The following is a 57,671-nucleotide window of genomic DNA, read 5'->3' as shown; positions in this document are numbered from 1 at the left end:
GATATATGCCATGCTTACCGTGAATGTAAGGCTGGCTGTTCTTTCTGTATTACCCTTGCCTATACTGGCGGGTGTTATATATTATGTAAACAACGTGATCAATCAGCGCAGCGAACAGATCCAGGAGCGGCTGTCGGCCCTGTCGAGCTTTGTGCAGGAGAATTTTTCGGGTATCCGGGTTATCAAATCGTACGTACGGGAAGGCTTTGTACGCAAGAACTTTGCGGCAGAGAGCGAAAACTATAAAATACATTCCATGGACCTGGTCAAAGTACAGGCCATGTTTTACCCAACTATGCTATTGCTGGTGGGTTTAAGTACCGTAATCACCATTTATGTGGGTGGGGTTGAGGTGATGAAGGGTAATATCACATCGGGTAATATCGCGGAGTTTATTGTTTATCTGAACATGCTTTCTATGCCGGTGATATCATTGGGCTGGGTAACTTCACTGATCCAGCGGGCTGCGGCATCGCAAAAACGTATCAATGAGTTTTTGCATGAAAAACCGGAGATCATATCGTCCGATCTGCCGGTGCGTACGGTTGAAGGAGGCATCGCGTTTAGCAATGTATCATTTACCTATCCCGATACGGGCATCGAGGCTTTAAAAAATGTATCGTTCACGGTGGAGCCGGGGCAAATGGTGGCTATTATAGGTCGTACAGGGGCCGGGAAATCAACCATTGCCAATTTGGTGATGCGCATGTATGATACCACGGCCGGCGAGATAGCTATCGACGGTACTTCGGTAAAACAATTGAACCTGGAGGGCTATCGCTCGCAGGTGGGCTTTGTACCGCAGGAGGTTTTCCTGTTTTCTGATACTATTGCCAATAACATCGCCTTTAGCGTCGATGTGCTGAATATGCCTCTTGTAGAGCAGGCTGCGAAAGATGCCGCGGTATACAATAATATAGTAGAACTTGAGCAAGGTTTTGAAACCCTGATAGGAGAGCGCGGTGTTACTTTATCCGGCGGTCAAAAGCAGCGTGTATCTATAGCCCGGGCAATTTTTAAACACCCGCAAATACTGATCTTTGACGATTGCCTGTCGGCAGTTGATACCCGTACCGAAGAGGAGATCTTAAACAACCTGGGCCGGGTAATGCAAAACAAAACCAGTATCATTATAGCTCACCGCATATCAACCATAAAAAATGCCGACAAAATTTTGGTAATGGATAATGGTGAAATTATTGAACATGGCAATCACGATTACCTGATGCAACTCAAAGGAATCTACTTTGAGCTATACGAAAAACAATTGCTGGAAGAAGAGCAAGACGCCTGATTTTTTTGTGCAAACACAATAAAATGACGAAAATGTTTCAAAAAGTTCAATAAAATTGAATAAAATACTTGCACTTTCAAATTTTGATTTATATTTATGCCAACCAAAACTAATTACAGGTATATTCATTATGGGAGATTTTGACAATAGAGAGCGAGAAGAGGTTTTTTCAAAGAAGGTGAGAGCCGGGAAGAGGACTTATTTTTTTGATGTGAAAGCAACCCGTTCAAACGATTATTATGTTACAATAACTGAAAGCAAAAAACGTTTGGAGGACGGTGTTTTTATTAAACACAAAATATTTTTGTACAAAGAAGACTTCGAAAAATTTGCTGAAGGTTTAAAAGAAACCGTTGAGTATATCAAAGCAAACCAGGAAGTAGTTGAAAAACGCTACGAATACAGCGAAGGTACTGAAGTGGCTAAACCCGCCGGCGCCGACGATGATTTCTCATTCGAGATATAAAAGAGAACAAAACTAAACTAATACCATAAAGAAAAACCTGCTTTTACCACAAGCAGGTTTTCTTGTTTATGCCGTTTTCTATCGAAATCATTTTTAGCATAAATGCAAGGAGTGGGCATAAAAAAAGCGATGGGTAAAACCCATCGCTTTTTTATATTAAATACCAGCTTTAATTACAAAGCCAATACTTCTTTTACTCTTTCTGCAGCTTCTTTTAACAGGATAGCTGAGTATACTTTTAAGCCTGAATTATCGATCAGTGCTTTTGCCTCGGCAGCGTTGGTGCCTTGCAAGCGAACGATGATAGGTACAGGGATGTTACCAATTTCTTTATAAGCGTCAATAACACCTTGTGCCACGCGGTCGCAACGTACTATACCACCAAAAATATTGATCAGGATAGCTTTTACGTTCGGGTCGCTCAGGATGATGTTAAAACCGGCTTTAACCGTTTGCGCGTTAGCGGTACCGCCTACATCTAAAAAGTTAGCAGGTTCACCGCCGGCCAGTTTAATGATGTCCATAGTAGCCATGGCTAAACCTGCGCCGTTAACCATACAACCCACGTTACCGTCGAGCTTTACATAGTTAAGGTTTGATTTTCCGGCTTCTACTTCGGTTGGATCTTCCTCATCGGTATCGCGCATCGCAGCGTAATCCGGGTGACGGTATAAAGCGTTATCGTCCAAATTTACTTTAGCATCAACCGCTAAAATTTTATTGTCGGATGTTTTTAATACCGGGTTAATTTCAAATTGCGAAGAATCGGTAGCATCATAAGCTTTATATAAAGCAGTGATAAATTTTACCATATCCTTAAAAGCATCGCCGCTTACACCCAGGTTAAACGCTATTTTACGTGCCTGGAAAGGCTGCAGACCAACTTTAGGGTCAATTTCTTCTTTAAATATTAATTCGGGGGTTGAGTGAGCAACTTCCTCAATGTCCATACCGCCTTCGGTGCTGTACATGATGATGTTACGACCTTTGGCACGATCAAGCAGTACGCTCATGTAAAACTCTTTTGTTTCACTTTCGCCCGGGTAGTAAACATCCTGTGCTACTAAAACCTTTTTTACTTTTTTACCTTCTGGTCCGGTTTGCGGAGTAACCAGCTGCATACCTATAATGTTACCGGCAAGTTCTTTAACCTGATCATGATTTTTGGCCAGTTTTACGCCGCCACCTTTTCCACGGCCACCGGCATGTATTTGTGCTTTTATAACTACCCAATCAGACCCAAAGTCTTCTTTAATTTTTTGCGCAGCCGCAACAGCCTCTTCAGGATTGTCGGCAACAATGCCTTCCTGAACTCTAACGCCAAAGCTCTTTAATATAGCTTTACCCTGATATTCGTGAATATTCATGTTTTTTGAAGAATTTGCGGTAAATCTACAATTAAGAATTAAGAGTCAAGAGTCAAGAGTCAAGATTTTTCTCCTTTTAATATCATTAATATCAAGTTGTAAGTATCAACGTAGTTATTTGCAAGTGATGATGAAAAAATCTTAACTCTTGACTCTTGACTCTTGATTCTAATTTTAACTTTGTAAAATGCTTAAAGCTACATCTATCCATAAATCATACGGGCAGCTGCAAATATTAAAGGGTGTTGACCTCGATGTACAGCAGGGCGAAATTGTAACCATTGTTGGCGCATCCGGTGCGGGTAAAAGTTCACTGCTTAATATTTTAGGCACACTGGACAGGCCCGATTCTGGTCAGCTGTTTATTAATAATATCGAGCTGAGTAAATTGAGCAACCGGCAGCTGAGCGATTTTCGGAACCGCAAGATTGGCTTTATATTCCAGTTTCACCATTTACTGGCCGAGTTTACAGCTGTTGAAAATGTGTGTATCCCCGCGTTTATTGCTGGTACATCGCGTCCCGAGGCCGAAAAAAAAGCCACAGAGCTATTAGAACGCCTGGGTTTGGCTGATAGGGTGAACCATAAACCTAATGAACTATCGGGCGGCGAACAACAAAGGGTAGCCGTAGCACGTGCGCTGATTAATAACCCGGCCTTGATATTTGCCGATGAGCCCTCAGGTAACCTGGATTCGGTGAACGCGCTGGAACTGCATGAACTGTTCATCAAACTGCGGAAAGATTTTAATCAAACCTTTGTGATAGTTACCCATAATGAGGACCTGGCCAATTTGTCTGACCGTACAATTTTAATGAAAGATGGTTTAATTGCCGAACAACCCTTAGCCTAAACGTGAGTATATTAATAACCGCGGCCAATTCCGCACCTGCTTATAAATTAAAAAAACTGCTGAACAACGATAATGTGATCATGGGCGACCATATGGATCTGCCCGACTTTATGCTGAAACCGGGTAAGCTTATCCGTTTACCCGATCCAAAATCAACGAGTTATACGCATGAAATGCTTACCTTATGCCTGGATATGGGGGTCGAAACGGTTTACCTGTTTCGCCAGGCAGAGGTTGACTTGTTGCTGGAGTCCGAAACATTATTTAATGAGTACAATATAAAAATCCTGGTGGAGAAATAATGTGCGGATGTGCAGATATGCGGATGTGCAAATTATCCGCATCCTGACCAATGAACTAATGAACCAATGAACTATAGGGACATCGACGGGGGCAAAAGTGCTTTTATTTTTGAATTGGATAATGTACTTTATCCCGAAAAAGATTATTTATACCAGGTTTATTACCTGTTTGCCAATTTGCTGGAGTATACCGAATTAGTTGACGCAAAACAGACAACTGATATTATGGTTGATACGTATACATCCTTAGGTAAAGATGCTGTTTTTAAACAGGTGGCCGAAGCTTTCCCCATTGCTGAAAAGTACAGGGATAAATTTGAAAACCTGCTGATCACGGCCAAGCTGCCTTTAAAGTTGTTGTTGTATCAGAATATCCTGACGCTGATGCAGGAAATTGTTGTTGATCGTAAAAAATTGTTTATTGTAACCAACGGACACATTTCGCAGCAAGTAAATAAGATTAAACAAACAGAATGGCATGGTCTGGAAAAATACCTGGCCTGCTATTTTGCCGAAGAAACTGCCTTAAAACCCGAACCTGATGTTTTGCACCTGCTCATGCAAGACCATAATTTACAAAGAAGGGATATCATGATGATCGAAAACTCAGCAATTGACAGGCTGTGTGCCGAAGCTGTGGGGATAGATCATATCAACATTGACAATTTTTTATAACCGTACGTAACATAGTTGGTTATATGGCGTTTACAATTTATTAAACTGATCCTATATGAAAAGAGCTCTTTACTTAATATTTTTTTCTGCTGTGGTGGTTGTTTCGGCTTGTAAAAAAGACAATCCCAGTAATAATAAGCCTACCAATCCCAGTGATACCGCCTTAACAAAGTTGCAGCTTACCCAGGATTCAATTTATATGATAGCCCAGGAAGATTATTACTGGAATAGTTTTTTACCGGTGTATAGCATTTTTAATCCCAGGCAGTACACCAGTCAGAGTACAGATCTGCTCAACTTTAGCCAGGAAATTGATGCTTATACCCAGTTATCAAAAAATCCGGCAGATCATAACCTGCCTTATGAGTACGATCCTTTTAACCCGGGCAGCTCCAAGTATTCATTTATTGATGATGGTACCGTTAATGGCGAATTAAATGCCACCAAAGGCGATTTTGGGTTTAATTATTTTTATACCTACGCCAATGTGATCAGGGTAAGTTTGGTTTATCCGGGCTCGCCTGCAGCTGCGGCTGGCTTGCAACGAAGCGATCAGATTATTGGCATCAATGGGCAAACGGGTAACAGTATCTATATTACCAAACTTAATGACCCGGCTAATGATGCCGGCTATAAATTTACCAGTAACGCTATTAATAATGGCAGCACTATTACCCTACAGATCCGTAAGATTGATGGTACCGAGAAAACAGTTACCATGAACACCAAAAGTTATACAGTTAACCCGGTTGTTTATAGCAATACATATGCGCTTAAAGGCGGTAAAACTGCGGGATACATGGTGTTTAATAGTTTTATTGGCTTAAGCAACATACAGGCCCGTCTTGATTCCGTTTTTAGTGTTTTTGCCAGTAAAAATGTAACCGACCTGATCATCGACCTGCGTTATAACGGCGGCGGTGATGTAGAAACGAGTATTTACCTTACAAACCTTATTGCGCCGGGAAGCGTAACCGGGAGCGTGATGAACACTACCTATTGGACAGCCAATATGCAGAATGATAAATATCCTATTATACAAAAGAAACTGGGTCCGTTCCCTACAGGATATTTTAAGTCGACCAATGCCGCACAGATCGAAAAGTTTTCAAAAAAGGGGGCTGTTAACGTAAATCGCGTTTTCTTTTTGGTAACGGGTAATACGGCATCGGCCAGCGAGCTTACCATCAATAATGTGAAGCCCAAAATGGATGTTCGGTTAATAGGAGATACTACCTATGGCAAACCGGTAGGCTTCCTATCGAACCTTACGGTTAACGGGCATTATTTTTATACCCCGGAGTTCGAAACAAAAAACTCAAACGGTGAAGGTGGTTATTATATTGGCATGCCTCCTGTAGGTACTACTGCCACCGGTGGAGTATACCAGGGAAAACGGATACTGGAAAACATTCAGAATGATTTTGGCGATACCAATGAAACTTTGTTGGCCCAGGCCATAGGTTACATTGAAAACGGAGTGTACCCTACAAGTTCAACGCTAAAGATTCAAAGCTTATCTACCAATGCCATAACGATGAGCGATTACCAGCGAAGAGTACTTTCGGTGAACACACAATCGTCCCGTAAAAACTCTATGTTTCTGACGTTAAAAGGAAAGAAATAAGCACTGGAAATTAACTGCGCTGTCCGAAGTCAGAGACTTCGAACAGCGCAATATTGATTCGGGAAAGAAATAATTAATCAGCCAGTTCCCGGAGATCAACGGGAACCACGCGCGAGATACCTTGTTCAACCATAGTCACTCCGTAAATTACATCGGTGCTGGCTATGGTTCTTTTATTATGGGATACAATGATGAACTGCGAATCCTTGGAGAAGGTGCGGATAATGTTATTGAACTTATCAATATTGGTATCATCCAGCGGCGCGTCAACCTCATCAAAAATACAGAAAGGGGCGGGCTTCAACAGGTAAAGTGAAAATAGGATAGCCGTTGCAGTCAGTGTTTTTTCGCCACCCGATAACTGGTTAATAGATAGCGGGCGTTTACCTTTTGGCTTGGCAATAATGTCGATATCAGATTCCAGCGGATGGTTAGGATCTGTGAGTACCAAATCGCAGGAATCTTCCTCATTAAACAGCGAGCGGAATACTTTGATGAAATTTTCGCGCACCATGATAAAGGCCGTCATGAATTTCTCTTTGGCGGTATCATCAATCTCCTGTATGGTGGCCAGTAAGGAGGCCTTAGCTTCGCTCAGATCCTTCTTTTGTGCCTGGATAAAAGTATAACGTTCATTCATCTCGTTATAGGCCTCTACTGCCATTGGGTTAATGGCGCCAAAATCATCCAGCTGGCGTTTCAGTTTTTCGGCCCTTTCGCGCAGGTCATGTTCGTTTTCGTCTACAGGGGTTTCGGTTTCCGGCAGTTCCTCAATGTCTATATTGAACTCTACCGAAAGGCGCTCTTTCAGGGCGTTCAGTTCCAGTTTAAGGTTATTGCGTTCTTCACGCAGCTCGTTCTCAATAACCTCGCTGTTGTCTTTTTTACGGCGCAAGGCGGTTATTTCGTTCTCGTTTTCGGTGATTACACCGCGCCATTGGTAATATTCCTGTTCGGCCTGTTGAGTGGCTTTTTCCAGGTTTTCTTTTTGCTCATACATTTCCAGCAGACCCTCGTCGGAGTTGTCGGCCTGTTTCAGGTTTTCCTGTATGGCTATTTTTACATTTTCAAATTCGGCGCTGTTTTGCTTAATACGGCTTTCGAGGCTTTCCTGCTGGGTATCGCGGTAATCCAGATCTTTTACCAGGCCCGATACTTTATTTTGCTGCTGATGGAAACGGATATTCTCCTGGTTGTAAGCATTTGATTGTACCGATACATACTCGTTCAGCTCATTAAAGGCGGCCTGTTTTTCAACTAACAGATCGTTTTGGATCTGTTTTTGGGTTTTTAGCTCAGCCAGCAGGGGGTGCAGGTTTTGCATCTCCTCGGTAATGGTAGCTATTTTGCGGGCGATATCCTCCTTGCGGTTCAGGCTGTTCTCAATAAAGGTCTGGTATTGTTCCTGCCGGGTTTTAACCGTAATAAGCTCCGTATTTAAACGGTTGATGATCATTTGCTGTTCATTCAGCTCCGCGGTTTTGGTGGATGCCTTGAGGGCGGCCAGCTTGCTTTGCAGATCATCAACGCGGGTTTTTAAACCGTTCACCTGGTTCTCGATCCCTTTGATCTCTTTGGCCAGGTTCTCGAGGTTTTTGGCCCTGCCTATCCTTTTACCTTCAAACAAACCTACCGAACCACCGGCCATGGTATGTTTTGATTTATTGAACTTACCGCTTTTGCCAATCAACACTACGCCATCGGGCAGTTGGGCGTTATTGATCTGCTGGTCTTTATCGTCATCAACCAGGTATACATTTTTAAGCAGGTGGTTACACAGGTTGGTATAGCGTTTATCTACCTCAATCACTTTGAGCGCCGATACCGCGCCGGCGTTTTCAAACGCTGCTTCAGTTGGCGTTATTTCACCGTAGTTTTCCAGGATGAAGAAATGTGCCCTTCCTCTTGATGCGGTGCTGAGCAAATTGATGGCCTTTATAGCCTCATCATAGCTTTCAACCACATAATGATTCATCAAGGGTTCCAGATAGTTTTCAATGGCTACACGGAACTCCTCGCGGCAAAACAGCACATCGCTGAATAGCGGCGCGTTTTTGGCCCAGTCGGTATTTTTTTTCAAAAAGCGGATCGACTCCGGGAAACCTTCCAGGTTGTCGACCATACTTTTGGTGAGGTTGTATTCGTTTTGCTTGGCGTCCAGCTTGCGGCTTTCCTTAATAATGGTATCCTTTATCTCGGTAAGCTCCGTATCGGTTGTCGAGATCTGTTCTTTGAGCTTGTTTTCTGCCTCTAACGAAGCCTGGTATTCATCATCAAGCGTTTCCTTGCGGGTTTGCAGCTCGGCAACCACTTGGTTAAAGTGCGAAAGTTCCACCTCTTTGTTGGTGGTATCTTCCATATTGCGCTGGCTTTCCTGTTCCAGGGCCTGTTGCTGGATCTGTAAAATGTCAATATCCTTTTCGGCCTTATAAGCCTGGTTTTGCAACCGGGTATTGATATTGGTAAGCTCATTGAGCTCGTTACGCGCTTCGGTTTGTTGCTGCCGCAGCTCATCAACCGCTTCTTTCAAATCAGTTACCTTGCTTTGTATAGCCTGCAGGTTCTCGTCCTCCATAGCTTTTTCTTCGCTAAGGCGTTTGATGTTGTATAGTACGTGGTTCAGCTGGTTTTTATCTCGTTCGAGCTCCTCACTTAAGCGGGACTCTTTATCCTGCTGAAACTTAAGTTGTTCGTTCTTGATCTTCTTTTCGCTTTCGTAAGCGCGGATCTTGGATACAAACTCATTGGTGGTTTTTTGCTGAACCGACAGGTTTTTTTCTTTGGTAATGCTATCCAGCTTTTGTTGTTGCAGGGCAGCCTCCAAAGTATCTATCTGGGCAACAATACCGCCTTTTTCGGCTTTTTGCTGTTGCTCCTGGTCTTCAATTTTCTTTAACGATTCGCTGAACGATACAATGCGGAACGAAGCCAGCATAATGCTGAGCGTTTTATACTGCTCCTTAATGCGGTAGTAACGCTCGGTTTTTTTAGCCTGGTTCTCCAGCGATTTCAGGTTCTTTTCGATCTCAAACAACAGGTCCTCCACGCGCTCCAAATCTGCTTCAGTATCTTTAAGCTTACTAAAAGTTTGTTTTTTGCGGAGTTTGTATTTGGATATGCCCGATGCTTCTTCGAACAGGTTACGGCGCGAGCCCTCCTTGTTGGTAATGATCTCGTCGATCATCCGCAGCTCGATGATAGAGTAGGAGTCGGAGCCAATACCGGTATCCAGGAAAAGATCGGTAATATCTTTCAGGCGGCATTGCACATCATTCAGACGGTATTCGCTTTCGCCGGTACGGTAAAGTTTGCGGGTTAGCGTAACCTGCGAATAGTCGGTGGGTAGTACGTTTTTGGTATTATCAAAAGTGAGGGAAACCTCGGCTAAATTGGCCGCCTTACGGCTTTTGGTCCCGTTAAAAATAACGTTGTCCATCTTTTCTGAGCGGAGCATCCGGGTGCTTTGTTCGCCCAAAACCCAACGTATCGAGTCGACTACATTGGATTTTCCGCAGCCATTTGGCCCCACAATAGCAGTTACACCCTCATTAAAATTAATGGTGATCTTATCTCCAAAACTTTTAAAGCCCTTGATTTCTAAGCGGGTAAGCTGCATTTATATTATTGTGTCCGTATAAAAGATCGAACCTTCAAAGTAATCATAAAAAAATGATTTTATTAAACTTTTTTTGTGGTAGATAAAGATAACAGATCAGGAAGAGAAGTATCCTTTTCACCAGGTAGTGTAACCTGTATGCGGGATTAAATATTAAATTTGATGGCGATACCTATTCACTATGAAAAGATATTTTTATTCGTTGATAACTGTTATGCTGATGGCTTCCTGCAAATCCAATAAGGCAGGTAAAATTGCTAAAGCAGATACGGATTCGGTTAAAGCACAACAAACTGTTATGGTAGTCCAGCAACCGGAAACAGATCCGGCGCAGGATCTGCATGGTTCGTTGGCCAAAAAAATGTTAGGTTCGTGGGCCATAGATACTACCGACGGTGTTACGCTTATTATCGACAAGAAAAAATTCACCTACCCTGATAATGACACCTCTTATTCTTATAAATTCATCGGTGATTCTGTAAATATTAATTATGGCGATTTCAGGGAGTCTTTTAAAATGGAACTTAAAGGTAATGATTCTTTGTTGATGGGAAATATTACTAATGGGACGAGTGTGTTTGTTAGGGTTAAATAGGGAAGGGTTTTAACCTTTTTAATTTCACACGTCATTGCGAGGTACGAAGCAATCTCTATGCTATACAGAGCGGTTTTGAATATCGTAGAGCGCTCAATTGCCGCTAAGGCTGTTACTTTGTCTTGTTAGGAGACTATATGCCTGTTGGACCATGAGGGAAATTAAGACTTTCTTTTTGGGACTGCTTCCCAAATCCAATATAAATCATGTTGATGCAAAATCGGCGAAAAGCGGTTACAAATCTCAATTGAGTAATATACTGCAGCCAGAAGTGTGCCAAAAGCGATTAAAACTGTTAGCCAAGTCGTCAAAGTTTGATTCGCCCTTTGCGAGTTTTCGAGTGTTTCCAAGCGAGTATTTTCGGAAATACGACTAAGTATTTGCTGTTCGTACCCATCAAATAGCAAACCTTTTATTTTAATGATATAGATACGGGTGCCTGCATCATCGGCCGTCAGCATAATATAACCATCGTCAATTAATTGATCTAAGTATCTCTCTATCTCCACATTGGAAACCTCAAAGCCCTTTCCAAGCATCATCTCCTTGATGAAATGCTTGGCGATACCAACTTGTTCCTCTCTAAATAAGAAAAATAATGCGTCAAGTTTCTTTATTTGTAATTCTTCATCCATAATAGGGCCTATTGGTTCGTCTGTTCAAGTTATAAAAAAACCTTTACATCTATATCCAACACGTCTGCAATATTTTTTAGGTTAATCCGCCTATCCAGGCGTCCACGCCTAGATATAGTTTAGCGTAAGCGTGGACGCTTACGCCCATATGGGTTCAAGTGAGGACACTTGAACCGGCGGGGACAAAAATTCTATAAAGTCGGTTAACATAAATTTGACATAAAATTCCATAATTTATTGATTTTCAATTATATAAATCAATGTTAACCATGAAAAGTGTAAACCATGTAAACCCACTTTAGGCTTTACAAGTTACCCTAATGAACTAATGAACTAATGAACTAATGAACTAATGAGCAATGCTGATCTCACCCTTTAAATAGGTTACTGCTTTGCCGCTCATTTGTACGCGGTCGCCTTTGAGTTCGCACCAGAGTTCGCCGCGGCGGGCCGAGATCTGGTAGGCGTGCAGGCTGTTTTTACCCAGTACTTTTGCCCAGTAGGGTATCAGGTTGCAATGTGCTGATCCGGTAACGGGATCTTCGGGTATGCCTGCGCCGGGTGCAAAAAAGCGCGATACAAAATCGGCATTGTCGCCACGGGCGGTTACAATTACTCCAACGGTATCCATTTTTGATAGTGCGAAAAAATCTGGACTGATATCTTGAATATCCTGTTCACTTTCATAAACCAGGAAATAATCCCTCGACCGTAAAAAGGCCAGAGGTTGCTTATCGCCAAGGGCTTCGGCCAGTCCCATGGGTTGTTCAATAGGAATGGGTGGCCTCGACGGGAAATCCATGGTATATTTATCACCGTCTTTTTTTACAGTCAGTGTGCCCGCTTTTACGGTTTCAAAATGTAGGGTATCACCTTCAAAACCCAGTTCGGTAAATAATATATGTGCCGATGCCAAGGTGGCATGGCCGCAAAGATCAATTTCATATTCGGGGGTAAACCAGCGTAATTTGTAGCCGACACCTGTTTTTACGAAAAAGGCGGTTTCGGCCAGGTTGTTTTCGATGGCTATTTTTTGCATCACAGCATCGGGCAGCCACTCCGTAAGCGGACAAATAGCCGCGGGATTGCCGCCAAATAATTTATCGGTAAACGCGTCGGCCTGGTATATGGGGATGGTCATAATTGATATTCTGATGAAGCTAAATTACTTTTTTATTATGTGAATATTAAATCACACCAACATAACGGAATATCGGTAATTATATTCGATTAAAGGAATAAAATTATCGGAAGAAATCTAATCAAACAGATTAATCCGTCGACTATTGTTGTCGCCATCGTCAATCCGTATTTTATTAACATTTAAAGAAGACTGGTCATACTTGATCTCTCCTCTCAGGATTCCGACTGCCATTTTCAATTGAATTTTTTAACCTGCTCATTAATTATGGCTGGCGTTAATGAGTGAAAATAAGAAATAAGCTGTGGCAGATAGCTTTCAAAAGTGGGGTAATGTTTCCGGTTAAGTTCATAATCCCTGATCTTGGTTTCAAGTAATGGAATTAGAACGCATTTTTCGCCGTAAATGTGCAGTTTGCGTAAACGTTCAGCTTCCTTCAAATCTTTCATGGATACTGCCGTGCGGATTTCGCCTAACCGTACCAGGTGTTCTATCACGCATACATACCAGTTATTAATATAATGAGGGGCGAGTATTTGTTTAAGCGCAGGGGTAAATAATGCAGAGTCTTTTTGAAGTTGAGCTGCATATTTTTCAATAACAGGATTTACAAAAGAGTGGCCAATTTCATGTTTGGTTAAAAAATGAGTAACCGCGGGGTTGTCAAAGCCGAAATGTTTATAAGATGATAAGCCGGGTTCTGGTGGCAACATTTGGTCTGAGCTCATGATCATGGCGGGAATAGTACCATCAGGAGATATAATGTTAGGGCCAAATCCCCGGTAATTGTCTTCACCTTTGGTAATTGGCATTGCAGGTGCTAAATAGATGCGATATTGTGAGAATCTTTTACCGTACCATCTTTCCAACGCGGGAAAAGAGGGGACATCGATATCTTTCTCTACTTCTTTTAATGCACCTTGATAAAATGGAGCGTTGTCTTTAATAAATTCGCCTACTTTGGCTAAATGATAAAAACTATTTAAGCTGTCGGTAAGTTCAGCAAATAAACCCGCTGTTTCAGGATGGGCAGAATCATTTGGGAGGCCTTTAAACAAATGCCCCCTGGATGGGAATTCTTTTTCATTTAACAAATAATTCATAATAGGGCCATTATCATGATAAGTGTTCTTTATTTGTTTAAGCAGTTCTGCGATTCTTAATATGGCCGGAGTATTTACATAGCGATTAAAATGCAGAAAGCCATAATGAACAATGGGTTGGTGTGTATAGTCTCCTCCTTTTTGATCAAACACATAATCGTTGATATGCTCAACAGCAAGTTTTTCGGCAAAAAAATAGGTTTCGAGATTGGTACTGACTATAACAGAAACTTTTGGTGATAACTGGTCTTTATATTGAGCAAAGGAACATGGCGCGTAAAAAAAGAAGATAAGGAAAAGGACGTTTTTCGTGCCACGTATTTTGTTTAATGAAGCCATAAGGATCCTGTTTAAGATAAGTGAGTTTGAGTATTATCCATGACGCAATTAAACCTACAATGGTTGCACCGATTATATTATATATGAAAACAAAAAAAGCCACCAGGATTACCGGTGGCTTTTAAATATGGTTGTGGGTTTATAGATTAACCCAGGTATGATTTCAATATTTTGCTTCTGGAGGTGTGGCGTAAACGTTGTAGTGCCTTGTCCTTAATTTGGCGTACACGCTCACGGGTGAGATTAAATTTCTCACCAATCTCCTCTAATGAAAGCGGATGATTGGTTCCTAAACCAAAGAACAATACGATAATCTCACGTTCACGCTCTGTTAAGGTTGAAAGCGACCGTTTGATCTCTTCAGATAACGATTCATTGATCAGGATGGAGTCGGTATTGGGCTCTTGATTTTCCAGTACGTCAAGCAGTGTGTTTTCTTCGCCTTGTACAAATGGCGCATCCATAGATACATGACGACCGGAGTTGCTCAGCGTGTCAGAGATCTTGTCGACAGTAGTTTCCAGGATATCGGCCAACTCTTCTGGTGAAGGTTCACGCTCATATTCCTGCTCCAGTTTGGAGAACGCTTTACTGATCTTGCTTAATGAGCCAACCTGGTTCAATGGTAAACGCACAATACGTGATTGCTCGGCAATAGCCTGCAAAATCGACTGACGGATCCACCATACCGCGTAGGAGATGAACTTAAAGCCTTTGGTCTCGTCAAAACGTTTGGCAGCCTTAATTAAACCCAGGTTACCCTCGTTAATCAAATCGCCCAGCGTTAAACCCTGATTTTGATATTGTTTAGCAACAGACACCACAAAGCGTAAATTGGTTTTGGTTAACCGTTCCAAAGCCGCCTGGTCGCCCTCGCGTATTTTTTGAGCTAATATTACTTCTTCTTCGGCAGTTATCAGATCAACTTTACCAATCTCGTGAAGATATTTGTCTAGCGATTGTGACTCGCGATTGGTAATGGATTGCGTTATTTTGAGTTGTCTCATTTATTTAATAAACCTTCGGTACTTTCTATTTAGTACAGAACGTGCAAAGTTATAAAATTGTTCTAAAAAAATATAATTGCAAGTTGTATTTTGAAAAAAAACGCACTACAAATTGCTTTTATAAATGATTGATTATGAGTGTTTAACTATTGCAATGTTAACAAATTGTTCGTTTTTGCATTATTAATTGTTTAAACCGGCAAGCGGTATGGTTTTTGTGGTATTCTTGAAACACTTATTAAATTTCATCCAATTTAAAGGCTTCTTTCAGCCTCGGGCCTCTCTCTGTTTGTTGTAGTGTACAACATTCATTAACAGGATCGTGTTCAAAATACAAAATATAATCCTGTTCTACGGCTTCGTTTAAAAATAGTTTCTTTTCGCCCAGGGTTTTAAGCGGAAACATGTCATAAGCCATCACATAGGGGAGTGGCAGGTGCCCCACAGATGGCAGAAGATCTGCCATATAAAGTATCTTTTTGTCTTTATAACTAATTAATGGCAGCATCATGGCGTCGGTATGGCCGTAAACAAAGCGTAAGTGAAAATTTTCTGTGAATTTTACTCCATCCGTACTGTCAATAAATTTTAACTGTCCGCTTTGTTGTATAGGTAGTATGTTCTCTTTAAGGAACGATGCTTTTTCGCGTTCGTTGGGGTTTACGGCCCAATCCCAGTGTTGCGGGTTGCTCCAGTAAATGGCGTTTTTAAAAGCGGAGAGCAGATTTTCGCCATCGCGTATAACCGCGCCACCAACGTGGTCAAAATGCAGATGTGTTAAAAATACATCGGTAATATCGTCCCGGTGAAAACCAAGGGCTGCCAGCGAACTGTCAAGTGTAGCATTACCATGAAGGTAATAATGGCTAAAGAATTTTTCGTCCTGTTTATTGCCGATGCCCGTATCGATCAGGATCAGTCGTTTACCATCCTCTACCAGCAGGCAGCGCATAGCCCAGGTACAAAGATTGTTATCATCTGCAGGATTGGTCTTGTTCCAGATGGTTTTGGGCACCACGCCAAACATAGCGCCGCCATCTAATTTAAAAAAACCGGTATCTATTGTGTGGAGTTTCATGTTTTAGTTCATGGTTGATGGTTCATAGATCATGGTAGTCGGTAGGGGAGCCATATATCATCAAAAGCTAAAATAACACAATCTTTTTAAGTTGGTGGGTGATAGATCATGTTTTGTGAGCAGATAAAAAGAAAATCGCCACAAATTAAATGCTATACATTCATTTTGTGGCGATTAAGAATATAACAGATCAGGTTTTAGCTATGAACCATTAACCATGATCTATGAACTAAAATTACAAGTGTATACATTCACCGTAAGCTTCGGCAGCGGCCTCCATCACGGCTTCGCTCATGGTTGGGTGCGGGTGTACCGATTTGATGATCTCATGACCGGTAGCTTCCAGTTTGCGGGCGGTAACTACTTCGGCAATCATTTCGGTAACGTTATAGCCCAGCATGTGCGCGCCCAGGAACTCGCCGTATTTGGCATCGAATATCAGTTTTACAAAACCATCTTTAGCTCCGGCAGCGCTGGCTTTGCCCGATGCCGAGAACGGGAATTTACCAACTTTAATTTCATATCCGGCTTCTTTAGCTGCTTTTTCGGTGTAACCAACAGAGGCTATTTCCGGTGAGCAATAAGTACAGCCCGGGATGTTGTTATAATTTAAAGGCTCTGGGTTATGACCTGCTATTTTCTCAACGCAGATGATGCCCTCGGCAGAAGCAACGTGTGCCAGTGCCTGACCTTTAACGATATCGCCAATAGCAAACACGCCTTCAACATTGGTACGGTAAAAATCATCAACTAATACCTTGCCTTTATCGGTTTTTACACCGGTTTCTTCCAAACCTATGCCTTCAATGTTGGTAGAGATACCTACAGCTGATAATACAACCTCGGCTTCCAGTACTTCAACACCGGCAGCAGTTTTTACATTTACTTTGCAAAGCTCGCCGCTGCTGTCAACAGACTCCACATTGGCGCTGGTCATAATGGTGATACCTTGTTTTTTCAAGATGCGGTTCAGGCCTTTTGAAACTTCTTCGTCTTCTAAAGGAACGATGTTATCTAAGTACTCCACCACAGTAACTTTAGTACCGATAGAGTTATAGAAATAAGCAAACTCGATACCGATAGCGCCAGAACCTACAACCACAATTGATTTTGGTTGTTTGGGTAATGACATGGCCTCGCGGTAACCAATTACTTTTTTGCCATCCTGTTTCAGGTTAGGCAATTCGCGTGAACGGCCGCCTGTGGCTAATATGATATTTTTAGCGGTGATCTGTTTGGTTGAGCCATCAGTGGCTTTTACTTCAACAACACCTTTTGATTTTAACTTTCCAAAACCAAGCACTACGTCAATCTTGTTTTTCTTCATTAAAAACTGAACGCCTTTGCTCATGCCGTCGGCTACCCCGCGGCTGCGTTTAATAACCGATTCAAAATTAACCTCACCGTTACCGTTTACGTTGATACCATAATCGGCAGCATGGTTGATGTATTCAAACACCTGGGCACTTTTTAATAGGGCTTTAGTAGGGATACAACCCCAGTTAAGACATATGCCGCCTAATGATTCTTTTTCAATGATGGCAGTTTTTAAACCGAGTTGGGAAGCGCGGATTGCTGCTACATAACCACCCGGGCCTGATCCTATAACAATTAAATCGTAGTCCATATTTTTAATGATGATATAATTTAAATTTTCGCTTTGTACGGATTAAAGCTAAACCGTGTTGTACACACAGGCGTTAATTTTAATGGCCCAAAGCTAAGTAAAAGGGCTGAAAAGCAAAAATGGAATAAGGCCCCTCGCTGGCATGGCGTTATTATTTACAATCAAATGCCATTTATGAGGTTAAGTGCAAGGATTATTATAAATATTATATAATATCTATCAATTTACTTGTAATTAGTGTTATGTATGAATAAAAATGTTGAAAAATATATAATAATTGTTAACATAAAATTAACATTGACAATCAGGCTATTACTTATCTTTGCGGCTAATCAACTTAAAAGTATAATTAAAAAAGCAATTTATGAGGAAGCCTTTACTTCTTTTATTATTATTGGCCGGTTTTATGTTCCTTAACAGGAACGCCTTTGCACAGGGTGTTACAACAGCCAGTGTAAACGGTATCATTACCGATGCTAAGGGTGCAATTCCGGGTGCCACTGTAACCATCACCCACGTGCCAACCGGTACTGTATATGCTACAGTAAGCCGCGCGGATGGCCGTTACAACATTCCAAACTTAAGGGTAGGTGGTCCGTACACCTTTAAAGTAAGTTTTGTTGGATACAAAAATTTTGTTCAGGACGGTATCACCCTTTCTATTGGTCAGGATCAAAAGATCAATACCAAACTGGAAGATAATTTAACTGCTTTAAGTGAAGTAGTGATTACCGGTTCACAAGGTAAAGTGATCAATTCATCACGTACTGGTGCCCGCGAAACTATCAGTCGCCAGCAAATTGAAAACTTGCCTACTATTTCCCGTTCACTACAGGATTTTACCAAATTAACTCCATCAGCAAACGGTTTAGCCTTTGGTGGTCGTAGCAGTAACTTTAATAACATTACTGTTGACGGTGCTTTGTTCAATAACTCTTTTGGTTTATCAGGTACTTTGGGTGGCCAGGCCAGCTCACAGCCTATCTCATTAGATGCGATCGATCAGATCCAGGTTGATATTGCCCCTTATGACGTACGTCAGGGTAACTTTACCGGCGCCGGCGTTAACACGGTAGTAAAATCAGGTACCAACCAGGTAAAAGGTACAGCTTACTATTATGGCCGTGGTGTAAGATTAACTGGCTACCATGCAGGTACAACTAATCTTCCTATCACCCCATTTAATTACCATACTGATGGTGTTGCTGTTGGTGGCCCGATCATCAAAAATAAATTATTCTTATTCGTATCAGGCGAGCAGGAAAGAGTTAGCCAGCCACCAGCAACCGCTTATGTTGCAGGTCGTCCGGGTTCAAGCGGTGCAAACGTTTCAAACGTACAGGCCAGTACTTTAGATGCTCTTAAAACTAAGTTGGCAAGCTATGGTTATGATCCCGGAGCTTATGAAAATTATGTTTACAGAACTTCAAGCAACAAGTTAACTGCTAAATTAGACTGGAACATTGACAAGAATAATACCTTAAGCGCTAAGTATTTTTACTTAAAATCATTTAAAGATCAACCGGCCAGTAACTCAGGTATCGGTAATGGTTCATTCCTTGATCCAACAGATCCGACAGGGAAAAAATCCATCCCGGTAGGTTATGGCACAACCCGTACGCCAGGAACTAACACGTTACCTTTCTATGGCTCAGGTTATACCATCAATAACAATTTTAACATTGGTATTGTGGAGTTAAATAGCCGCATCAGCAATTCCATGTCAAACAAACTGACTGTTGGATATTCAGCATTAAGGGATTTTCGTAATTTCTTAGGTAACAGTTCATTGCCAATGGTTGATATCGGTAACGGTACATCAGATGATCAGGGCAATATTACCTCTCCGGCCTCTGCAACTATGACCAGTTTCGGTTCCGAGCTTTATACTGCCGGCAACTTATTAAGTACCAACATCTGGCAGTTTGCTGATGACTTTACCATCTACTCTGGTAAACATGAGTTCACTTTAGGTACCAGCAACCAGATCCAAAGCTATACCAATGGTTTTGCTCCTGATTACAACGGTTTATATACCTATAACTCAGCTTCTGACTTTTTGAATGACAGGCCAGCTAATGGTTATACCTTACGCTATTCAGCCGTAGGCAGCGGGTTCCCGTATGCTAAGATCAAGGCATCTATTTATAGCGTATATGTACAGGATAAATATCATGTTACTGATAACTTTAGGTTAACCTATGGTTTACGTGCTGATTATAATGTATTCCCAACTTCATTAGCTCCTAATGCTAATGCTGCAGCCCTTACCTTCCAGGGTGGTACACATGTTGACGTTTCTAAATTACCAAAAAACAGGGTACAACTTTCACCTCGTGTAGGTTTTAACTGGGATGTAAATGGCGACGGCTCTACCCAGGTGCGTGGTGGTTCGGGTTTATTTACCGGCCCGGTACCATTTGTGTGGATATCTAACCAGGCTTCAAACAACGGTTTATTATTCGGAGCTTATACCATCAACTCCGATCCTAAAAAAGCAGCGGCAGATCAGGATCCTCGTTTGAAATTCAATCCAAACCCAAATGCTAACCGTCCGGCTGCTGGAGCGGCCAGTACAGCTTATGAGTTAGATGTTGCTGATCCAAACCTGAAATATCCAAAGATCTGGAGAACAAACTTAGCCGTTGACCAGAAATTACCTGGCGGTATTATCGGTACTATCGAAGGTGCTTACACCAAAGATATCCGTGCTATCTATCACCAAAATTTAGTATTGTCTGATGGTTTTTCTACGCTTCCAGGTGTTGAAGGTCAAATTCAATATGATTCTAAAAATACTACACCATCAGCTGCTAATGCAACCGCTACAAATCCATCAATCAGTGGTTTATATTATATGAAAAACACCAATAAAGGTTTTTCATACTTTGTTACCGGTCAGTTACAGAAAAGCTTTACCAACGGTTTTGCTGCCAGTGTAGCTTATACTTACACCAAATCAAAAGATGTTAATGATGGCGGTTCAACAGCGGCTACCATCTGGAGCACCCGTTACGTTGCCGGTAATCCAAATGCAGATAACCTGTCAAACAGTTCATATGTACAGCCAAACCGTATCATAGCGACCGTATCATACCGTAAAGAGTATGCTAAAAACTTCGCTACTACAGTAGGTTTAGTATTCGAAGCATCAAACAACGGCGCTCAATCATACATTACTGCCAATGACCCTAACGGCGATGGTGCCACCAACGATTTGATGTACATTCCTAAAAATCAAAGCGATCTTATCCTGGTTGCAGCCCCTAAGGCAGCAAACGGAACTGTAGATACACGTACACCTGCCCAGATCTGGACTCAGTTAAACAACTTTATTAACCAGGATTCATATTTGAGCCAGCACAGAGGTCAGTTTGCTCAAAGAAACGGTGCTATATTGCCTACTTATAAAAGACTTGACTTACACTTTGCACAAGACTTTTTTGTAAAAGCAGGTAAAACCAAAAACACCATTGAAGTTACTTTTGATGTAATTAACTTCACTAACCTGTTAAACCGTAACTGGGGTAATTACCAGGTATCTGCAATAAGTAGCAATAACTTTGGAGCAGCAACTGTGTTAAGGTATATGGGTAAAGATGCTACTACAGGTAAAGCAACTTATTCATTCCCTTATCTTGATGCTAATAATCAGATACCAGTTACTAACTCATACAAAACAGATATCAGCCAGTTCTCACGTTTCCAGGCTCAGATCGGTGTTAGATATATATTTAACTAATCCGTTTCTTTCCTAAACAGAGACAATAAAAAGAAAAGCCCGGCCAATTTGGCCGGGCTTTTCTTTTTATAAGAATATTGTCTTTTCCAGTTGGAGGAGTTTCTTTACTGAAACGGATAAAAATGGAGTAATATTGAAAATGATTGAGATTGTTGTTCCACTGGTATTTGCTCCTTTTTTGTTTAAGAGTCAATAGCTATTAAATTCTTTGATTTCACTGCTTAACTCTTATGTATTTGTATTAAGAAAAGCTTAAGCCTAGTTGGTAGGATAGGAAAGTAATCTGTAAGGGGGGGGATTTTGGAATATTGATAGATATCACTATATACATTGGTTCTTATAGGTAGGTGATTTTTGGCATGTAGGAGTAGTCTTAGTTGTGGCTAAACATCTATAGGCTTACCCGGTTCAAGGACATTTGCTATAAAGAATAGCTTCTGAATATTGATGCTTAAAGGTTTCTGAGGATATTAGTTTTCTAAACCAACAATTATTTGAGCACTAGTAGTCGAAAATTTAGAGGTGTCAGAAAGAAAAATAAGATGGTATGCATAGTTTTAGATATACATGAAATGTAATTAAAAAAACAAACGAGACTGTAGCGTTACAGTCTCGTTTGTTTTTTTTAATCGCGCTGTTTTTTATTGCGGTAATTGTTCAGAAGGCCAAAAGGTTTTAACCAGTGTAGCTTTTGGCCCACCATTGTTCGGAACTACATCAAAAGATACCCTTACAGCAAGAGGTGGTGTGTATGGATAGCCACCTTCATTTGAATCTAATTGGGTGTAGTATCCAAAAAATGCAGGTCTGCTGGCGGTAGGATTATGGAAAATCGCGTAATTAAGGTTACCAGCACTTTCTCCTCCTGTTTGATTGGAGTTAATAAGCCCGGGGGCGGTTCCTGCGCCGGTCGCCGGCCCGATAGCAATAAGATCGGTATTTATATTTTGAATAGTAGCGCCTGTTGGTGAGTTGTTTATTATTGCCGGATTCCAAACAAATTTTACGCTGTTCGCGTCAAAAAAGCAAGTTACATTATACCCGGCATCGGTTTGACGTGAGCCATCGCGAGGGTCCTCAACGTCATAAGAGAAATAATTTGCGCTTGTTTGAATTATCGGTTTACTGGTTAGGTTAAATACACCTAATATTGCATCATATTTTGGAGTATTGCCATTTGCTGTTTGGCTATTTGATTGTCCTGGCAAAATAAGTTTAAGATCTTCTATAGCTCCATTATTTACGAAGCTCCCGGTTAGTTTGATACTTGTATTAATGGTTAGGTTTAATGGTTGAGTTGCACTGCCACCACCTAAAATGCCACTTAGGAATCCTTTAACAATACCTCCAAGGCCGCTATTAACAGCGTCGTCATATGTATGAACGTCTTTCCTTGGATTAATGAGATTGGCATATTTTATACTCCCAAAAAATGTAGTTACACCCCCGGCTAAAAGTGATCCAAAATTGATGCCCCCACCTGATGATGTACCGGGCGTTGATTGGATAGTACCACTTTGATTGCCATTTATAGTTACATCGGTAATGTTTGTCCATTTTGAACTAAGCTCTAACCCTAAAGTGGGGAATGCATTTTCAGGTTTTCCTACATTGGGATCATATGCCATTTCATATTGAAAGGCTAACCAGGTGCCACCTGCCGAAGCAACCTGTTGATTTAATATTTGTTGAAACTTGGGTAAATTTGTGGTTGGATCGATTATTTCCTGTGTATTAAAATTTAACATAGACGACGTTGCGCCACTGCCATAGATGTTAAGCCCATGAGTGATATTTGTAGTTGCAATGGAACTTGCAGGTTGCCAAACATAAAATCTTAATACGCCCCTGTAAATATTATATAGCGAAAAAAAATAGGTATAATTAGGGTCGTTTAAAACTATATCCGGCGAAAATGTATTATGTACCAACACCCATCCATCAGATTTTTTGTAATCACTTACAATTCCCGGATCTATGGCTGTACTCCCGGAATTCCATGGTAATTGTAACGGGTTTGTATTGGCTGATGGTTTATAAGGTAAGTAAGTAGCTGTTTCCCAGTTGAAATCATAAGGGGGAATAGCAGCGTGTGTAATTTGCTTGTTCGTTGGGGAGCTAAGGTTGTTTGTTTTAACGAGGTCCTTTTTGCAACTAACAGCTAGTGTTACAAAAAAGAGGAAAAATAATTTTAATAAAGGTTTAAGTGTTTTCATATGATTTTTTCTTTTTAATAAAGAAAATAATAAATTACATGAAATACAATAACTGGATATTAATAAATTATTAAATATATGTATGGCAATTTATTAATATTTACTTTTTCGAATACCTGCCTATGTATTATAAGTATTCAAACACCCCAAACTCCGATGTTACGGTTACTTTTTTGGCATCAGCTTTTTCAACGCGACCGATGATCTGGGCATCGACGCCAAAGCTTTTCGCAACTTTTTTCTAAAAACCCGCTCTTAACATCGATCAGAAACGACATATCTATATAAGAGGGATTAGTTTCCTAATAATCCATTGCAAAATATCTATAATAAAAAACCGCCTCATATGTACTTATGAGACGGCCTCTTTTGTTTTTATCCTTTATCCTTGTTCCCAAAATCTTCTCATCCTTTATACGTACCAAAAATCTTATCCCAGATATTGGTATAAAAACCAAAGTTGTGATTGATATTTAAATGGTGCTGATGATGAAAAGATGATGTGCCTAAATATTTAAAGGGTACTATTCTGCGGATGCCTGTTGGGATAGGTTCTATGCCCAAGTGCCCCATGATGCCAAAAAATACATTAACCACCAGGTAAATAAAAACAGCGTAAATGTTAAAGCTGAATAATAAGATCATCATGAGCCATAATGAACCAAAGCCTATTGTTTCGAGCGGATGTAATACAAACAGATCAATAGGGATAGGATCGGCATAGTGATGATGGAACTGGTGGATAGCTTTATACAGCACAGAACGGTGTATGGCGTAATGAAACAGGAACATGGCCAGGTCCATCAGCATAAAAAGCGCTACAAAATCAAAAACGATGCGCCAGGATGGGTTATAACTGAACAAGATATAGCCATGTTGCCAAAGCCAGAAACCGGCAAACGTTATAGCAGTATTAATGAAATTGGTTAAAATGCAAATGAATATCTCGTTGCGTGATGCGGCTTTGATAGGCTTGTGATTTAATTTAAGCACAAGCCAGCCAAATAATAAGGCCAGTATGGTAACCAGCAGATTCTCGGCCAAAAATATCATCCAAAGGTTAAAGGTTGATTGTGCCGATAGGAACCTGAGCATAGGCGGGGGGATATGTATGTGGTATAGGAGTCAAGAACCAAGAGTCAAGATACGAGAAAAAGCAACAATAACCGGTTTCTTTAAAACGCAACTATTGAAACATGGTTTTTATATGCGACTAATTTTTCTGTCTTGATTCTTGAATCTAACCTCTTGATTCTTATTAGTACTCAAATACCCCGAATTCTGATGTTACGGTTACTTTTTTGGTATCAGCTTTTTCAACGCGACCGATGATCTGGGCATCGACGCCAAAACTTTGCGATATGCTGATCAGTTCGGCGGCTATCTCCTGGGGTACATAAAGCTCCATACGGTGACCCATATTGAAAACCTTATACATTTCCTGCCAGCTGGTTTTTGATTCTTCCTGGATGAGCTTAAACAGCGGAGGAACCGGGAAAAGGTTATCCTTAATGATATGCAGGTTATCAATAAAATGCAGCACTTTGGTTTGCGCGCCGCCGCTGCAATGTACCATCCCGTGTACTTGGCCACGGTAAGCATCCAGTATTTTTTTGATGATAGGGGCGTAGGTACGGGTAGCGCTAAGCACCAGTTTGCCTGCAGTTACTGATTGATTGTTGCCTATATCAATTTTATCAGTCAGGTTTTTACTGCCACTGAAAATCAGCTCATAAGGAATGGCCGCGTCATAGCTTTCGGGATATTTATCGGCTATGGTTTTATTAAATACATCATGACGGGCAGAGGTTAGTCCGTTGGAGCCCATGCCACCGTTATATTCTTTTTCGTAATTGGCCTGACCGTAGCTGGCTAAGCCTACGATAACATCGCCCGGCTGGATGCGATGATTGGATATCACATCCTCTCGTTTCATGCGACAGGTAACGGTAGAGTCGACAATGATGGTGCGTACCAAATCGCCTACGTCGGCAGTTTCACCACCAGTGGAGTAAATGCCGATGCCGGCATCACGCAGCTCACTTAATATTTCTTCGGTGCCGTTAATAATGGCGGCGATCACTTCGCCCGGTATCAGGTTTTTGTTACGACCAATGGTTGACGAAAGCAGGATATTATCTGTAGCGCCTACGCACAGCAGGTCGTCCAGGTTCATGATAATGGCATCTTGTGCAATGCCGCGCCATACAGATATGTCGCCGGTTTCTTTCCAGTAAGTATAGGCTAGGGATGATTTGGTACCTGCACCATCGGCATGCATAATATTGCAGTACGCGTCGTCGCCGGTTAATATATCAGGTACAATTTTACAGAAGGCTTGTGGGAAAATACCTTTATCGATATTTTTTATTGCATTGTGTACATCATCCTTGGAGGCAGATACGCCACGTTGATCATAACGTTGAGAAGAAACCATGGCGCAAAACTAATGAATTTGACACTAATTGTCACGAATTTGTGCGAATTACACGAATTTAAAGAGGTACTAATTGGTACGAGTTAGTGAGCTTGAATCCTATTATTACAAGAGCGTCATTGCGAGGAGGAACGACGCGGCAATCCCCGATAGGCACGGCGTCTCTGTAAGTAGGGGATTATTAATGTTGTTAATTGTCTTTCAAAGGTATTAATGAGCTCCCTTTGGTCGGTTGTCCACGCTTCGCAATGACGCGTGGAAAAGGATCTTAAAAAGAAAGGAATAGGCCATGGCCTATTCCTTCAAAAAATTAGTGTAATCCGTACTTACTTAATAAATAACAGTTCCCTGAATTTTGGCAGTGGCCACAGAGTGTCGTCAACCAGTTGCTCCAGTTTATCTACATGGTAGCGTATCGGCTGGAAGAATGTTTTTACCTTTTCGTCGTAATCAATGGCACGTTGGCGTAGGTCTTCAATTACGTTGGCTTTTTTGCGCTCGTTAACCATTTGTTCTACGTTGGTTTTAATAAAGTTTACGTGCTCGGATATTTTGTTGATAATATCCAGTTGTGCAGCGTAAGTGGTATCGGCCAAACCAAGATCTTTAAGGCCTTTTACGTTTTCGATGAGTTTTGATTGATAGGCAATAGCCGCCGGGATGATCACATTTAGTACCAGTTCGCCAATAACGCGTGCCTCGATCTGCAGTTTCTTATAAAAGGCGTCCAGCAAAATTTCATGACGGGCATGCGCTTCCCTTGGGGTGAATATGCCGGTTTCTGCAAAAAGGATATCCGTTTTTTCAGACAGCATGGCATCCAGCGCTTTCGGCGTGGTTTTGATGTTGGCCAGACCTCTTTCTTCGGCTTCTTTTTCCCAGGCTTCACTATAGCCATTGCCTTCAAAGCGAATGTTCTTTGATTCCTTAATGTATTTTTTGATCACCATTAATAAGGCCAGGTCTTTTTTCTCGCCTTTTTTAATCAGTTTATCTACATCGTATTTGAACTTTTTAAGCTGATCAGCAACAATCAGGTTCAAAACGGTCATCGGACTGGCTGAGTTGGCTGACGAACCCACGGCGCGCAGCTCGAATTTGTTACCGGTAAAGGCAAAAGGCGAGGTGCGGTTACGGTCGGTATTATCTGGCAATATCTGTGGTATTTTAGGGATGCCCTGCCATAACAGGTTATCTTCTTTGATTTTTTTACTGATCCTCGAGGTCTCTATCTCGTCCAGTACATCATTCAACTGGCTGCCCAGGAAAATAGAGATAATGGCAGGAGGGGCCTCGTTAGCGCCCAGGCGGTGGTCATTATTCACCGAAGCTATTGATGCTCTTAACAAGTCTGCATGTTCATAAACCGCTTTGATAGTATTCACAAAGAAGGTCAGGAACATGAGGTTGTTCTTAGGCGTTTTACCTGGCGACAACAGGTTTTTGCCCGTGTTGGTTATTAACGACCAGTTATTGTGTTTTCCCGAACCATTGATGCCGGCATAAGGTTTCTCATGCAGTAATACTTTAAAGTTATGGCGGCGGGCAACCCTATCCATCAGATCCATTAATAATTGATTATGGTCGATGGCCAGGTTTATTTCTTCATAAATAGGGGCACACTCAAATTGCGAAGGTGCAACCTCATTATGACGTGTTTTTAAAGGTATACCTAATAATAGGGCCTCGGCTTCCATATCCTGCATGTAGGCATACACACGCTCCGGTATCGAGCCAAAATAATGATCTTCCAATTGTTGGTTTTTGGCCGATATGTGACCAAACAAAGTACGACCGGTTAAATACAGATCGGGACGGGCATTAAATAAAGCGATATCAACCAGGAAATACTCCTGTTCGATACCTAATGAAGCGTTTACTTTTTCAATGCCTTTATCAAAATAATGGCAAACGTCTACAGCTGCTTTATCTAAAACACTCAACGCTTTTAATAAAGGTACTTTATAATCCAGTGCCTCGCCGGTATAGGATACAAATACGGTTGGTATACATAAGGTGCGGGCCATTAAAAATGCCGGTGACGATGGGTCCCAGGCAGTATAACCGCGGGCCTCAAAAGTATTGCGGATGCCTCCACTCGGAAAGCTCGAAGCATCAGGCTCTTGTTGTGCCAGTGCATCGCCCGAAAAACGCTCGATAGCGCCACCATCGGCAGTAGGTTCAAAAAAAGCGTCATGTTTTTCGGCAGTGGTACCGGTAAGCGGCTGAAACCAGTGCGTATAATGTGTTGCTCCTTTACCCAATGCCCATGATTTCATGGCGGCGGCAATTTGCTCAGCCAGATCGCGTGGAATTGGTTCACCTTTTTCAATAGAATTAATGATCCCCTGGTACGCCTCTGTAGAAAGATATTCCTTCATTTTCTTTTTATCGAAAACATTGGCGCCAAAGTAATCTGAGATTTTTGAAGAAGGTGGTTTCACTTCTGGGATGGTTCTGCTCAGAACGTCCTGTAGTGCTTTAAATCGGATGTTAGACATAAGATATGCGGTTTAAATAAAGGTCAACTTTCAAAAATAGAACTATCATTTAAAATATACACAAAAATTAAAGGAAATATGATATAAGTAAGCAATGAAGCAGGGAAATCGCTTTTTTTTCATGGAAAAACACGTCATGCCGAATTTATTTCGGCATCTCACAGGATATTCAGGCCTGTAAGGTCTGCAATTTGCTCGTTCCGGACGTATCTGCAAGTGAGATGCCGAAATAAATTCGGCATGACCTCCGCTTTTTAGTTTTGCCCCTCTTCAGACCAACAAAAGCACGATAAATGTTAAAAGCTATTACCCTGGTCAATAAAACCTTTAGTTTCTGAATATTCAAAAAAATGCCGTTTTTATGCCTTTAGCTTGGCCAAAATTGAATTTTTATAGGTTTTTTAGCTTGTTTTTGCTCTTAATTTTTAAAAAATTGACTTTTTTTATGAAAAATGCTTTGATTTTTTCTGTTAAGAGAATTTATTTCGATTTGTAAATGATTTGAATTTCAAAATCATTAAAATTTGGTACAATTTTTAGTTTTGATTTACAATTTTCGTAAATATTGCATTTTTTAACGTTATTTTTTTGTTAAAAATTTGTTATTGTTAAAATAACTACATAATTTCAGAAAATAATTTACAGAAACATCATAATTATTGTATTTTTTATAAAATTGTCAATAATTAAAAGGTGAAAAGACGGGATTTGTGGGTAGATGTGGTGATTTTGTTAAATTTTAAACCTGCAATCAAGCTTAATTAAATAAACAATCAAACTAAATTAAACTTTTAAAAACAATCAAACTAAATTAAAGACAAATGAAAGTAAGTTCAACAAAACACAACCTCCTGAGTGCAGTCCGACAACTGTCACGTGAAAAATGGGCGCTGGGAGCCACCATTTTAACAGGAAAGATGATTGGTTTAGGGCTGGTATTGGTGGCCATGATCAGTTTGCCTGGTTTACTGGGTTCATCTGCTCACGCTGCCGACACTTACACCGCTCATGAAACAGCACTGATCAATACCGTTAATACGGTATGGACCCTGGTTGCTGCCTTTTTGGTTTTCGGTATGCAGGCAGGTTTTGTTATGCTTGAGGCTGGCTTTGCCCGTAAAAGAGAAACGGTTAACGTTTTAATGGAGTGTATTTTTGATACATGCCTTTGCGGGTTATTGTTTTATGCAATAGGTTATGCCTTTATGTTTGGTAACGGTAATGGCTTTATTGGCTGGGGCGGCTTAGGTGCCGATGGCAAAACCATTACTAACTGGTTCTTTTTACAAAATACTCCGGCTACTTATGGTGCAACCGGTATCCCGCTTTTAGCTCACTGGATATTCCAGTATGCTTTTGCTGATACTTGCTCAACTATTGTATCTGGTGCAATGATCGGTCGTACAAGCTTCCGTGGCGATATTTTATACAGTATAGGTATTACAGGCTTTATTTATCCAATAATTGGTCACTGGGCCTGGGGTCCGGACGGCTTCCTGGCTACAATGGGATCTACAGGTGGTTTCTTAGCATCATTAGGTCAGCCTTTCCGTGATTTTGCAGGTTCAACCGTAGTGCATACTATTGGAGGTGTGGCTTCACTGGCTGGCGCTATGGTATTAGGCCCACGCTTGGGCAGGATATTTGCCCGAGACGATAAAGAAAAAGGCGGATTACCCGCTGGTCATAACTTATTAGTAGCTGCCGTAGGTGGTTTTATATTATGGTTTGGCTGGTACGGTTTTAACCCGGGATCAACTTTATCAGCAATGGATATGCAAGGTATTGGCCGTGTTGCTGCTAATACCACGCTTGCTGCCTGTGCCGGTGGTTTTGCCGCTATGCTTGCTGCACTTTGGTGGGGCCCAACAAAAGGTAAGTTTGACCTGGCCTTTACTATCAATGGATTTTTAGGTGGTTTGGTTGCTATTACTTGTCCTTGTTACTGGGTAAGTCCGCTTGGCGCTATTTTACTAGGTGGCGTTGCCGGCTTTGTGATATTTGCAGGTGTTTATATTATTGAGTGGTTCCGTATCGACGATCCGGTTGGTGCAGTTTCTGTTCACGGCCTTTGCGGTATCTGGGGTACTTTATCATTAGGTTTATTTGCATCTGGCCAGTTTGGTGCTACAGGTCCAACAGGCGCGGATAATTCAGCCCCGGTTACCGGTTTATTTTACGGCGGTGGTTTTGGCGTATTAAAGGCTCAGGCTATAGGTAGCTTTACCATTACGGCGGCGGTGTTTATTGTAACCTTTGGTATGATGTACATCCTGAATAAATTACCAAATCCATGGAGACTGCGTGTTGAAGAACATGGCGAGGCTGGTTTAGGTGGTCTTGACGTGTTTGATCACGGTATTGAGGTTTATCCAGCCCAGGAAGAAGAGATCAGCTTAAGTGGTCTGTTTGATAAAGGGGTTAAATCAACTTCTGAAGTTTAAGAATGAATAAATAACAATACAGATCCCTGATCGGGGATCTGTAATACCTTGTGTGGTTGGTGTGTGGCTTTAATGCAATGGCATCGCCAACTGCACAGGGATTTTTTATGCCGACAATAAAAGATCCCAAACTGTATTAATCTTTTGTATATCAGTACTTTAAATCAAAAACAATTAACAAACCCAATTTTATTAACAATTAAATCGTTATCATGAAAAAAACAGCTTTACTATTATGTTTGTTTTCTATCGCGGCTTTTACAGTGAAAGCACAGGACACCACAAAAACTGCAGCGCCAGATCCGCCCTTGACTATTACCGGATCAGTTGATGCTTACTATAAGTATGATTTTTCTAAACATGCTAATATACCAACCAGCTTTGCATCAGATCAAAACTCGGTTTCGATAGGTATGATCGATCTGGGCCTGAAGAAAAAAGTAGGCAAAGCTTCGTTTGTGGGCGAATTGTCTTTTGGTCCGCGAAATGATCAGTCAATCCCGAATCCGAATTACCATATCCAAAACTTGTACGTATCTTATGATGTTACCAGTCAGTTTAATTTAACAGCTGGTTATATGGCTACATTTGTGGGTTATGAGGTGATAGCGCCAACAGGCAACTATAACTATTCAACTTCTTATTTATTTACCAATGGTCCGTTCCAGAACGCGGGTTTAAAAGCTACTTACGCTTTTTCTGATAAAGTAAGCTTAATGGCCGGTGTTTTTAATAACTACTGGAATACTTATAGTTCATACAGACCGGCGGGTGAAATCACAACCTCTGGTGATGTATCAACCTTTGGCGCTCAATTGATGATTGCCCCGGTAAAAGGCTGGACCGCTTATCTGAACGTGTTAACCGGTTCTTACTCCGGAACAGAGTTTGATTTAACAACTGCTTATCAAATAACTGATGCTTTTAAATTAGGCTTAAACGGCGCTACTTTCTCTGCTCCGCATGATGGCGGCGGCTTTGAAGGCGTAGCGCTTTATCCGCAGTTAGCTGTATCAAAAGCAGTTAGCTTTGGTTTAAGAGGTGAGTATTTTAAAGTAAAGAAAGATGGCGGCGATGTAAAAGCGATCACCGTAACTTCAAATATCAAGGCTGGCCCGCTAACGCTGATCCCAGAGCTTAGATTTGATAACAAGAGCGATAAATTCTACGCGCCTTTTGTTAACAGCAATGGCATATCAACTAATAAAGCTTCACAATTTGTGTTAGCTGCGGTTTACGCCTTCTAAAAAATAAATTTCAATTCTTTTTGTAAAAGCCGTTCCAATTACCCGGAACGGCTTTTATCTTTGTTTTTTGATGAGCAAAGATTAGGGGAGCAAGGAATAAGGATTTTTGGAGTAAGGATTGGGGGAAACAAGAAACGAGGATTAATAATATCCATCAATTTTGCAGCATCTGTCATTGTTCTTTTCTCCTAAAGTCCATGTTCTAAAAGTCCTTGTTCCTTGTTCCAAAAAATCCTTACTCTAATTAAAGAATTTAATAATAATGAAAAATATATTGACGGTGCTTGTTTGTGTGTTGTTGGTGAAAAGTGCTTCGGCGCAAAAGGATTCGCTGGCTTTTGATGAAAATGATAAGTATATCTACTACCAAACGGTTGCCCAGGAGGGCCTGACTGCCGATACTTTGTATAGCCGGGGGCTTTACTTTTTTAAGTCGGCCTATCCTAAAAATAAGTTAAAGCTATCAACTGCCGATAAGACTCAGGGAGTGTTGGTAGGCAGCAGCGGTTTCCTGGTATCAAAAAAATCATTTGTGACTACTCACGAAGATGGCGAGATAACCTATACCCTGCGGGTTGAGGTGAAGGATGGTAAATATCGTTACTGGTTCACCGATTTTGTATATGTGCCTTATCAGCGTAATCGCTATAATGTATATGAGGCTGTGCCGGGTGTAACTATTCCTATGGAGAAAGCCAAAGACAAACTGGATAAACGGGATGTTGCCGAGTTTTTGAACCGCATGTTACTAAACAGCCGTAAAGTAGAAGCTGTGCTGAAATCATACATGCTTAAAATATCAGCTTTACCCAAAGAGCAGAAAAAGATCAATAAGATATCGACTAAGGAGTGGTAGACCTCTCCTAAATCCTCTCCAAAGGAGAGGACTTTTGATTTGCATATTTTAATTAATGTTGTCATCCTGAGCGATAGCGAAGGATCTTCTTCGCAATGCCTCTCGTAGAATAGATACTTCAATCGTTCAGTATGACAAACTATAATCAGGCAATCCCTTAATCCTGCAAATCAAGGTTCAGAAGAGAAATCACTAAATCAATAATTCAATAATTAAAAAAGCTGCATCTTTAAAAATGCAGCTTTAGTTTTTTCTTGTTGTTTGGTTTGATTATATCATGCTGTGTAGCTTAAAGTTCTTCGTCGTGCTGGCTTACGTCGAGACCGGCCAATTCTTGTTCGGGAGTTACACGTAAGGTGCTGATCATATCTGTGATCTTCAATAATAATAAAGAGCCAAAAAATGCGAAGGCAGAAACACCTACCAATGTGATGAGGTGAATAAAGAATAAATGAGTTTCGCCATAGTATAAACCGTTGCCGGTAGTATTGCCCGCGTTTACATTTTGATGCGCGAATACGCCGGTTAACAACATGCCCACCATACCGCCTACGCCATGGCAAGGGAATACATCAAGGGTGTCATCAATACTGGTTGATGTTCTCCAGATCACTACCAGGTTACTCACTACAGCGGCAACAATACCAATGATTAAAGAGTGGGGGATGGTTACAAAGCCCGCAGCCGGTGTAATAGCCACCAAGCCTACAACCGCGCCTATACAAGCACCCATAACGCCTGGTTTTTTACCGCGCAGGATATCAAAAAACATCCAGGCCATAGCTGCAGCAGCCGATGCGGTAGTGGTGGTAGCCAAAGCAGTGGCGGCTAATGTGCCTGAGCCTAAAGCTGAACCCGCGTTAAAGCCAAACCAGCCGAACCATAATAAACCAGTACCTAATAATACATAGCTAATACGTGCAGGCGCATGTGCTTTATCGTTACGTTGTTTTAAATATAATGCCGAAGCTAATGCTGCCCAACCTGCCGACATGTGTACTACCGTACCTCCCGCGAAATCCAATACGCCTTTACCAAACAGGAAACCATCCGGGTGCCAGGTAGAGTGAGCCAGTGGAGCGTAGATGCATATCATGAACAGGCAAAGGAAAATTACATAAGAGTTAAAACGGATCCGCTCGGCAAAAGCGCCAGTGATGAGGGCTGGGGTAATTACCGCAAATTTTAACTGGAACATAGCAAATAATACCAATGGTATGGTAGGGGCCAGTTTCCAGGTGGCATTGCCCAGTGTGCCCTTCATCATAAAAAAGGTACGTGGATCGCCGATAAAGCCGCCAATGGAATCGCCGAAGGCCAGGCTAAAGCCGAAGATAACCCATATAACGGTTATCACGCCCATACAAACAAAGCTTTGCAGCATGGTTGATAGTACATTTTTCTTGCTCACCATACCACCGTAGAAAAAGGCCAGTCCTGGCGTCATGATGAGTACAAGCGCGGTACTTACTAATAGCCAGGCGGTATCGCCACTATCAATTTTGCTGTCTTTTACAGTGGTTAAGGTAACCGAGGGATAAATAAGGGCAAGTACAATTACAATTATAAGTACGCCAAAGGGTATGAATTTTTTCATGTTTCGGGTTTTAGGGAGTTTTAATAAAGTTTATCAATACTGCCTGGTACCCAATCAAAATACCAGGCAGTATTAGGAATCAAGATATTAGAATCAAGAAATTAAGAAAAGCAACAATAGGTTTGATGTAGTCCTTGATCTGAATAATGAATATTCAAACGAAGGAGTTTGATGATCAACTGTTTTGCTCTTGTCTTGATTCCTGATTCTTAGCTCTTGATTCTTGGTTTGCATAACCTCGCGGCACCCAATCAAAGTGCCGGGAGGTATTAAACTAAATTTTTAAAAACAATAAGATCCCGGATGCTTAATCAGAGCAGCGGGATAGCATTGTTTTTGCTGCTACCAAAAAGCGTGAAACGGAAAAAGGATGAGTTTACGGAAGCGTGACAGCTGACTTGTGCCTCGACCGCAAGAGAATGTGACGTATTTTATCCATATCGAGAAAAAATTAGGGCTGTGATAAAAACCTTGTAACGAATGCGCCCCGCGGTGTTGCTGAACATTAATGACCGGTAAGGGTACATTGTTAAGGCTGTACTCGTAATTAAAAGGATGATGATTTGGGCTTGCGGTTCTTAAAGAAGCTTTTTTTTCTTCTTTGTGGTTGATATGGTACAATCCTCCCCGACCGGATGCTGAAAATCCGGAAAAAAGGAAAAAAAATAAGGCGGTAAATTGATAAAGCCTGTTAACCATGTCTAAAAGTAGTAAAAAAATAAAATAAATGCCATTTTTTTATAAATATTTTAACTTTTTGTTTGTTTATGTGATAAATATATAGATAAACTGCATTTTGAATTATGGTTTTAATTAAAAATGTAAAAAACTACCGCTCTTATTGGTATTTGTGCAGGCAGTTTGTTCATTATTTCGAAAAATTTAATAATTCCTCGCTGCTGTTAGCGCAAAATTCAAAGGGTTTCTTCCTGTTTCTCGTCGAAATGACATTCTTTTTTGATTAAACAATAATGTTTTCAATTGCTAAATACATTCAGCAAAAAGACTTTTTGTTGGAAAATTAAAAATTTACCGGGTTTGGTACAGTGTAATGCAAACAAAAATTATTTTAAAATAATTTTTGTTTTATAAAATATTATATATGTATATTCGTTTTATAAGAAATTTAATTCTGAAAATTATGAGTATTGCCAAATTTGATTTGTACAACGCCGAGTGGCTCGACCTTGTATTTGACCATCGTAACAAAGAATACGGTGCTTATGATCTGAGAAAGAATTATGGCCAAACGATGGCAAGGGCCATGGGACTAGCCCTTGCCGGCGTTGCCATTTTAGTTGCGGCAAGTATAGTATTCAAACACAAAATAGAGCCTGTTCCCAAAGTAAATATGACGCCGGTGGATTTGAAAGATATTACAATACAGCCTCCTGTAGAACCTAAACTAAAAAAACAAGATCCACCCAAATCTGTTGATCCTCCTGCACCTGCCGTTCCAATAAAACAGACCGCCATACCTACCCATGTGGCGACTGAAAATGAACGTACTGTAGATCCGGTGGATATCAGCAAAATAGAAGGTGCCATTGGTCCGGTTACTGTTGATGGACCTGCAAAAGGACCTGAAAATGTACTCAATACAAATACAACTCCAGGCGGTAACGGTCCTGGTACAGCGCCTGCAAATAATAATGTAGTTGAGGTTGGTACACTCGAAGTAATGCCCGAACCAGTTGGTGGTGCCGCGGCCTGGGGGAAATTTTTGCAGAAAAACCTTCGTTTTCCAGCGGTTGCGCAGGAGCAGGGGGTATCCGGAAGGGTGATTATGAGTTTTATTATTGAGAAAGACGGCTCTTTGTCCAATATCAAAGTGGAGCGTGGCGCAGGCTACGGGTTTGATGAAGAGGCCCTGCGTGTGCTCAAACTGGCCAAAGCCTGGAAACCAGGTATTCAGAACGGCCAGCCGGTGCGGGTACGATATAATATCCCTATTAATTTTCAGCTAAGTGAGCAATAAGGCATTAAAGATAAAGTGGTTGTATAGCGTCTCCGGGGGGACAGAAATCGTTAAATGACCACCGTGGGCAAGCGAATATTTTTCGTTTGCCCTTTTTTGTTTATATACTAAAATTCATCAACAGGTCAATTACCCGGGGCATCTCTGTTTCCAGTTCGGCATGCCAGAGCATGGTGAGTTCGGCTTTTTGGGGTACATCTTTTAACTCGATATATTTGATAATACCCGGATAGTTGCGCAAGCTCGACATAGGCTCAACGGTAATGCCCAGCCCAGCCTCAACCAGGCGGATGCCGGTACTGGCAAAAGGCGTTTTGTGAACGATGTTGGGCAAAAATCCCGCTTCAATAAAAATGGATTCCACCGTACCTACATACAATGACCCTTCTGAGCGTGGCGGCAAAATAAACCGGTCGTTGGCAAATACGCTCAGGTCGCTGAAACTTTCCGGACCTACCGGGTGATCGAGCGGCAGCACAATAGCAAAATTATCGCGTAGCAATACCTTACTTTTTAAATCATCATTAATAACCGGGTTGGTAGAAAATCCGATATCGATCTCTTTATTCTTCAGATCGATGGCCTGCTGCTTATTGTTTATCTCCAGCAATACCGTATGAATATCGGGCAAAATTTCATTGATATGCCTGATCATGCCCGGCAAAAAACTTTGCATAACAGAATAAGTATAGCCTATCCTGATCTCGCCAGCTTCGCCTTTGTGCAGTTGGGCGGTGCGCTTAGCCGCATGATCAAACTGATTTACCAAGCGCTCCATTTCGACTTTAAAATATTTGCCCGCCGGAGTAAGCTCCACATTGCGCTTGTTACGCTTAAATAATTGGGCGTTTAATGATTCCTCCATTTGTTTGATCTGCCGGCTCAGCGCGGGTTGTGCGATAAAAGACTTGTCAGACGATTTGGTGAAATGCAATGTTTCGGCTAATACCAGGAAATTCTTGAGCACATTAATATCCATACTTATGCAAATTTATTATAAGTTGATGAAATATAAGTATTTTTTATTATTAATGGCAAACGCTTCCTTTGTTTAAGAACATAACCACCACCACCATGGAAGATCTGATCACCAAAGCGTATCGACCCGAAACTTTCCGGGCCGAGGCTCACCAATTAGTTGAACTGCTGGCCACCGAACTTGAAAAAGCGCACACCGCCCCTCAAAAAAAAGACACGATAAACTGGGAAAGTCCGGCGGAGCAGCTGGCTTACTGGCAAAATGATTTTAATTCACCTTTGATTGATAGCCCCCTGGGGCTTTTCCGTTCGGTGATGTCCAGATCGGTTAATTTGCATAGCCGGGGTTATATTGGGCACCAAACCTCAACAACCTTGCCGGTAACCGCCTTAACATCAGCCCTGATCTCCTTTTTAAATAATGGTATGGCCGTTTATGAAATGGGGATGGCCGGCAATGCCATGGAGAAAGTAGTAACCGCCTACATGGCCGCTAAATTTGGTTTTGACGAGGACGCATCAGGCATCGTTACCTCGGGCGGCACGCTTGGTAACCTCACCGCTTTGTTGGCTGCCCGCGCTGCTATGCCCAATGTATTAGGCAAACCAGAGTACGGGCAACTGGCTATCATGGTATCCGAAGAAGCGCATTACAGTATTGAACGCGCTGTACGGATCATGGGTTTACCTCCCGAAAATATTATCAAAATATCGGTTAATGATCGTTTCCAGATGCGTACCGAATTGCTTGAAGATCAGTATCGGGATGCCACAGCAAAAGGCAAAAAGGTGTTCTGTATTGTTGGCTGTGCCTGTTCTACCTCTATTGGTGCCTATGACGATCTGGATGCGATTGGTCAGTTTGCCCAAAAACAGGGTATCTGGTTTCATGTGGATGGCGCGCATGGTGCCCCCGTTATATTTTCGCCGGTGTATAAGCACCTGCTCCGGGGAATCGAAAAGGCAGATTCGGTGATGGTTGATTTCCATAAAATGATGATGGCGCCCTCCTTATCAACGGCTATACTATTTAAATCGGCCAGGCAGGCTGGTAAAACCTTCCTGCAAAAGGCCGAGTACCTGTGGCAGGATCAGCAAGCCGATGAATGGTATAACTCGGGCAAGCAAACCTTTGAATGCACCAAATCCATGACCATTTTGCATACCTATACTATTATGCGGCTTTATGGCGATAGCTTGTACCGGCAGCACATTGATAAATTATACGGCATGGCCCAGGAGTTTGCGCGCATGGTACATCAGCACGAAAACTTTGAACTGGCCTGCGAACCACAGAGCAATATTGTTTGTTTCCGCCTGAAAGCCGGTGCTGAATCCAACGACTTAAACCGCGATGTGTTGCAGCGTTTGATAGAAGATGGCAGGTTTTATATTGTAGGTACAACTATTAAAAAGGATTTTTATCTGCGGATAACCCTCATGAATCCGCTAACTCAAAAAGATGACCTGGAACAGTTACTCCAAGTAATTGAGGACCTGGCGATGAGTAACGCGGTGATAGGGTAAATTTTAGAATCAAGATATAAGAGTCAGGAATCAAGAGATAGGAAATAAGAATCACCATGCAGTCGCTCGGCTTCAGCCGAGTGACAACTATTACCCGGCCTCCAGCCGCAGTAAAATAACACCGTATTTAATTCGCAGGCCAGAGGCCTGCGGATAATCGTCACTCGGCAGGAGCCGAGCGACTGCGGTGTCTCTTTTATCATCGTTTTGTTACAATTAAGCCCAAAATAAAAAATATAGCAGTACAACCCGTAGCTTAGTGTAATAATCTTTAAAAATGATACAAATCCCAAAAGATCTGCTTGAGCATCATGTACATATGAGGATGCGGTTTTGCGATATGTACGGTATTGTTATTGACAAAAAGCGCCCTTTCAGCTGTGATGATACCCTGCAAACTATGCATTGCCTGGAGGTGGTTTTAACCGGATCCATTGATGTTTGGTATGGCGGCCATGTACAACATCTTGCTGCGGGCGATATCCAGTTCAGGAGGCGGGGTAATTACCAGATATTTCCGTCGGACGATTATACCAGCATGCTCATTTTTATGGAAAATGAGTTTGTTGATTATTTTTTGGACAGCCACGTACCGGAGTTTAGACAGGAAAAACTGACCGACGATCTGCCGCCCTTTATCTTTAAAACATCCGAATTCATAAACGCCAACATAGCGCAGGCCATTCAGCATATTGCACATCCGCAGGACTACTCCCGCTGCATTGTGAAATTTGTTACGCACCAGGTATTGCTTCAGATTTTATCGAGCGATAGCTCCAAAACCTTTGTTTCGTTTTTAAAACACCTGGTTAGCGAACAGAAGATAGACCTGGCCTATTTTATGGAGCAAAACTTTAACCGGCAGCTTTCCCTGCAGGATATGGCTAAATTGACCGGACGAAGCGTAAGTGCCTTTAAAAAAGAATTTACCGAGCGCTTTAATACTACGCCCGTAAAGTGGCAGATCAACCGCAGGCTGGAGTATGCCGCTTACCAGCTCAAAAACTCCAACGATCCGATATCGCGGATAGCTTACAGCAGCGGGTTCGAGAATATCTCGCATTTTTCAAAGGTGTACAAACAAAAGTTTGGTGCTTCACCCAGCAGCGCGCGTAACGAGCCGGTGTTATCATAACAAACAAATAAAGCCTCACAGCAAAATCCGGGTGCCGGTAAAGCTGCAATTTTGAGGTATGAAAACATTAACAAATACCAACCCGGCGCTGATACTGATTGATATACAGCAGGGTTTTGACAATATCCCGTACTGGGGCGGCGAACGCAACAATCCAAACGCCGAAGCAAATGCCCGTAAACTGCTTGATTACTGGCGTGCAAATAATCTGCCGCTTTTTCACATTCAGCATTGCTCCACCAACCCCAACTCCATGCTGGCCGAAGGTAATCCCGGCAACGCGCACAAAGAAATTGTAAAACCGTTGCCCGGCGAGCAGGTGATCAAAAAATCGGTGAACAGTTCGTTCATCGGTACCGATCTGCAACAACGATTGGATACTGTCGGCATTGATACCGTGGTTATAGTAGGCCTCACCACCGAACATTGCGTATCAACCACCGCAAGGATGGCCGGTAACCTGGGTTACAACACTTTTGTAGTAGCCGATGCCACAGCTGCTTTCGCCAAAACAGGCATCAAGGGCGAACATTACGATGCAGAAACCATCCATTTAACCGCCCTGGCGCAGCTAAACGAGGAATTTGCCACCGTATTAAATACCGATGAGGTGATTGACGCTTTAAAAAAAAACGATGATTTTCTTTAGCAAGCTGATGAGGAAACTTTTAGCACCCTATCTGCCCGTTTCGCAGGTGCTTTCGGTAATGAAGTAAGGGGGAGAGAATCAAGATATAAGAATCAGGAATCAGGAATCAGGAATAAAAATATGTCATTGCGAACGGAGTGAAGCAATCTCCTCGCGTTTATGATATACGAGGAGATTGCTTCGTCGTTCCTCCTCGCAATGACATGATGTATAAGTGGTATGTAGAAAATATATCCTTAGCCTTACTTGGAATTCACCAACGGCATCACTTTTTTACCGATCAGTTCAATAGAACTCATTAATTGGGCATGGGTTAAGCCTGCGTTGTCCATTTGAAAAGTGAAACGATCCACGCCGCCCAGGGCTTCGCTATGGCGCAATAGCTTTTCGGCAACCTGTTCTGGTCCGCCTACTACCAATACACCTTTTGGGGCCACCAATTGGTCAAACTGGGGTCTGGTTACCGGCGGCCAGCCACGTTCCCGGCCTAATTTGGTCCAAAGCTCGGCATACCCCGGGTAATAATCGGCAATGGCCCGCTCATTAGTCGCGCCAACATAGCCTGGCGAATGCAGCCCAACCGTTAACTGATCCGGTGTAAAACCTGCTCTTTTCCCGGCTTCGCGATACAGATCTATCAAAGGTCTAAACCGGTGTGTTTCGCCGCCTATCACGGCTACCATCAATGGTAAGCCCAATGTCCCGGCACGGGCGAATGATTCCGGCGTACCGCCAACACCCAGCCAAATGGGCAATTTTTGCTGTAATGCTCTTGGATATATGGGTCTGTTGTTTAAAGGCGCACGGAATTTTCCCGACCAGGTCACAAATTCATTGTCGCGAACCTTCAGTAGTAAGTCCAGCTTTTCTTTGAACAGCGCGTCGTAATCGTCCAGGTTAAAACCAAATAAGGGGTAGGCTTCAATAGATGAACCCCGGCCAACAACCATTTCTGCGCGACCCTTGGATATGAGGTCTAACGTGGCAAAACTCTGGTATACCCGTACCGGATCGGCAGCGCTCAATACCGTTACCGCACTGGTGAGTTTAATATTTTTAGTCCGCGCCGCAGCGGCAGCCAGTATCACCGCCGTTGCCGAATCCAGGAACTCCTTTTTATGATGCTCACCAATGCCGAAAACATCCAAACCAACCTCATCGGCGTGAGCAATGCGGTCCAGCAATTGTTCCATGGCATCCACGCCGCTCAATTCTTTACTGCCGTACATCGCCGAGGCGAAGCTGTCAACTCCTATTTCCATTTGATTATTTTAATAAATGTTTAAACATCTAATTCAAAGATCGGAACAAACTTTCGTCTAAACAAATAACCTTGTCATAGATGTGTTATTTTGATTGTGGTTGAGGGAGCGTCTATAGTTCCCTCCGGATCTCCTGAAAGGCACCCGGAGGTTGGCGTGGTGAATTTCGGGCTCCGCTGCGAAGGGGGGCTGAGTGAACAAAAGAGTGAAATACTTATTTCAAATGGCCAAACTTACTTATTTTATAGCTAAGGCCTAATATGAAAAAACGGGTTATATAATTTGTTCTATTATTAATAACACTATTGCCTATAGTAACCTGATTTATTTTATTTGCTTGATTTAGTATGTCAGTTGCCTGTATATTGATCACTAAACTTTGCTTAAAAAACAAGCGCATTATCGTGGCATTAACAACAAATGGATTGCTTGAATTAATATTGGCATAGCCATAATTAAGACTTTTTGTTGCATCGATATTTAAAGAGGTATTTTGATCAAAGGTAACTTTTTCATTAAGCGAAAATATCCATCGATGTACGTTATTGGTTAGCCCTTGTCCTACGTTGTAGTGATTGAAAGCTGTCATATAGTTAACAGCTACTTCGCTGTCAAAATGTTTGAACGATGCCGCAGTTTTAATAGTTTGTGAAATAGTCCGACTGAAGCTATTGGCTTTAATATTATCGGTGTACACTACATCATTTGTAAAATCAATGTTCCCGGTATAACTTGTGTTTAACTGTACTTCTGAAATTTTTATTGGTACCGTATAACCATAATTTCCGCCTAACCGATAGGAACCATTAGCATTTATAAAGCTGGTTAGCTGCTTTAATGAGTTTAGCGTATCTGTAATTATTACAGTATTGTTAACTATTTTATTTTGAGTAATGGATGCTGATAGCCCGGCAGTGATTAATTGATTAGACTTATCACCAAAGTGACGAAAGTTAAGTTCAGCCTGATGGGTAAATGCTGGTTTTAACCGGGGATTTCCAATGAAAATATTTTGTATATCCTTAATATTCCGAACCGGTTGTAATTCATCAATTGCAGGAGCCTCGCTCTCGCCACTATAGTTTAAATCCAAACTCATTGCGCTATTTGGATTGTAAGTTATATTAAGGGCCGGCGAAAAGTTATAAATGCTTTGTTGAACTTTGGTTACTGTATTGGCAGTAAATCCGGATAAGGTATTTCTTTGTAAGCTTAATCCACTAACTAAATTAATTTTTTCACCCTCAAAACGATAATTAATATCTAATTTTTGATTAGAGGTGTAGTTATCGTAGTGGTTACTAAGAGAATCAATCCTAATTAACCCTTGAGGTAAGTTTTCTTCGGTAATTAATGATGTGTTTTGTTTACTGCCCGAAAACTTGTAAACAAAGTCCAGGTTACTTTTGGAGTTTAATGGTTCGGTATAGGATAAAGTTACGTTTGTGCTCATAACTTTTAACCGGTTAGTAGTTAAACTATTAAATGTCGAATCTTTTTTAAAATTACCGAGTGTATCATAATATCTAATTCTTCTATTAATGGCATTGGCAGCATTGTTATTACTATTTTTATATTCGATGTTGGCCATAATTACCCGCCCGGCTTTATTAAATCTTCTGCCTATCTGCACATTAATGTTCCCTGTTGGGTTTTTACTATTGCCATAATCACTTGAAATTAAACCCTGATTAAATAAACCTGTTTGCCGTGAATCTGAAAAAGTACTATCGGTAGAATTGTTTAAATTTAAATTTGCATTTAATTTTATCTCCGTTTTTTCGCCAGGATTATAACTGGTATTTAAACTAAAAGAATGGGTAGTGTTTTTTGCAAATGATTTGCTATTAATTTGATTTTTTATGGTGCCCAACGAATTTATTGTCTCTGAGAATGTATTGGTTTCATTACTTGTTCTGGAGTTGCCGAAATTATAATTACCCCCAATTTTTAAATACTTGCCTATTTGGTTACTATAACTGAGATCTGCCTTGTTATTGACACTTGATCCAACAGCACTTGTAGCGTTTTGTAAATTTACATCACCCGATATTTGTTTAACCCCTTTCCAGTAGTTGCCATTAATATCAGCACCAATCAATTTATTAGTTCCGGCAGTTGAAGACACATTGCCAAAGATGCCATTATCCTCGTCGGGCTTGGTAACCAGATTAAGCATTTTTTGAATGGGTTTAGTTTTTATGCCACTAAATGCAGCATCGTCACCATAATCATTGATGATTTGTATTTTAGATAAAATGCCAAGGGGTAATTTTTTTATAAATTCTTTAATATTTCCGGAGAAGAAATCTTTTCCATTTACCCGCAGCTTGGTAACTTTTTTGCCCTCTGAGGTCAAATTTCCGTCTTTATCAAGATTTAAACCCGGTAGTTTTTTCAAAAGATACTCCACCAGATCATCATCATTCATATTATAAGAATCCACATCGTATTCAATGGTGTCTTTTTTAAATAGGATGGGCTTACGGGTAGCTTTAATTAAAACCTCTTTTAATTGCGTTGCGTAGATGTTTAATTTAATTGGCTTTAAATTAACACTGTCGGAATTTGTAGTTAAAGGAAATGTATCAGTAAATTCTGCAAAACCAATGTGACTTACCTTTAATTGAAAATGGCTGATTTTTTTAATGAAAAAAAGAAATGCCCCATTTATATCGCTTCTGGTTTTTAAAGTATCAGAACCACTAATCAGGGCAATATTTGCATCACTTATTGGGAAGGAAGTACTGTCAACCACTGTTCCGGTAACCCTGTTTTGGTTTTGCGCAGATACCTGACTGAACGATGCTAAATTAACTATGCAAATAACGGTTACAAGTTTAAATATGGAAGAAGCTTTACCTTTATAAGCTATAAGCAATATCAACCGATCAAATATTTCAGAACCTAATAAGCGTAAATTTTGTAACAATCGGGATTGTTTAATATTTAACATTTTATTTGGCTTATAAGCGCTCAAAATATTCGAACCATATTTCAAACCTTAAATTATTTATAGTTATTATAACGAAAATAATTAGCCTTCAAGCACTCAAAAAATTGGCCATATTCAAGACATCATACTTCCGTAATCAAATATTTTGATTTATAGGTGTACAAAAAAATAGATCATTATAGTTATGCCTATAATGATCTATTTCTGAGTAAGTAAGAAAATAAATTATTGTCCTATACCTCTGCTGATTCTTGATACTTTTGAGTTCAAGCCATTATGATAATAGGTTTTTGACTGAACTTTCACTCCGGCACCATTATCATACCAAACAGCAGGAGCAGCTCCGCCACTGTTAAAGGTAGGTATAGTAACCCTTGCACCAGCAGGCAAATTTGTTACAGTAATTGACATATAATCGTCGTCTTGTTGGCCATCTGGATTATCCCAGATCCAAACTGTACCATTATATGGCCCTACAACAACTGCATTGTTTATTTTGTCGTTTGGATCATTTGGGTCGCATTTTTTCAAATTCAGAGATGTAGTGGCAGAAACACCATATAAAAGGATGCAAGTGCCTCCCTGATTAAATGCAATGTAACCCTGACCAGCGGAAGGTCTTACATTGACCGCCTGGCCATTTTGTGAGGTAGGCTGCATGGTTGGATTGTCTTGAGCAAACAGCGCTTTTGAGCAGGTTAAAAGCGCAAATAATAAGCAGGTTTTGAAAAGGTTCATGTGTGATATTTTTTTGTTAAATAATAAGCGAAAGTATATATTGAAAATCAAATAATATAATTTATTATTATAAAAGCAACTATTTACTTGAAATAAGCTGATGGACAGTTGCTTATAATTTATTATAAATTCTTTGGAGTCCGATTTGGCCTATGATTGGTTATATCACCGCGCCAAAGATGTTCGGAAGGCTTTTAAAAGCAGGGGAATGTGTGATTCCTTCCTTGGGGAAAGGGAGGAAGGGGTTTCTGTAGCATATGAGTTTAATACTTACAGCCCGCAGTCGCTCGGCTCCAGCCGAGTGACGATCATTCACAGGCCTCCGGCCTACGAATTAAATATGGTATTGTTTTTTACAGCGCCCGGGTAATAGCGGTCACGCGGCTGGAGCCGAGCGACTGCGGGGGGTAATTATTCTTTTTCTAATTTCTTTAAATGCTCAACAGCATTGGTGCTTTGAGGATTAAGTTCAAGCGCACGTTTATAGTTTTTGATAGCTAAAATCTTGTTGCCCGTATTTTCATAGGTTTCGGCCAGGCTATCATAAGTATTTGAGCTTGCAGGGTACAGATTTACATTTAATTTAAATAGCTCCAGAGCCTTTTCTTTTTGGCCCTTGTTCAGGAATTTATAACCCAATACGTTCATCTCGTCTTCTGTTAATTTAAATGAATGATCATGTTTCTTTAAATCATCTGCTACTTTAATAGCGTTTTGAAACCCGTATTTGTTTAAAGTATCAAGCAGGGTATTTGCAGCGGCAGAAAAGCCAAAACCTTCTGCAGAGCGCTGGGCCGCGGTAAAATAAAGCTCATTATAAATGGTTTCGGCCATATCAGATATCCTGTCCTGGGCTTGGTTGTCGCTCTCATTAGTAAGTATTACAATGCCGAAGTTTCTTTCAGGGTACAGATCAATTAAACAGGAATGACCACCCGTGCCTCCCGATTCCCATATATCCCTTTTACCATCAAAATGTGTTCTGGTAAACCAAACTAAACCAACAGCTATACTTTCGGGCTTACCCCAGGTGGGTTTATGGCTCATGGTTACCACCGCGTTTTTCTCTTCGAGCTGATACTTCATATACACCATCATGTCTGCCAGGGATGATTTTAGTCCGCCTGCACTTCCCGCACCCGCCGCAATTTCAGGCATCAATATGCCTTTTTCGTTGTAGCCCTTAGCGTAGAGCGACTTTTTTACTGTTGGTACGGTAAAAGAAGTACTTCCCATTTTTAAAGGCCTTGTTATATATTTTAAGAGGAGGGCATCATAGCTTGTGCCATAAATATTTTCGAGTAAAAGCCCTAACAGCTGGGCTGCTGTGTTTGAGTGTGCCGAGTTTGATCCGGGTTCTTTAGTCAGCTTTACCGTATGCAGCTCGGTTAAAAATTGATTTCGCGTAAAGGCATCATGAAATTTTTTACTTTCAAAGGATTGCGAATCAGGACTCATGGTTTTAATTGCCGGTAATTTTTCCGGAAGATTATCTGGTAGTCCCGAGGTTAAATTAGCTAAATGCACCAGCTGGATAGGTTTGCCGTTATACTGCAGGTTTGGATAGTTTCCTTTAAGATATTTCCGGATATCATCGCTTAAACTAACCCTTTTTTCAATTACAGCCTGTGCCAGCAACAAGCTGAAAAATGTTTTGGTAACCGATCCTATTTCGTAAATGGTTTGATCGTTAGGGGTAGCATTTATACCTTTTTGTGTACTGCCGAAATGGTACTGATAAACCTGGTTGTTTTTGACGATGCCAACAGAGAGTCCAACGCGCGGTCCGCTTGCCATAAAAGCGCTTGCAGCATGTTGTACCGTCGAGTCGATGTTTTGAGCATTTACCAGGTTATAGGTGTAAGTAAAGAGGATAAATAATAGGAATAATTTCTTCATGCCTTATTGCAGTAAAATGCATGCCAAAATTATAATTAATTAATAACCAGTATAGTCTGGCAGGTGAATTAAAAGCATTGTGATGAAACCGGACACCTGTAGTTCGGTTTTAGGCATATGGTTTAAAGCAAAAACCAATGTACCGCTACGGTGATAACACCTGTCGCGAGCTAAAATATCCGTTACTTATTTATTACCGAGTTCTTCTGCCAAACCGATCAGAAGTCCTTCTGCTCCGCGAATGTAACAGAGCTTATACGAGTTCTCGTACTGAACTACTTCGCCAACGAGTTGGGCGCCATGCTTGATGAGCCTGGATACCAGCTCGTCAATATCCTCAACGGTAAACATAGCGCGTAAATAACCAAGAGCGTTCACAGGAGCAGCCCGGTGATCTGCGATAGTAGGCGGAGTGAGAAATTTCGAAATTTCGAGCCGGCTATGGCCATCTGGGGTAACCATCATAGCGATCTCTACTTGCTGGGTGCCCAGTCCGGTAACGCGACCAGCCCATTCTCCTTCCACCGTGGCCCGCCCTTCGAGCTTTAGGCCCACCTCCGTGAAAAAAGAGATAGCGTCATCGAGGGATTCTACAACAATGGCGATGTTATCCATCCGCAGTAATTTACTTTTTGCCATAGTCTTATTTATTAAAAATCAGAATTTCCATAGTATTGATAAAGCGTTACCTAAAACAAAAATAATGGTACGGTGATAACACCGACCACAGGCTAAATGTTTCTTTACCTGGGCGTTTACGATCCTTTAACTAAGTAATTTGATAAAGGTGAGCGCAGCCCATTTTTAGCGCAAGTCTTGTGTGGTTGCTGGTGGGGTGATGACTTGTGCTTGTATACCATGCAGGCGAGGTTTACCCTAACCTATCACACAAGACTTGCGCCAATGGAGGGGAATGTGTGATTCCTTCCTCGGGGAAGGGGAGGAAGGGGTTTCTACAGCATACCAATTTAAATCCGGTCCATTACCCCATTGCAGCTCCCAAACATTTTTTGTATATTTAAGTAGGCCAACCCGGCGTTTCACCCTGTTTGAAAATCATAATCAGGTATTTCAAAAACAGGAACAAAAACCGACCATTTGGTGCTTAGTTATTTGAAGGTCAATTATTTAATACTTTTTAAAGTTTTAAAACCCATCAAAAATTTGTTAAAAAGTGTTAAAATCGATGGTTTTGATCAAATTTTGAGCTGTTTTCGATCACTTTTCTACCCGATTTTGATCAGAAAAGTGTTAAAATTTAAGGTTTAAGAAGTTTCTGTAGCTTGAATTTTATAAGTTTGGTTTTCAGGAGATGAGAGTTAGTTAATCATTCCTGCCCCCGAACCTCGCAACCCACAACCTGGCCCCGAAATGAGTCAAAACCTTTCGCCTTTTGGCTTTCGGCTTTCAGCCTTTTTTCCTACTTTTGCGCATCCTTTCAAATAAAACAATAGTACATTGGAGCACCAGGAATTAACCACCGTTGAAACCGCCAAAGATTTAGGCTTATTACCCGAAGAATTTGAACGTATAAAAGAGATATTAGGGCGAGTTCCCAATTTTACCGAGCTTTCTATATTCTCGGTGATGTGGAGCGAGCACTGTTCCTATAAAAATTCCATTACCTGGCTAAAAACTTTGCCTAAGGATAGTCCGCGTATGCTGGCTAAGGCTGGTGAAGAAAATGCCGGTTTGGTTGACTTGGGCGATGGCATCGGCTGCGCCTTCAAGATTGAGTCGCACAACCACCCATCGGCATTGGAGCCTTACCAGGGCGCTGCAACCGGTGTAGGCGGTATCAACCGTGACATTTTCACCATGGGCGCACGCCCTATCGCGCAGTTAAACTCCCTGCGTTTTGGCGACCTTACCTTAGACAAAACCAAATGGTTAGTAAAAGGTGTGGTAAAAGGTATCAGTCACTACGGCAATGCCTTTGGTATCCCAACTGTAGGCGGCGAGCTGTTTTTTGACGATTGTTATAATGTAAATCCGCTGGTTAACGCCATGTCGGCAGGTATTGTAAAAGCGGGCGAAACCGTTTCGGCAACCTCATACGGCGTAGGCAACCCGGTATATATAGTAGGTTCTGCAACCGGTAAAGATGGTATCCACGGCGCGGCATTCGCATCTAAAGATATCACTGCCGATTCTGTAAATGATCTTCCTGCCGTTCAGGTAGGCGACCCTTTCCAGGAAAAACTGTTGTTAGAGGCTACCTTAGAAGTGATAAAAACCGGTGCTGTAGTAGGTATGCAGGATATGGGCGCTGCCGGTATCATCTGCTCCAACTCCGAAATGAGCGCCAAAGGTGAGCATGGTATGCGTATCGACCTGGATAAAGTACCAACACGCCAGGATCATATGAAGCCTTACGAAATTTTGCTGTCTGAATCACAAGAGCGCATGCTGATTGTGGTTTATAAAGGCCGCGAAAAAGAAGTAGAGGCTGTTTTTGATAAATGGGATCTGAACTGCGCTGTGATAGGCGAGGTGACCGATACCAAACGTTTAGAATATTTTATGAACGGTGAATTAGTTGCCGACGTGCCTGCAGACGACCTTGTTTTAGGCGGCGGTGCACCTGTTTACGAACGCGAATACCGCGAGCCTGCTTACTTTGCCGAAAATCAGAAATTCAACATCGATGATGTGAAAGAACCTGAAAACCTGGTTGAAGTGGCCGAGCATTTGGCTGCACACCCTAACCTGGCTTCAAAACGTTGGGTAACCGACCAGTACGATAGCATGGTAGGTGTACAAACCATGACCGCCAACCTGGCCTGCGATGCAGCCGTGGTAGCGGTTAAGGATACTGATAAAGCCATAGTATTAACAACAGATTGCAACTCGCGCTACGTATATGCCGATCCTTATAAAGGTACTGCTATAGCTGTTGCCGAAGCTGCACGTAATATTACCTGCGCCGGTGGCGAGCCTGTGGCTATCACCAACTGCTTAAACTTTGGTAATCCTTACAATCCTGAGGTTTACTGGCAGTTTGTAAGCGCTATAAAAGGTATGGGCGATGCCTGCCGCAAGTTCGAAACCCCGGTTACCGGTGGTAACGTGAGCTTTTATAACCAGTCGGCAGATGGTGGTTCGGTATTCCCGACACCAACTATTGGTATGCTGGGTGTAATGGACGATGTAGAAAACATCATGACCGCCGATTTTAAACAACCCGGCGACCTGATCTACCTGATCGGCGAATCGGTTAATGATATCGCGTCATCACAGTACCTGGCTTCATGGCATAAAATACTAAAAGCACCTGCACCTTATTTTGATATCGATCAGGAATATGAGATGCAGCAAACCGTAAAAGGGTTGATCAAACACCGCGTGATCGAATCGGCACATGATGTGGCTGATGGCGGTTTATATATCGCGCTGCTGGAGTCGTCTATGCCAAACGGTTTAGGTTTTGACATCGAAACAGATGATGAGATCCGTAAGGATGCATTCCTGTTTGGTGAGGCACAAGGCAGGGTAGTGGTAACCGTAGCACCAGAAGAGCAGGAACGCTTTATTGAATTTATGGCCACCAGCGATGTTGAATTCAGCTTACTGGGCACCGTGAACAATGGTTTCCTGAATGTTGACGAAGTTCCATTTGGTCATGTTACCGACTTGAAAATGGTTCACAGCAACGTATTACACACCATACTAGGCGAATAATGCTGAAGCTGAACCGGGTACATCATATCGCCATTATTTGTTCCGATTACCAAAAGTCGAAGCATTTTTATAGCGAGATACTGGGTTTAAAAATATTGTTAGAGGTTTATCGCGAAGAGCGGCAATCCTATAAACTCGATCTGGAAGTGGGAAACCAGTACCAGATCGAGCTTTTCTCTTTCCCAAGCCCTCCGGCCCGACCATCACACCCGGAAGCTGTTGGCTTGCGCCATTTAGCTTTTGAGGTTGATGATATTGATGAAGTAGTTAATTCCTTGCAAAGCAATGGTGTAATTACAGAGCCTATCCGTATTGATGAATTTACCGGCAAACGCTTTACCTTTTTTGCCGATCCGGATGGTTTACCGCTGGAACTTTACGAAAGATAAAATTCGATTAAAATATCTTATTGCTTATTAATATATCGGCAATGGCATTTGCCTTGTCAGCAGCATTACCCGAACCTAAATTCGAGAGTACTACTATAGCTATTTTTTGATCCGGGAAACGGATAAGTTGCGAACTTATACCAAAATCGCCACCGTCCCAGGCCCAATAGGTTTTGCCCTTATAAGTACCCCTATATAAGCCAAATGCCTGGTTATCCCTGTTGTGTTTAAATTTTAAGGTCAGGTGCATCAGTTTGTAAAACTCTTCCCCGCCAAATTTTTTGGTGAAAAAGTTCTCGCTCCACTTCAGCAGGTCGTTTACCGTAGTTACAACGCCGCTGCCTCCGTAATGAGGTGAATTTCTGGGGTGTTGTATCCAGTCGCCCTCGTTCTTTACATGAATGCCTTCTTTGCGGTAGGCATCTGCATAAACTTTATTACGGATATTATAAGGAGTTACCCGGTTTTTGATTACTTCGGTAACATCGTCATTAATTAAAGTATTGAACATGCCTAAGGGCTCAAACAACCGCTTTTTGCAAAATTCGCTAAAGGGTATACCGCTTACTTTTTCAACTATTTTGGTGAGCAGCATATAATTCACATTACAATAATCCCACTGCGCGCCGGGCTTAAAGGCAAGTGTATCTTTACTCAACGAGGTTTTTATACAGTAGTCAATATCAAAATAATTGAACGTGATCCAGGAGTGGCCATCGGGCCGGGGGAGCTTGAAATAATCAATTATTCCGCTGGTATTATATATCAGGTGCTTAATGCGGATAGTATCGCTGTATTTACCCAGAGCGGGCACAAATTTACTTACAGGGTCATCCAGGCTTAATTTGCCATCCATAATAAGCAGGGCTATGCAGGCCGCGGTAAACTGCTTGGATACGGAAGCAATATCAAAAGAGGAGTTTGGTGTTATCGGGATAAGGTAATCCAGATTGGCTGAACCATAGCCACGGGTGTATAAAACTTTTGTTGCTTTAACAATGCCTATGGCATAACCGGGCGAGTTTTGTTTACTATATGCTTTAAAAAGATTATCAATGTTAACTTTGGCTGTATTAGGAAGTGCGCCTTTAATGCTTTGAGCAAAACAGTTTATTGAAATTAATGATACTAAACTAATTGCTGTTATTTTCTTAAACATGATATTCAAATTTAAACAATTCAGCGTTGATCAAACCGGTTGCGCCATGAAAATCAATACGGATGGTGTTTTGTTGGGTGCGTTAGCTGGTGCGGATAAACCATTATCTATATTAGATATAGGCACCGGTACCGGTGTAATTGCCCTGATGCTGGCCCAGCGTTTTGCTGATGCGCAAATTGATGCCGTGGAGATTGATGAAAGCGCGGCTATAACTGCCGGGAGCAATTTTAAGAATTCGCCTTTTGCTGATCGCCTGACACTGTTTCCAGCCAGCTTTGGGGATTTTTTTGTTGGCCATTCCGACAAAAAATATGATTTGATCGTATCCAATCCACCATTCTATATCAATTCCCTGCAATCGCCGGGCGTAAAGAAGAATTTGGCCAAACATGCAGGTGAGGGATTTTTTGAAGGACTGATAGAAACAGTTGCAAACCATTTAACGGAGAATGGGACTTGCTGGCTGGTGTTGCCAATTGATACTGCAGAGTTGGTTAAAACTTTGGCTACGCAATATCAGCTTCATTTACAGAAAATAATAAAGGTATATTCTTTTAAAAATGATGAACCACACCGGGAAATACTGGCTCTGGGTTTTGACATAAGCCAATCGGAAGAAGAGAGGTTGGTGATCTATGATTCACCTAAAGTTTACAGTAAGCGATACCAGGAGATATTGAAGGACTTTTTGACGATTTTTTAAATTAATAATATCCCAGCGGGTCATTGGGAGGAGGAACGACAAAGCAATCTCCTATAAGCAGATCGGATATGCAAAGTTTGCTCTCTAAATTGGAGGCTGCCGCACTGAGCAATGACATGTTTTTACATGGATACTATCTCCACTATCGCCCGTCCCCAATCCACAAATGTTAGAATACCAAAATGTTATAAAACTGACCAATGTAAACTCGCTAATTATGGTTTACACTGTAAACCCAAAAAACGACACAAATAATTATTATTTATCTGATTATCAATTAAATAAATAAATTTAAACCATGAAAAGTGTAAACCATGTAAACCCAATTTTAAGCTTTATTCGGGAATTTTTACGCGCAATGGCAGATTTATTGACTCCTGATTCTTGACTCTTACCTCTTGTATCTATATTTGCTCCGATGACCCGCATAGGCTTAATATCCGACACCCACAGTTACCTTGATGACGCTGTTTTTAAACACTTTGAAAATTGCGACGAGATCTGGCATGCCGGTGATTTCGGCACCCTGGAACTGGCCGATAAACTGGCGGCTTTTAAGCCATTAAAAGGCGTATACGGCAATATCGACGGTAAGGACGTGCGACTGGTATACCCGGAAAATCTACGCTTTAACTGCGAAGGCGTTGATGTATGGATGACCCACATTGGAGGCTATCCTGGCAAATATAGTCCGGCGGTAAAAAAGGAGATCTACTTAAATCCTCCTAAGCTGTTTATCTCGGGGCATTCGCATATATTAAAGGTAATGCCCGATAAAACGATAGGCTGCCTGCACCTTAACCCGGGAGCGGCAGGGCAGCAGGGCTGGCATAAGGTACGAACCCTCATGCGTTTTAGTATCGATGGGGATAGAATCCAGGATCTGCAGGTTATAGAGCTGGCAGGGAGGTGAGGTATTAATTATTGAATTATTGAGTTACTGAATTGAGGAATGAGTCCGGTCAATTTAGAGTTTAGGTTTTAGAATTTAGAGACTAGATTCCCTTCGCATTCTCTACTTCAAAAACAGAATCTATCAGCAGAGGTTTCTGTTTACCGGCGGCTACGGCCAGTTCATCGCAACGCTCATTTTCTGGGTGACCATTGTGCCCACGTACCCAGGTAAATTTGATCTGGTGATGTTTGCTGATGTCAAGGTAACGAAGCCAGAGGTCCTTGTTTTTTTTACCAGCGAAACCTTTTTGAAGCCAGCCATTTACCCAGCGTTTTTCGATGGAGTCGATCACGTATTTAGAGTCTGAAAAGATCATGACCTGTTGATTGGGGGTTTTTAAAGCTTCCAATCCTTTTATTACAGCCAATAACTCCATACGGTTGTTGGTGGTTTTGCGAAAACCTTCGGATAGCTCCTTATAATGCTTACCCGAACGCAAAATTACCCCATAACCTCCCGGACCGGGATTTCCGCTTGATGCACCGTCTGTGTAAATTTCGATCATTTAAATTAGTTCATGGTTGATGGTTCATAGATCATAGTTAATATATGCACCATTGTAAATGCCAAAAATAACAAACTTTACCCTAAGTGACAGAAAACAAAACACATCAAAGGTGACTATGAACCATGAACTATTAACTATCAACCTTTTTAATTTTCAACCTCAGTGAGTTGCCAATCACCACCACATCAGAAAAGGCCATGGTAAATGCGCCTATCATCGGGTTTAAAAAGCCTAAGGCAGCCAGAGGAATAGCTATGATATTGTAGGCAAATGCCCAAAACAGGTTTTGTTTTATAGTGAGCAGTGTATGCTTACTAATCTGTAAAAATTTAATAACCGAATGGAGGTCGGTATTCAGCAGCACCACACTGGCCGATTGTATGGCTACCTGGCTGGCATCGTTCATGGATACACCAACATCAGCCTTGGTTAAAGCGGGAGCGTCGTTTATACCATCGCCTATCATGATGGTTTTACCCTTTTGCTTGTACATGTCAATCACTTTTAGCTTTTCGTCGGGTAGTTTTTCGGCATGAACCTCTTTGATACCAATGGCAGCGGCTACTTTTAAACAGCGATCTTTCTTGTCGCCGCTTAGTAGCACGGGTTTGATACCCATTTTTTTGAGCTGGGCTATCAGTGTGGCTGTTTCGGGTTTTATTTCATCATCAATGGCCACTTGTGCCAACAATTGTTGATTTTTATAGAGCGAGAGATTAAAATGATCGTCCTTATTCAGTTTAGCGGTGCCGAGGAAATAGTTGTTGCCTTCCACATCTTCGGCGCGCATACCCAGGCCTTTTTCTTCTTTGGCCACTTTAAGTATCACCTTTTGTTTGGGCAGGCTTTTTAGTCCGTTTACCAATGAGCGAGCAATCGGGTGATTTGACCGTTCTTCAATTGCTATAATGATACCGCGGATCAAGTCGATATCAATACCAGGTTCAGCCTTGATCTCATTAATACTGAATTTACCGGTGGTTAAGGTGCCTGTTTTGTCGAATACCACATATTTAGTGTGGGCTACGGCTTCAATGGTATCACCACCTTTGATGAGGATGCCGTTCTTAGCCGCACGACCAAGGCCAACCATCACAGCGGTAGGTGTAGCCAAACCCATGGCGCAGGGGCATGATATAACCAGTACAGCTATAGCATTCAGCAAAGAGTGCTGTAAACCGGCATGGCCGACGAAAAAAGTAAGTACAAAAGTAAACAGGGAAATACCCAATACCGCGGGTACAAATATAGAAGCAACCTTATCGCCCAGTTTTTGGATGGGAGGTTTGGCAGCCTGCGCTTTTTTCATCAGTTCGATGATCTGCGACAGGATGGTATTGGAGCCAACTTTGGTGGCCAGCATGTGTATATTGCCATTAAGCAATATAGTACCGCCTATCACCCGGTCGTATTTTTCTTTTTCGACAGGTAAACTTTCGCCGGTAAGCATGGCTTCATCAACAGACGCACTGCCTGATAGTATCTCGCCATCAACGGGTATCTTATCGCCCTGGTTCACTAACAAGGTGTCGCCCGGGCGCACTTCTTTGGCGCTGATCACCTCTATACCACCGTTAACAACACGATTGGCGTTTACCTGCTGAAATTTGATCAGGTCTTTTACTGCTGATGTTGTTTGAGTTACGGAACGTTTCTCGAATACATTGCCTAATAATACCAAAGTAATAATGGTAGCACAGGTTTCATAAAACTGGTATTGCGGGCCTAAATGCTGCAATGTGCCTGTAAGACTATATATAAATGCCGATGTTGAACCGATAAATATGAGCACATCCATATTGGGTACACCGCCTTTAACCGAACTCCACGCACTTTTACCAAAATGCAGGCAGCCTACCATAAATACTGGCAGGCATAACAATAATTGTACGATGGGCTGATGTAAAAACTGCCATGGCAGCAACATGCTGAGCAGGAGTGGGGCAGTAAACAGGGCACAGAAGATAAATTTGTTCTCTACTTTATCATAAAATAAAGGCTGATGTTGCGAAATATCGTCAATCACCCGAAAACCTAAATTTTCTATCCCTTTTTTTATTTCGGGCAATTTGGTGCTGTCGCTGGTTGAAAATTTTACCTCTTCGCTGGCAAAGTCAACCAGTATATTATGTAAGCCCTTTTTTTCGAGTAGTTTATGTACAGATAAGGCGCAATTATTACAATGCATCCCTGTCACATTCAGTTCAATTAATTGCTCAGCCATAGTTACAAATTTAGTGATTAATTAAAATCGTTCTAAATTAAACAGGTAAGCCGAATGTAATTTTAAAAAGAGTTTGCAAATAGCCGTAAGATTTCTATTTTTGCACTCTCCAAACGGTAGATGTAGCTCAGTTGGTTAGAGCATCGGTTTGTGGTACCGAGG

At 41.6% G+C, this 57,671-nt stretch carries 41 protein-coding genes and 1 tRNA gene (2 of these 42 running past the window's edge); 20 read left to right on the top strand and 22 right to left on the bottom strand.

Annotated elements, in window-relative coordinates; translation table 11 throughout:
• On the top strand, positions 1–1,294 hold the 3' portion of the coding sequence (locus tag BLR84_RS08665) for an ABC transporter ATP-binding protein (protein WP_090466926.1). The gene continues 494 nt to the left of window position 1, outside the view; the window shows 1,294 of its 1,788 coding nt (coding positions 495–1,788); its start codon lies off the left edge, out of view; its stop codon occupies positions 1,292–1,294.
• A gap of 130 nt (positions 1,295–1,424) precedes the next feature.
• The gene (locus BLR84_RS08660; protein ID WP_090466924.1) at positions 1,425–1,760 is read left to right on the top strand and encodes a DUF3276 family protein; all 336 of its coding nucleotides are present in this window, start codon (positions 1,425–1,427) and stop codon (positions 1,758–1,760) included.
• 173 nt (positions 1,761–1,933) lie between these two features.
• Here the strand turns inward: BLR84_RS08660 and sucC are convergent, their stop codons facing one another.
• Entirely contained in the window at positions 1,934–3,166 is a 1,233-nt protein-coding gene (gene sucC / locus BLR84_RS08655) for an ADP-forming succinate--CoA ligase subunit beta (RefSeq protein WP_255366913.1), read from the bottom strand.
• 148 nt (positions 3,167–3,314) lie between these two features.
• Between sucC and BLR84_RS08650 the strand changes: the two genes are divergently transcribed.
• The 4 genes from BLR84_RS08650 to BLR84_RS08635 all read left to right on the top strand — a co-directional run bounded on the left by BLR84_RS08650 (position 3,315) and on the right by BLR84_RS08635 (position 6,584).
• Positions 3,315–3,980, top strand: a complete 666-nt coding sequence (locus tag BLR84_RS08650; RefSeq protein ID WP_090466920.1) for an ABC transporter ATP-binding protein — start codon at positions 3,315–3,317, stop codon at positions 3,978–3,980.
• A gap of 2 nt (positions 3,981–3,982) precedes the next feature.
• A complete protein-coding gene (locus tag BLR84_RS08645) occupies positions 3,983–4,282 on the top strand; it encodes a hypothetical protein (protein WP_090466919.1) in 300 nt (99 codons plus the stop codon).
• A gap of 66 nt (positions 4,283–4,348) precedes the next feature.
• The gene (locus tag BLR84_RS08640; RefSeq protein ID WP_090466916.1) at positions 4,349–4,957 is read left to right on the top strand and encodes an HAD family hydrolase; all 609 of its coding nucleotides are present in this window, start codon (positions 4,349–4,351) and stop codon (positions 4,955–4,957) included.
• Positions 4,958–5,012: 55 nt separating this feature from the next.
• Positions 5,013–6,584 carry a S41 family peptidase gene (locus BLR84_RS08635; protein ID WP_090466914.1) on the top strand — a complete coding sequence of 524 codons (1,572 nt, stop codon included), beginning with the start codon at positions 5,013–5,015 and terminating at the stop codon, positions 6,582–6,584.
• A gap of 73 nt (positions 6,585–6,657) precedes the next feature.
• On the opposite strand, the gene smc is transcribed toward BLR84_RS08635, so the two are convergent.
• Positions 6,658–10,200: a chromosome segregation protein SMC gene (gene smc, locus BLR84_RS08630; protein WP_090466913.1), complete on the bottom strand. Its 3,543-nt coding sequence runs from the start codon at positions 10,198–10,200 to the stop codon at positions 6,658–6,660.
• Between the two features lie 181 nt (positions 10,201–10,381).
• Here smc and BLR84_RS08625 point away from each other — a divergent pair, with 181 nt between their 5' ends.
• Complete coding sequence (locus tag BLR84_RS08625) at positions 10,382–10,795, top strand: putative periplasmic lipoprotein (RefSeq protein ID WP_090466911.1); 414 nt, start codon at positions 10,382–10,384, stop codon at positions 10,793–10,795.
• A 161-nt stretch (positions 10,796–10,956) separates the two neighbouring features.
• Here BLR84_RS08625 and BLR84_RS08620 read toward each other — a convergent pair whose 3' ends face one another.
• From BLR84_RS08620 to lpdA, 6 genes are all read right to left on the bottom strand, one after another.
• Positions 10,957–11,430, bottom strand: coding sequence for a hypothetical protein (locus BLR84_RS08620; RefSeq protein ID WP_090466910.1), 474 nt, complete (start codon positions 11,428–11,430; stop codon positions 10,957–10,959).
• Positions 11,431–11,779: 349 nt separating this feature from the next.
• Entirely contained in the window at positions 11,780–12,571 is a 792-nt protein-coding gene (locus BLR84_RS08615) for a PhzF family phenazine biosynthesis protein (RefSeq protein ID WP_090466908.1), read from the bottom strand.
• Between the two features lie 236 nt (positions 12,572–12,807).
• The gene (locus BLR84_RS08610; RefSeq protein ID WP_090466906.1) at positions 12,808–14,013 is read right to left on the bottom strand and encodes a DUF4932 domain-containing protein; all 1,206 of its coding nucleotides are present in this window, start codon (positions 14,011–14,013) and stop codon (positions 12,808–12,810) included.
• Positions 14,014–14,159: 146 nt separating this feature from the next.
• Positions 14,160–15,020 carry a sigma-70 family RNA polymerase sigma factor gene (locus tag BLR84_RS08605; RefSeq protein WP_090466905.1) on the bottom strand — a complete coding sequence of 287 codons (861 nt, stop codon included), beginning with the start codon at positions 15,018–15,020 and terminating at the stop codon, positions 14,160–14,162.
• A gap of 238 nt (positions 15,021–15,258) precedes the next feature.
• Entirely contained in the window at positions 15,259–16,098 is an 840-nt protein-coding gene (locus tag BLR84_RS08600) for an MBL fold metallo-hydrolase (protein WP_090466899.1), read from the bottom strand.
• A 235-nt stretch (positions 16,099–16,333) separates the two neighbouring features.
• Positions 16,334–17,725 carry a dihydrolipoyl dehydrogenase gene (lpdA, locus tag BLR84_RS08595; protein WP_090466897.1) on the bottom strand — a complete coding sequence of 464 codons (1,392 nt, stop codon included), beginning with the start codon at positions 17,723–17,725 and terminating at the stop codon, positions 16,334–16,336.
• 364 nt (positions 17,726–18,089) lie between these two features.
• Here lpdA and BLR84_RS08590 point away from each other — a divergent pair, with 364 nt between their 5' ends.
• Positions 18,090–21,467 (top strand): TonB-dependent receptor, encoded by a 3,378-nt coding sequence (locus tag BLR84_RS08590; RefSeq protein ID WP_090466895.1) that lies wholly within the window; start codon positions 18,090–18,092, stop codon positions 21,465–21,467.
• Between the two features lie 641 nt (positions 21,468–22,108).
• On the opposite strand, the gene BLR84_RS08585 is transcribed toward BLR84_RS08590, so the two are convergent.
• From BLR84_RS08585 to BLR84_RS08570, 4 genes are all read right to left on the bottom strand, one after another.
• Positions 22,109–23,683: a hypothetical protein gene (locus BLR84_RS08585; RefSeq protein WP_090466894.1), complete on the bottom strand. Its 1,575-nt coding sequence runs from the start codon at positions 23,681–23,683 to the stop codon at positions 22,109–22,111.
• Between the two features lie 405 nt (positions 23,684–24,088).
• Positions 24,089–24,778 carry a sterol desaturase family protein gene (locus tag BLR84_RS08580; RefSeq protein ID WP_090466892.1) on the bottom strand — a complete coding sequence of 230 codons (690 nt, stop codon included), beginning with the start codon at positions 24,776–24,778 and terminating at the stop codon, positions 24,089–24,091.
• A gap of 163 nt (positions 24,779–24,941) precedes the next feature.
• Positions 24,942–26,120 carry an AIR synthase related protein gene (locus tag BLR84_RS08575; RefSeq protein WP_090466890.1) on the bottom strand — a complete coding sequence of 393 codons (1,179 nt, stop codon included), beginning with the start codon at positions 26,118–26,120 and terminating at the stop codon, positions 24,942–24,944.
• 326 nt (positions 26,121–26,446) lie between these two features.
• On the bottom strand, positions 26,447–28,621 hold the full coding sequence (locus tag BLR84_RS08570) for a glutamine synthetase III family protein (protein WP_090466888.1): 2,175 nt from the start codon (positions 28,619–28,621) through the stop codon (positions 26,447–26,449).
• A gap of 821 nt (positions 28,622–29,442) precedes the next feature.
• Between BLR84_RS08570 and BLR84_RS08565 the strand changes: the two genes are divergently transcribed.
• From BLR84_RS08565 to BLR84_RS08555, 3 genes are all read left to right on the top strand, one after another.
• The gene (locus tag BLR84_RS08565; RefSeq protein WP_090466885.1) at positions 29,443–31,065 is read left to right on the top strand and encodes an ammonium transporter; all 1,623 of its coding nucleotides are present in this window, start codon (positions 29,443–29,445) and stop codon (positions 31,063–31,065) included.
• A gap of 212 nt (positions 31,066–31,277) precedes the next feature.
• Positions 31,278–32,312 (top strand): porin, encoded by a 1,035-nt coding sequence (locus BLR84_RS08560; protein WP_090466884.1) that lies wholly within the window; start codon positions 31,278–31,280, stop codon positions 32,310–32,312.
• Positions 32,313–32,574: 262 nt separating this feature from the next.
• On the top strand, positions 32,575–33,168 hold the full coding sequence (locus BLR84_RS08555; protein ID WP_090466882.1) for a DUF4468 domain-containing protein: 594 nt from the start codon (positions 32,575–32,577) through the stop codon (positions 33,166–33,168).
• 289 nt (positions 33,169–33,457) lie between these two features.
• Here the strand turns inward: BLR84_RS08555 and BLR84_RS08550 are convergent, their stop codons facing one another.
• A complete protein-coding gene (locus tag BLR84_RS08550) occupies positions 33,458–34,765 on the bottom strand; it encodes an ammonium transporter (protein WP_090466880.1) in 1,308 nt (435 codons plus the stop codon).
• 1,141 nt (positions 34,766–35,906) lie between these two features.
• Between BLR84_RS08550 and BLR84_RS08540 the strand changes: the two genes are divergently transcribed.
• Positions 35,907–36,743, top strand: a complete 837-nt coding sequence (locus BLR84_RS08540) for an energy transducer TonB (protein ID WP_176852002.1) — start codon at positions 35,907–35,909, stop codon at positions 36,741–36,743.
• A 100-nt stretch (positions 36,744–36,843) separates the two neighbouring features.
• On the opposite strand, the gene BLR84_RS08535 is transcribed toward BLR84_RS08540, so the two are convergent.
• Positions 36,844–37,722: a LysR family transcriptional regulator gene (locus tag BLR84_RS08535; protein ID WP_090466875.1), complete on the bottom strand. Its 879-nt coding sequence runs from the start codon at positions 37,720–37,722 to the stop codon at positions 36,844–36,846.
• A gap of 68 nt (positions 37,723–37,790) precedes the next feature.
• Here BLR84_RS08535 and BLR84_RS08530 point away from each other — a divergent pair, with 68 nt between their 5' ends.
• The 3 genes from BLR84_RS08530 (at position 37,791) to BLR84_RS08520 (ending at position 41,032) form a co-directional block, all read left to right on the top strand.
• A complete protein-coding gene (locus BLR84_RS08530) occupies positions 37,791–39,248 on the top strand; it encodes a pyridoxal phosphate-dependent decarboxylase family protein (RefSeq protein ID WP_218128267.1) in 1,458 nt (485 codons plus the stop codon).
• 277 nt (positions 39,249–39,525) lie between these two features.
• Entirely contained in the window at positions 39,526–40,383 is an 858-nt protein-coding gene (locus BLR84_RS08525; protein WP_090466871.1) for a helix-turn-helix transcriptional regulator, read from the top strand.
• 58 nt (positions 40,384–40,441) lie between these two features.
• Positions 40,442–41,032: a cysteine hydrolase family protein gene (locus BLR84_RS08520; RefSeq protein ID WP_090466869.1), complete on the top strand. Its 591-nt coding sequence runs from the start codon at positions 40,442–40,444 to the stop codon at positions 41,030–41,032.
• A gap of 242 nt (positions 41,033–41,274) precedes the next feature.
• On the opposite strand, the gene BLR84_RS08515 is transcribed toward BLR84_RS08520, so the two are convergent.
• From BLR84_RS08515 to BLR84_RS08490, 5 genes are all read right to left on the bottom strand, one after another.
• Positions 41,275–42,294: an LLM class flavin-dependent oxidoreductase gene (locus BLR84_RS08515; RefSeq protein WP_090466868.1), complete on the bottom strand. Its 1,020-nt coding sequence runs from the start codon at positions 42,292–42,294 to the stop codon at positions 41,275–41,277.
• A 214-nt stretch (positions 42,295–42,508) separates the two neighbouring features.
• The gene (locus tag BLR84_RS08510) at positions 42,509–45,250 is read right to left on the bottom strand and encodes a TonB-dependent receptor (protein WP_090466866.1); all 2,742 of its coding nucleotides are present in this window, start codon (positions 45,248–45,250) and stop codon (positions 42,509–42,511) included.
• Positions 45,251–45,475: 225 nt separating this feature from the next.
• On the bottom strand, positions 45,476–45,988 hold the full coding sequence (locus tag BLR84_RS08505) for a hypothetical protein (protein WP_090466864.1): 513 nt from the start codon (positions 45,986–45,988) through the stop codon (positions 45,476–45,478).
• A gap of 411 nt (positions 45,989–46,399) precedes the next feature.
• Positions 46,400–47,887: a serine hydrolase domain-containing protein gene (locus BLR84_RS08495; protein WP_090466860.1), complete on the bottom strand. Its 1,488-nt coding sequence runs from the start codon at positions 47,885–47,887 to the stop codon at positions 46,400–46,402.
• Positions 47,888–48,073: 186 nt separating this feature from the next.
• Complete coding sequence (locus BLR84_RS08490; protein WP_255366912.1) at positions 48,074–48,502, bottom strand: VOC family protein; 429 nt, start codon at positions 48,500–48,502, stop codon at positions 48,074–48,076.
• Between the two features lie 843 nt (positions 48,503–49,345).
• On the opposite strand from BLR84_RS08490, the gene purL reads away from it, so the two are divergent.
• Complete coding sequence (purL, locus tag BLR84_RS08485) at positions 49,346–51,568, top strand: phosphoribosylformylglycinamidine synthase subunit PurL (RefSeq protein WP_090466857.1); 2,223 nt, start codon at positions 49,346–49,348, stop codon at positions 51,566–51,568.
• Complete coding sequence (locus BLR84_RS08480; protein ID WP_090466855.1) at positions 51,568–51,957, top strand: SMU1112c/YaeR family gloxylase I-like metalloprotein; 390 nt, start codon at positions 51,568–51,570, stop codon at positions 51,955–51,957. The genes purL and BLR84_RS08480 overlap by 1 nt, the downstream gene beginning before the upstream one ends.
• Before the next feature lie 7 nt (positions 51,958–51,964).
• On the opposite strand, the gene BLR84_RS08475 is transcribed toward BLR84_RS08480, so the two are convergent.
• Entirely contained in the window at positions 51,965–53,116 is a 1,152-nt protein-coding gene (locus tag BLR84_RS08475; protein ID WP_090466854.1) for a serine hydrolase domain-containing protein, read from the bottom strand.
• Between BLR84_RS08475 and BLR84_RS08470 the strand changes: the two genes are divergently transcribed.
• Both BLR84_RS08470 and BLR84_RS08465 read left to right on the top strand, forming a co-directional pair.
• A complete protein-coding gene (locus BLR84_RS08470; protein WP_090466852.1) occupies positions 53,115–53,822 on the top strand; it encodes a tRNA1(Val) (adenine(37)-N6)-methyltransferase in 708 nt (235 codons plus the stop codon). The genes BLR84_RS08475 and BLR84_RS08470 overlap by 2 nt on opposite strands.
• A 418-nt stretch (positions 53,823–54,240) precedes the next feature.
• A complete protein-coding gene (locus BLR84_RS08465) occupies positions 54,241–54,735 on the top strand; it encodes a metallophosphoesterase family protein (RefSeq protein WP_090466850.1) in 495 nt (164 codons plus the stop codon).
• A gap of 82 nt (positions 54,736–54,817) precedes the next feature.
• On the opposite strand, the gene rnhA is transcribed toward BLR84_RS08465, so the two are convergent.
• Both rnhA and BLR84_RS08455 read right to left on the bottom strand, forming a co-directional pair.
• On the bottom strand, positions 54,818–55,282 hold the full coding sequence (rnhA, locus tag BLR84_RS08460) for a ribonuclease HI (RefSeq protein ID WP_090466849.1): 465 nt from the start codon (positions 55,280–55,282) through the stop codon (positions 54,818–54,820).
• A gap of 133 nt (positions 55,283–55,415) precedes the next feature.
• Positions 55,416–57,509, bottom strand: coding sequence for a heavy metal translocating P-type ATPase (locus BLR84_RS08455; RefSeq protein WP_176852001.1), 2,094 nt, complete (start codon positions 57,507–57,509; stop codon positions 55,416–55,418).
• Positions 57,510–57,625: 116 nt separating this feature from the next.
• Here BLR84_RS08455 and BLR84_RS08450 point away from each other — a divergent pair.
• A tRNA-His gene (locus BLR84_RS08450) sits at positions 57,626–57,671 on the top strand; it runs 31 nt beyond the window's last position.

Origin of the sequence: Mucilaginibacter sp. OK268, assembly GCF_900103125.1 — a bacterium.
Taxonomy (GTDB): Bacteria; Bacteroidota; Bacteroidia; order Sphingobacteriales; family Sphingobacteriaceae; genus Mucilaginibacter.
Note: the sequence above shows the minus strand (reverse complement) of the source record. Positions and strands in the feature narration are given on the sequence as shown.

Bases quoted from the DNA above. Each gene is read 5' to 3' on its own strand.
- BLR84_RS08470 (WP_090466852.1), top strand. From the start codon at position 53,115: ATGATATTCAAATTTAAACAATTCAGCGTTGATCAAACCGGTTGCGCC.
- BLR84_RS08635 (WP_090466914.1), top strand. From the start codon at position 5,013: ATGAAAAGAGCTCTTTACTTAATATTTTTTTCTGCTGTGGTGGTTGTT.
- BLR84_RS08515 (WP_090466868.1), bottom strand. From the start codon at position 42,294: ATGGAAATAGGAGTTGACAGCTTCGCCTCGGCGATGTACGGCAGTAAA.
- BLR84_RS08590 (WP_090466895.1), top strand. From the start codon at position 18,090: ATGAGGAAGCCTTTACTTCTTTTATTATTATTGGCCGGTTTTATGTTC.
- BLR84_RS08480 (WP_090466855.1), top strand. From the start codon at position 51,568: ATGCTGAAGCTGAACCGGGTACATCATATCGCCATTATTTGTTCCGAT.
- BLR84_RS08660 (WP_090466924.1), top strand. From the start codon at position 1,425: ATGGGAGATTTTGACAATAGAGAGCGAGAAGAGGTTTTTTCAAAGAAG.
- BLR84_RS08465 (WP_090466850.1), top strand. From the start codon at position 54,241: ATGACCCGCATAGGCTTAATATCCGACACCCACAGTTACCTTGATGAC.
- BLR84_RS08555 (WP_090466882.1), top strand. From the start codon at position 32,575: ATGAAAAATATATTGACGGTGCTTGTTTGTGTGTTGTTGGTGAAAAGT.
- smc (WP_090466913.1), bottom strand. From the start codon at position 10,200: ATGCAGCTTACCCGCTTAGAAATCAAGGGCTTTAAAAGTTTTGGAGAT.
- BLR84_RS08495 (WP_090466860.1), bottom strand. From the start codon at position 47,887: ATGAAGAAATTATTCCTATTATTTATCCTCTTTACTTACACCTATAAC.
- BLR84_RS08650 (WP_090466920.1), top strand. From the start codon at position 3,315: ATGCTTAAAGCTACATCTATCCATAAATCATACGGGCAGCTGCAAATA.
- BLR84_RS08575 (WP_090466890.1), bottom strand. From the start codon at position 26,120: ATGGTTTCTTCTCAACGTTATGATCAACGTGGCGTATCTGCCTCCAAG.
- BLR84_RS08475 (WP_090466854.1), bottom strand. From the start codon at position 53,116: ATGTTTAAGAAAATAACAGCAATTAGTTTAGTATCATTAATTTCAATA.
- BLR84_RS08620 (WP_090466910.1), bottom strand. From the start codon at position 11,430: ATGGATGAAGAATTACAAATAAAGAAACTTGACGCATTATTTTTCTTA.
- BLR84_RS08540 (WP_176852002.1), top strand. From the start codon at position 35,907: ATGAGTATTGCCAAATTTGATTTGTACAACGCCGAGTGGCTCGACCTT.
- BLR84_RS08580 (WP_090466892.1), bottom strand. From the start codon at position 24,778: ATGCTCAGGTTCCTATCGGCACAATCAACCTTTAACCTTTGGATGATA.
- BLR84_RS08600 (WP_090466899.1), bottom strand. From the start codon at position 16,098: ATGAAACTCCACACAATAGATACCGGTTTTTTTAAATTAGATGGCGGC.
- BLR84_RS08510 (WP_090466866.1), bottom strand. From the start codon at position 45,250: ATGTTAAATATTAAACAATCCCGATTGTTACAAAATTTACGCTTATTA.
- BLR84_RS08535 (WP_090466875.1), bottom strand. From the start codon at position 37,722: ATGGATATTAATGTGCTCAAGAATTTCCTGGTATTAGCCGAAACATTG.
- BLR84_RS08455 (WP_176852001.1), bottom strand. From the start codon at position 57,509: ATGGCTGAGCAATTAATTGAACTGAATGTGACAGGGATGCATTGTAAT.
- BLR84_RS08565 (WP_090466885.1), top strand. From the start codon at position 29,443: ATGAAAGTAAGTTCAACAAAACACAACCTCCTGAGTGCAGTCCGACAA.
- rnhA (WP_090466849.1), bottom strand. From the start codon at position 55,282: ATGATCGAAATTTACACAGACGGTGCATCAAGCGGAAATCCCGGTCCG.
- BLR84_RS08640 (WP_090466916.1), top strand. From the start codon at position 4,349: ATGAACTATAGGGACATCGACGGGGGCAAAAGTGCTTTTATTTTTGAA.
- BLR84_RS08625 (WP_090466911.1), top strand. From the start codon at position 10,382: ATGAAAAGATATTTTTATTCGTTGATAACTGTTATGCTGATGGCTTCC.
- BLR84_RS08505 (WP_090466864.1), bottom strand. From the start codon at position 45,988: ATGAACCTTTTCAAAACCTGCTTATTATTTGCGCTTTTAACCTGCTCA.
- BLR84_RS08520 (WP_090466869.1), top strand. From the start codon at position 40,442: ATGAAAACATTAACAAATACCAACCCGGCGCTGATACTGATTGATATA.
- BLR84_RS08570 (WP_090466888.1), bottom strand. From the start codon at position 28,621: ATGTCTAACATCCGATTTAAAGCACTACAGGACGTTCTGAGCAGAACC.
- BLR84_RS08490 (WP_255366912.1), bottom strand. From the start codon at position 48,502: ATGGATAACATCGCCATTGTTGTAGAATCCCTCGATGACGCTATCTCT.
- BLR84_RS08605 (WP_090466905.1), bottom strand. From the start codon at position 15,020: ATGAGACAACTCAAAATAACGCAATCCATTACCAATCGCGAGTCACAA.
- BLR84_RS08550 (WP_090466880.1), bottom strand. From the start codon at position 34,765: ATGAAAAAATTCATACCCTTTGGCGTACTTATAATTGTAATTGTACTT.
- BLR84_RS08585 (WP_090466894.1), bottom strand. From the start codon at position 23,683: ATGAAAACACTTAAACCTTTATTAAAATTATTTTTCCTCTTTTTTGTA.
- lpdA (WP_090466897.1), bottom strand. From the start codon at position 17,725: ATGGACTACGATTTAATTGTTATAGGATCAGGCCCGGGTGGTTATGTA.
- BLR84_RS08610 (WP_090466906.1), bottom strand. From the start codon at position 14,013: ATGGCTTCATTAAACAAAATACGTGGCACGAAAAACGTCCTTTTCCTT.
- BLR84_RS08560 (WP_090466884.1), top strand. From the start codon at position 31,278: ATGAAAAAAACAGCTTTACTATTATGTTTGTTTTCTATCGCGGCTTTT.
- BLR84_RS08525 (WP_090466871.1), top strand. From the start codon at position 39,526: ATGATACAAATCCCAAAAGATCTGCTTGAGCATCATGTACATATGAGG.
- BLR84_RS08615 (WP_090466908.1), bottom strand. From the start codon at position 12,571: ATGACCATCCCCATATACCAGGCCGACGCGTTTACCGATAAATTATTT.